The 44,680-nt window shown below is 65.7% G+C and carries 52 protein-coding genes and 1 pseudogene (1 of these 53 running past the window's edge); 43 read left to right on the forward strand and 10 right to left on the reverse strand.

Annotated features, from left to right (window positions below):
* The 13 genes from rpsC to rpmD form a co-directional block, all read left to right on the forward strand.
* Nucleotides 1–470, forward strand: partial view of a 30S ribosomal protein S3 gene (gene rpsC, locus KK7_RS0116355; RefSeq protein WP_010545726.1) — the 3' portion only. 241 nt of this gene lie to the left of the window's left edge; only the last 470 of its 711 coding nucleotides appear in the window; its start codon lies off the left edge, out of view; it ends in the stop codon at nt 468–470.
* Nucleotides 471–486: 16 nt separating this feature from the next.
* A complete protein-coding gene (rplP, locus tag KK7_RS0116360; protein WP_010545727.1) occupies nt 487–918 on the forward strand; it encodes a 50S ribosomal protein L16 in 432 nt (143 codons plus the stop codon).
* Between the two features lie 5 nt (nt 919–923).
* Entirely contained in the window at nt 924–1,127 is a 204-nt protein-coding gene (gene rpmC / locus KK7_RS0116365) for a 50S ribosomal protein L29 (RefSeq protein ID WP_010545728.1), read from the forward strand.
* A 13-nt stretch (nt 1,128–1,140) separates the two neighbouring features.
* Nucleotides 1,141–1,407, forward strand: coding sequence for a 30S ribosomal protein S17 (gene rpsQ / locus KK7_RS0116370; RefSeq protein WP_010545729.1), 267 nt, complete (start codon nt 1,141–1,143; stop codon nt 1,405–1,407).
* A gap of 142 nt (nt 1,408–1,549) precedes the next feature.
* Nucleotides 1,550–1,918: a 50S ribosomal protein L14 gene (gene rplN, locus KK7_RS0116375; RefSeq protein WP_010545730.1), complete on the forward strand. Its 369-nt coding sequence runs from the start codon at nt 1,550–1,552 to the stop codon at nt 1,916–1,918.
* Nucleotides 1,918–2,235: a 50S ribosomal protein L24 gene (gene rplX, locus KK7_RS0116380; RefSeq protein WP_010545731.1), complete on the forward strand. Its 318-nt coding sequence runs from the start codon at nt 1,918–1,920 to the stop codon at nt 2,233–2,235. Before rplN ends, rplX begins: the two co-directional genes overlap by 1 nt.
* Nucleotides 2,228–2,809 (forward strand): 50S ribosomal protein L5, encoded by a 582-nt coding sequence (gene rplE, locus KK7_RS0116385; protein ID WP_010545732.1) that lies wholly within the window; start codon nt 2,228–2,230, stop codon nt 2,807–2,809. Before rplX ends, rplE begins: the two co-directional genes overlap by 8 nt.
* Before the next feature lie 19 nt (nt 2,810–2,828).
* On the forward strand, nt 2,829–3,134 hold the full coding sequence (rpsN, locus tag KK7_RS0116390) for a 30S ribosomal protein S14 (protein WP_010545733.1): 306 nt from the start codon (nt 2,829–2,831) through the stop codon (nt 3,132–3,134).
* A 12-nt stretch (nt 3,135–3,146) separates the two neighbouring features.
* Nucleotides 3,147–3,542, forward strand: coding sequence for a 30S ribosomal protein S8 (gene rpsH / locus KK7_RS0116395; RefSeq protein ID WP_010545734.1), 396 nt, complete (start codon nt 3,147–3,149; stop codon nt 3,540–3,542).
* A complete protein-coding gene (gene rplF, locus KK7_RS0116400) occupies nt 3,542–4,075 on the forward strand; it encodes a 50S ribosomal protein L6 (protein ID WP_010545735.1) in 534 nt (177 codons plus the stop codon). Before rpsH ends, rplF begins: the two co-directional genes overlap by 1 nt.
* On the forward strand, nt 4,075–4,434 hold the full coding sequence (gene rplR / locus KK7_RS0116405; RefSeq protein WP_029623362.1) for a 50S ribosomal protein L18: 360 nt from the start codon (nt 4,075–4,077) through the stop codon (nt 4,432–4,434). The genes rplF and rplR overlap by 1 nt, the downstream gene beginning before the upstream one ends.
* 2 nt (nt 4,435–4,436) lie before the next feature.
* The gene (rpsE, locus tag KK7_RS0116410; RefSeq protein WP_010545737.1) at nt 4,437–5,150 is read left to right on the forward strand and encodes a 30S ribosomal protein S5; all 714 of its coding nucleotides are present in this window, start codon (nt 4,437–4,439) and stop codon (nt 5,148–5,150) included.
* A gap of 6 nt (nt 5,151–5,156) precedes the next feature.
* A complete protein-coding gene (gene rpmD, locus KK7_RS0116415; protein ID WP_010545738.1) occupies nt 5,157–5,336 on the forward strand; it encodes a 50S ribosomal protein L30 in 180 nt (59 codons plus the stop codon).
* A gap of 304 nt (nt 5,337–5,640) precedes the next feature.
* On the opposite strand, the gene KK7_RS0116420 is transcribed toward rpmD, so the two are convergent.
* On the reverse strand, nt 5,641–6,366 hold the full coding sequence (locus KK7_RS0116420; protein WP_237709237.1) for a LytTR family DNA-binding domain-containing protein: 726 nt from the start codon (nt 6,364–6,366) through the stop codon (nt 5,641–5,643).
* Nucleotides 6,367–6,556: 190 nt separating this feature from the next.
* Between KK7_RS0116420 and KK7_RS0116425 the strand changes: the two genes are divergently transcribed.
* From KK7_RS0116425 to KK7_RS0116550, 26 genes are all read left to right on the forward strand, one after another.
* A complete protein-coding gene (locus KK7_RS0116425) occupies nt 6,557–7,525 on the forward strand; it encodes an alpha/beta hydrolase family protein (RefSeq protein WP_029623363.1) in 969 nt (322 codons plus the stop codon).
* Nucleotides 7,526–7,642: 117 nt separating this feature from the next.
* Nucleotides 7,643–8,173 carry a 50S ribosomal protein L15 gene (gene rplO, locus KK7_RS0116430; RefSeq protein ID WP_010545741.1) on the forward strand — a complete coding sequence of 177 codons (531 nt, stop codon included), beginning with the start codon at nt 7,643–7,645 and terminating at the stop codon, nt 8,171–8,173.
* A gap of 218 nt (nt 8,174–8,391) precedes the next feature.
* A complete protein-coding gene (gene secY, locus KK7_RS0116435) occupies nt 8,392–9,756 on the forward strand; it encodes a preprotein translocase subunit SecY (RefSeq protein WP_010545742.1) in 1,365 nt (454 codons plus the stop codon).
* Between the two features lie 30 nt (nt 9,757–9,786).
* A complete protein-coding gene (locus tag KK7_RS0116440; RefSeq protein ID WP_010545743.1) occupies nt 9,787–10,440 on the forward strand; it encodes an adenylate kinase in 654 nt (217 codons plus the stop codon).
* 741 nt (nt 10,441–11,181) lie between these two features.
* Nucleotides 11,182–11,550: a 30S ribosomal protein S13 gene (rpsM, locus tag KK7_RS0116445; RefSeq protein WP_010545744.1), complete on the forward strand. Its 369-nt coding sequence runs from the start codon at nt 11,182–11,184 to the stop codon at nt 11,548–11,550.
* Between the two features lie 95 nt (nt 11,551–11,645).
* Nucleotides 11,646–12,035, forward strand: a complete 390-nt coding sequence (gene rpsK / locus KK7_RS0116450) for a 30S ribosomal protein S11 (RefSeq protein ID WP_010545745.1) — start codon at nt 11,646–11,648, stop codon at nt 12,033–12,035.
* A 100-nt stretch (nt 12,036–12,135) separates the two neighbouring features.
* Nucleotides 12,136–13,203 carry a DNA-directed RNA polymerase subunit alpha gene (locus tag KK7_RS0116455; protein WP_010545746.1) on the forward strand — a complete coding sequence of 356 codons (1,068 nt, stop codon included), beginning with the start codon at nt 12,136–12,138 and terminating at the stop codon, nt 13,201–13,203.
* Nucleotides 13,204–13,351: 148 nt separating this feature from the next.
* Entirely contained in the window at nt 13,352–14,440 is a 1,089-nt protein-coding gene (locus KK7_RS0116460; protein WP_202798686.1) for a fatty acid desaturase family protein, read from the forward strand.
* On the forward strand, nt 14,437–15,090 hold the full coding sequence (locus KK7_RS0116465) for a GNAT family N-acyltransferase (RefSeq protein ID WP_010545748.1): 654 nt from the start codon (nt 14,437–14,439) through the stop codon (nt 15,088–15,090). The genes KK7_RS0116460 and KK7_RS0116465 overlap by 4 nt, the downstream gene beginning before the upstream one ends.
* A 127-nt stretch (nt 15,091–15,217) precedes the next feature.
* The gene (gene rplQ, locus KK7_RS0116470) at nt 15,218–15,640 is read left to right on the forward strand and encodes a 50S ribosomal protein L17 (protein ID WP_010545749.1); all 423 of its coding nucleotides are present in this window, start codon (nt 15,218–15,220) and stop codon (nt 15,638–15,640) included.
* A gap of 201 nt (nt 15,641–15,841) precedes the next feature.
* A complete protein-coding gene (locus tag KK7_RS23630) occupies nt 15,842–15,970 on the forward strand; it encodes a hypothetical protein (RefSeq protein WP_272941578.1) in 129 nt (42 codons plus the stop codon).
* Between the two features lie 49 nt (nt 15,971–16,019).
* The gene (locus KK7_RS0116480; protein WP_010545750.1) at nt 16,020–18,161 is read left to right on the forward strand and encodes a prolyl oligopeptidase family serine peptidase; all 2,142 of its coding nucleotides are present in this window, start codon (nt 16,020–16,022) and stop codon (nt 18,159–18,161) included.
* 16 nt (nt 18,162–18,177) lie between these two features.
* Nucleotides 18,178–18,666, forward strand: a complete 489-nt coding sequence (locus KK7_RS0116485; protein ID WP_010545751.1) for a hypothetical protein — start codon at nt 18,178–18,180, stop codon at nt 18,664–18,666.
* 123 nt (nt 18,667–18,789) lie between these two features.
* A complete protein-coding gene (locus KK7_RS21015; RefSeq protein ID WP_237709238.1) occupies nt 18,790–19,251 on the forward strand; it encodes a helix-turn-helix domain-containing protein in 462 nt (153 codons plus the stop codon).
* 55 nt (nt 19,252–19,306) lie between these two features.
* Nucleotides 19,307–19,852, forward strand: coding sequence for a M17 family peptidase N-terminal domain-containing protein (locus KK7_RS0116495; protein WP_010545753.1), 546 nt, complete (start codon nt 19,307–19,309; stop codon nt 19,850–19,852).
* A gap of 66 nt (nt 19,853–19,918) precedes the next feature.
* Nucleotides 19,919–20,581 (forward strand): response regulator, encoded by a 663-nt coding sequence (locus KK7_RS0116500; RefSeq protein ID WP_051121382.1) that lies wholly within the window; start codon nt 19,919–19,921, stop codon nt 20,579–20,581.
* Nucleotides 20,582–20,817: 236 nt separating this feature from the next.
* A complete protein-coding gene (locus KK7_RS0116505) occupies nt 20,818–21,474 on the forward strand; it encodes a hydrolase (protein WP_010545755.1) in 657 nt (218 codons plus the stop codon).
* 44 nt (nt 21,475–21,518) lie between these two features.
* On the forward strand, nt 21,519–22,358 hold the full coding sequence (locus tag KK7_RS0116510; protein WP_010545756.1) for an alpha/beta fold hydrolase: 840 nt from the start codon (nt 21,519–21,521) through the stop codon (nt 22,356–22,358).
* Nucleotides 22,359–22,383: 25 nt separating this feature from the next.
* A complete protein-coding gene (locus tag KK7_RS0116515) occupies nt 22,384–22,632 on the forward strand; it encodes a DUF1427 family protein (protein ID WP_010545757.1) in 249 nt (82 codons plus the stop codon).
* 150 nt (nt 22,633–22,782) lie between these two features.
* The gene (locus KK7_RS0116520; RefSeq protein ID WP_010545758.1) at nt 22,783–24,630 is read left to right on the forward strand and encodes an amidohydrolase; all 1,848 of its coding nucleotides are present in this window, start codon (nt 22,783–22,785) and stop codon (nt 24,628–24,630) included.
* A 26-nt stretch (nt 24,631–24,656) separates the two neighbouring features.
* A complete protein-coding gene (locus tag KK7_RS0116525) occupies nt 24,657–25,538 on the forward strand; it encodes a hypothetical protein (RefSeq protein ID WP_010545759.1) in 882 nt (293 codons plus the stop codon).
* 2 nt (nt 25,539–25,540) lie between these two features.
* Entirely contained in the window at nt 25,541–25,966 is a 426-nt protein-coding gene (locus KK7_RS0116530) for a DoxX family protein (RefSeq protein WP_029623364.1), read from the forward strand.
* A gap of 16 nt (nt 25,967–25,982) precedes the next feature.
* Entirely contained in the window at nt 25,983–27,329 is a 1,347-nt protein-coding gene (locus KK7_RS0116535) for an alginate export family protein (protein WP_040598938.1), read from the forward strand.
* 11 nt (nt 27,330–27,340) lie between these two features.
* Nucleotides 27,341–28,042 carry a YoaK family protein gene (locus KK7_RS0116540; protein ID WP_010545762.1) on the forward strand — a complete coding sequence of 234 codons (702 nt, stop codon included), beginning with the start codon at nt 27,341–27,343 and terminating at the stop codon, nt 28,040–28,042.
* Between the two features lie 50 nt (nt 28,043–28,092).
* Nucleotides 28,093–29,652 (forward strand): glutamine-hydrolyzing GMP synthase, encoded by a 1,560-nt coding sequence (gene guaA / locus KK7_RS0116545; protein ID WP_010545763.1) that lies wholly within the window; start codon nt 28,093–28,095, stop codon nt 29,650–29,652.
* Nucleotides 29,653–29,971: 319 nt separating this feature from the next.
* The gene (locus KK7_RS0116550) at nt 29,972–31,240 is read left to right on the forward strand and encodes a tyrosine-type recombinase/integrase (protein WP_010545764.1); all 1,269 of its coding nucleotides are present in this window, start codon (nt 29,972–29,974) and stop codon (nt 31,238–31,240) included.
* Here KK7_RS0116550 and KK7_RS0116555 read toward each other — a convergent pair.
* The 4 genes from KK7_RS0116555 to KK7_RS23490 all read right to left on the reverse strand — a co-directional run bounded on the left by KK7_RS0116555 (nt 31,218) and on the right by KK7_RS23490 (nt 34,995).
* Entirely contained in the window at nt 31,218–31,478 is a 261-nt protein-coding gene (locus KK7_RS0116555; RefSeq protein WP_010545765.1) for a helix-turn-helix transcriptional regulator, read from the reverse strand. The genes KK7_RS0116550 and KK7_RS0116555 overlap by 23 nt on opposite strands.
* 259 nt (nt 31,479–31,737) lie before the next feature.
* A complete protein-coding gene (locus tag KK7_RS23480) occupies nt 31,738–33,057 on the reverse strand; it encodes a hypothetical protein (protein ID WP_237709239.1) in 1,320 nt (439 codons plus the stop codon).
* A 41-nt stretch (nt 33,058–33,098) separates the two neighbouring features.
* Entirely contained in the window at nt 33,099–34,232 is a 1,134-nt protein-coding gene (locus KK7_RS23485; RefSeq protein ID WP_237709241.1) for a DEAD/DEAH box helicase, read from the reverse strand.
* Nucleotides 34,114–34,995: a hypothetical protein gene (locus KK7_RS23490; protein ID WP_010545766.1), complete on the reverse strand. Its 882-nt coding sequence runs from the start codon at nt 34,993–34,995 to the stop codon at nt 34,114–34,116. Before KK7_RS23490 ends, KK7_RS23485 begins: the two co-directional genes overlap by 119 nt.
* Before the next feature lie 732 nt (nt 34,996–35,727).
* On the opposite strand from KK7_RS23490, the gene KK7_RS22040 reads away from it, so the two are divergent.
* From KK7_RS22040 to KK7_RS23810, 4 genes and pseudogenes are all read left to right on the forward strand, one after another.
* The gene (locus KK7_RS22040) at nt 35,728–36,276 is read left to right on the forward strand and encodes an RNA polymerase sigma factor (protein WP_100207618.1); all 549 of its coding nucleotides are present in this window, start codon (nt 35,728–35,730) and stop codon (nt 36,274–36,276) included.
* Nucleotides 36,277–36,328: 52 nt separating this feature from the next.
* The gene (locus KK7_RS22045; RefSeq protein WP_029623369.1) at nt 36,329–37,087 is read left to right on the forward strand and encodes a helix-turn-helix transcriptional regulator; all 759 of its coding nucleotides are present in this window, start codon (nt 36,329–36,331) and stop codon (nt 37,085–37,087) included.
* Between the two features lie 208 nt (nt 37,088–37,295).
* Nucleotides 37,296–37,559 (forward strand): hypothetical protein, encoded by a 264-nt coding sequence (locus KK7_RS22050; RefSeq protein ID WP_138983987.1) that lies wholly within the window; start codon nt 37,296–37,298, stop codon nt 37,557–37,559.
* A 234-nt stretch (nt 37,560–37,793) separates the two neighbouring features.
* Nucleotides 37,794–37,940 (forward strand): annotated as a pseudogene (locus tag KK7_RS23810) (IS3 family transposase); the annotation flags it as partial.
* A gap of 1,387 nt (nt 37,941–39,327) precedes the next feature.
* Here KK7_RS23810 and KK7_RS0116605 read toward each other — a convergent pair.
* The 5 genes from KK7_RS0116605 to KK7_RS0116625 form a co-directional block, all read right to left on the reverse strand.
* The gene (locus tag KK7_RS0116605; RefSeq protein ID WP_010545771.1) at nt 39,328–40,356 is read right to left on the reverse strand and encodes a formylglycine-generating enzyme family protein; all 1,029 of its coding nucleotides are present in this window, start codon (nt 40,354–40,356) and stop codon (nt 39,328–39,330) included.
* Nucleotides 40,353–42,008: an arylsulfatase gene (locus KK7_RS0116610; RefSeq protein WP_010545772.1), complete on the reverse strand. Its 1,656-nt coding sequence runs from the start codon at nt 42,006–42,008 to the stop codon at nt 40,353–40,355. Before KK7_RS0116610 ends, KK7_RS0116605 begins: the two co-directional genes overlap by 4 nt.
* A 65-nt stretch (nt 42,009–42,073) precedes the next feature.
* Nucleotides 42,074–43,030 carry a TauD/TfdA dioxygenase family protein gene (locus tag KK7_RS0116615; RefSeq protein WP_010545773.1) on the reverse strand — a complete coding sequence of 319 codons (957 nt, stop codon included), beginning with the start codon at nt 43,028–43,030 and terminating at the stop codon, nt 42,074–42,076.
* A gap of 18 nt (nt 43,031–43,048) precedes the next feature.
* Nucleotides 43,049–44,446, reverse strand: a complete 1,398-nt coding sequence (locus KK7_RS0116620; RefSeq protein WP_010545774.1) for an MFS transporter — start codon at nt 44,444–44,446, stop codon at nt 43,049–43,051.
* Nucleotides 44,447–44,450: 4 nt separating this feature from the next.
* Nucleotides 44,451–44,680, reverse strand: a 230-nt coding sequence (locus KK7_RS0116625; RefSeq protein WP_010545775.1) for a TonB-dependent receptor, incomplete at its 5' end; no start/stop codon positions are given.

The following is a 44,680-nucleotide window of genomic DNA, read 5'->3' on the forward strand; positions in this document are numbered from 1 at the left end:
GCGCGGACATCGAGAAGCTGCGCAAGACGCTCGGCGCGATGACCTCGTCCGACGTCTCGCTCAACATCGTCGAGATCCGCAAGCCGGAAGTCGATGCGAAGCTCGTCGCGCAGGGCGTGGCGGACCAGCTGGAGCGCCGTATCGCGTTCCGTCGTGCGATGAAGCGCGCGGTGCAGTCGGCACTTCGTCTCGGCGCCGAGGGCATTCGTATCACCTGCGCCGGCCGTCTGGGCGGCGCGGAAATCGCTCGCACCGAATGGTACCGTGAAGGCCGCGTTCCGCTGCACACGCTGCGCGCGAACGTCGACTATGCCGAGGCCGAAGCCCACACCGCGTACGGCGTGTGCGGCGTGAAGGTCTGGATCTTCAAGGGCGAAATCCTCGGTCACGATCCGATGGCGCAGGACCGGCTGAACCTCGAGGCACAGACCTCGGGCGTGCGCCCGTCGCGCGACGATCATCGCCGCTAAGGACTAGGACAGAACAATGCTGCAACCGAAGCGCACCAAGTTCCGTAAGGCCTTCAAGGGCCGCATCCATGGCGAAGCCAAGGGTGGCACGGCGCTCAACTTCGGCTCCTATGGCCTCAAGGCGATGGAGCCCGAGCGGATCACCGCGCGCCAGATCGAGGCGGCTCGCCGCGCGATCACGCGTCACATCAAGCGTCAGGGTCGTCTCTGGATCCGCATCTTCCCGGATGTTCCCGTTTCGTCGAAGCCGGCCGAAGTCCGCATGGGCTCGGGTAAGGGTTCGCCGGAATTCTGGGTCGCCCGCGTCAAGCCGGGCCGCATCCTGTTCGAGCTGGACGGCGTTCCCGGCCCGCTCGCCGCGGAAGCGTTCGAGCGCGCAGCGATGAAGCTGCCGATCAAGACCAAGGTCGTCGCCCGCCTCGGCGACACGACGCACCTGGAGGGCTGATAGAAATGACCAAGGCTACCGACTTTCGGGCCAACACCGACGACCAGCTCGCCGAGCAGCTGGGCAACCTGAAGCGCGAGCAGTTCAACCTGCGCTTCCAGGCCGCCACCAGCCAGCTCGAGAAGCCGACCCGCGTGCGGGAAGTGCGTCGCGACATTGCCCGTATCAAGACGCTGCAGAACGAGCGCTCGCGCTCGACTGCCAAGTAAGAGGACCGAGACCATGCCGAAGCGCGTGCTGACCGGGAACATCGTCTCGGATAAGGGCGACAAGACCGTGGTGGTTCTCGTGGAGCGTAAGGTGAAGCACCCGCTCTACGGGAAGATCATCCGCCGCTCGAAGAAGTACCACGCCCATGACGAGGCGAATGAGTACAAGGCCGGCGAGACCGTGCGCATCGAAGAGACTGCGCCGATCTCCAAGCTGAAGACCTGGAAGGTGATCGGGCGGGTTGACACCCACGCGACGCCGAACACGGTCGACGCATAATCGTCATCTCCGCTCTTGCGGAGAACTCAAGTTGCGGTCATAGGCCGCCGCTTTGGTGCCCCGGCCGGAAGGCCGGGGTGACGCATTAGAAACGGAACCACCGGGCGCGTCCCGGCAGGCCAAACGAGAAGGAACCGGATCGATGATCCAGATGCAGTCCAATCTCGACGTCGCTGACAACAGCGGCGCGAAGCGGGTGCAGTGCATCAAGGTGCTGGGCGGGTCGAAGCGTCGCTTTGCCGGCGTGGGCGACGTTATCGTCGTCAGCATCAAGGAAGCCGCCCCCCGCGGCAAGGTTAAGAAGGGCGACGTCCACCGCGCGGTTATCGTCCGCACGGCGAAGGACATCCGCCGCACCGACGGCTCGGTGATCCGTTTCGACGGGAACGCGGCCGTGCTGGTCAACAAGAACGAGGAGCCGATCGGCACCCGTATCTTTGGCCCGGTGGTCCGCGAGCTCCGCTCGAAGGGCTTCATGAAGATCATTTCGCTCGCCCCCGAGGTGCTGTGATGGCTGCTGCCAAGATCAAGAAGGGCGACAAGGTCGTTGTCCTGTCCGGCAAGGACAAGGGCAAGACCGGTGAGGTCGTCAAGTCGCTGCCGAAGGACGACAAGGTCGTCGTTTCCGGCGTGAACATCGCCGTTCGCCACAAGAAGCCGACCCAGGGCGACCCCCAGGGTGGCCTGGTGCGCATCGAAGCGCCGCTGCATGTCTCGAAGGTCGCGCACGTGACCGCCGACGGCAAGCCCACGCGCGTCCGCTTCGAAGAACGCGACGGCAAGAAGGTTCGCGTCGCCGTCAAGACCGGGGAGGTCATCAATGGCTGACAAGTACACGCCCCGCCTGCGCAAGCTCTATGACGAGCAGATCGTCAAGGCGATGACCGAGAAGTTCGGCTACAAGAACGTCATGGAAATTCCGCGCATCGAAAAGATCGTGCTGAACATGGGCGTTGGCGAAGCCACCCAGGACAAGAAGAAGGTCGAGCAGGCCGCTTCTGAAATGGAACTGATCGCCGGCCAGAAGCCCGTCGTGACCAAGGCGAAGAAGTCGATCGCGCAGTTCAAGCTGCGTGAAGGCATGCCGATCGGTGCGAAGGTGACCCTTCGTCGCGAGCGCATGTACGAGTTCCTCGATCGTTTCATCACGATCGCGCTCCCGCGCGTCCGCGACTTCCGCGGCCTGAACCCGAAGTCGTTCGACGGCCGTGGCAACTATGCCTGCGGCCTGAAGGAACAGCTCGTGTTCCCCGAAATCAACTATGACCGCATCGACAAGGTGCGCGGCATGGACGTGATCGTTACCACCACTGCCAAGACGGATGACGAGGCTCGCGAGCTTCTCCGTCTCTTCGGTTTCCCGTTCCCGCAGGCGGACGGCGAAACGAAGCAGGCGGCGTAAGGAAGGAAGAACTTAAGTCATGGCGAAACTGAGTTCGATCAACAAGAACGAGCGTCGCAAGCAGCTGGTGAAGAAGTACGCCGGCAAGTACGCGAAGCTCAAGGCGATTGCGAACGACGAAAGCCTGGATGAGACCGAGCGTCTCATCGCACGGCTCAAGATGGCCGAGATTCCCCGCAACGGGAACCCGACCCGCATTCGCAACCGGTGTGAGCTGACGGGTCGTCCCCGCGCTTATTACCGCAAGTTCCGTCTCGCACGTGTCATGCTGCGCGATCTGGCCAACAAGGGCCTGATCCCGGGTGTCACGAAGTCGAGCTGGTAAAGGACACGCAAGATGGCAGTGACCGATCCCCTGGGTGACATGCTCACCCGCATCCGCAACGGTCAGCGCGCGCGCAAGGACTCCGTCCTCACGCCTGCGTCGAAGTTGCGTGTCCGTGTCCTCGACGTGCTTCAGCGCGAGGGCTATATCCGTGGCTACAGCGAAGAGCAGATGGGCCCCGCGGCCGGCATCCGCATCGAGCTGAAGTATTTCGAGGGTCAGCCGGCGATCAAGCACGTCGCGCGCATCTCGAAGCCCGGCCGCCGTGTCTATTCGGGTTCGCAGGAGCTTCCGCGCGTCCGCAACGGCCTCGGCATCACGATCGTCTCGACGCCTCGCGGCGTTCTGTCCGACGCCGAAGCGCGCGAACAGAATGTCGGCGGCGAAGTGCTGGCGGAGGTGTTCTGATGAGCCGCATCGGTAAGAAGCCGGTTCCCGTCCCTGCGGGCGTGACCGCGAACATCGACGGCGGGCAGATCTCGGTGAAGGGGCCCAAGGGCACCCTCACCATGCCGCTCGCGGACGACATCAAGTACGAGCTCACCGACGGCGGCATCTCGGTGCAGCCGGCGAACGAGACCAAGCGCGCGCGTGCCTTCTGGGGCATGCAGCGTACCCTGGTGCAGAACCTCGTCACCGGCGTGACCACCGGCTTCACCAAGAAGCTGCTGATCACCGGCGTGGGCTACCGCGCTGCGTCGCAGGGCAAGGTCCTGAAGCTGCAGCTCGGCTATTCGCACGACGTCAACTTCGACATTCCCGAGGGAATCGAGATCAAGACGCCGGATCAGACCACGGTCGAGATCTCGGGCATCGACAAGCAGAAGGTCGGCCAGGTGGCCGCGGAAATCCGCCGTTGGCGCAAGCCGGAGCCCTATAAGGGCAAGGGCATCAAGTACGATGGCGAATTCATCTTCCGCAAGGAAGGGAAGAAGAAGTGATCAGCACCAAGGGTCTTTCGCTTTTCGAAAAGCGTCGTCGCCGCAACCGTACCGCGCTGCGTGCGCGGGCCGGTGGCCGTCCTCGTCTGTCGATCCATCGCTCGGGCAAGCACATCTATGCCCAGGTGATCGACGACGCCGCTGGTCGCACCGTCGCCTCGGCCTCCACGCTCGAGAAGGACGTGCGTGGCCAGACCGGCGCCACGATCGCCGCGGCGCAGGAAGTGGGCAAGCGCGTTGCCGAGGCCGCCAAGGCCGCCGGCATCACCCAGGTCGTCTTCGACCGCGGTGGCTTCCTCTACCATGGTCGCGTCAAGGCGCTGGCGGAAGCCGCGCGTGAGAGCGGATTGGAGTTCTAACGATGGCCGATGAAATCAACACGACCGAAGCTCCGGTCGAGGCGCAGGACGCCGCCGGCCAGGAGCAGGGCAATCGCGGTGGCCGTGGCGGCCGTGGTGGCCGTGGCGGTGAGCGCGGCGAGCGTGGTGGTCGGGGCCGTGACGGCCGCGGCCGTCGCGACGACCGTCGCAACAACGAGGAACAGGGCGAGGAGCTCATCGAGAAGCTCGTCCACATCAACCGCGTCTCGAAGACGGTGAAGGGCGGCAAGCGCTTCGGCTTCGCAGCGCTCGTCGTCGTCGGCGACGGCAAGGGCCGTGTCGGCTTCGGTCATGGCAAGGCGCGCGAAGTGCCGGAAGCCATTTCGAAGGCGACCGCTTCGGCGAAGAAGGCGATGATCCGCGTTCCGCTGAAGGAAGGCCGCACGCTGCACCACGATGGCAACGGCCATTTCGGCGCAGGCCGCGTGACCGTCCGTTCGGCCCCCCAGGGTACCGGCATCATCGCCGGCGGCCCGATGCGCGCGATCTTCGAATCGCTGGGCGTGGCGGACGTGGTGACCAAGTCGGTCGGTACCTCGAACCCGTACAACATGATCCGCGCCACGTTCGAGGCACTGGGTGAGCAGACTTCGCCGAAGTCGGTCGCGCAGCGCCGTGGCAAGAAGATCGCCGACCTGCTCGGCCGCGGTGGTTCGCAGACCGCCGAGGCGGACGCTGCGGCCGTTACGGAGTAAACGATCATGGCGAAGATCAAGATCAAGCAGATCGGCTCGCCGATCCGCCGCACCAAGGATCAGCGCGCAACGCTGATCGGCCTTGGCCTCAACAAGATGCACAAGGTTTCGGAGCTCGAGGACACCCCCGAGGTTCGCGGTATGATCCGCAAGCTGCCGCACATGGTCGAGGTGATCGAGGGCTGAGCCTTCGGTCTGCCGAACCTGGCGACAAACGAAGAGGGCGGTGGGCACAACCACCGCCCTTTTTCGTTTTCGCTTCGGTGCGGCCGCGCTCGGGTGCGCATGGCGCGATCGGCGCAACGGCCGGTCGCTCGATGCGCCGGGCCGGTCCCGGGATCGGTGCACGGGCATCTCGGATCGGTGCCGTAGTCGCGGTCCGGTTCCAGCGGAGTCCGCCGCCGGAATGCGTCGCGGATGGCGACACTCCATTCTACGTACATGGCAGCGTGCGGGTTGCGGCGCTGGTGTCCTGGGTCCCGCCCTCGGTTCAGCTCTCCACCCAGCCTGCGGCCTTGAGGTGCGTGACCGCCGACCGCGCGACCGGGGCGATCACACCGTTCGTCAGGCGCACGCGCATCGATCGTGCATTGCCTTCCACAGCGGCAACGGCGTGCCGGGCCACCCACCAGGAGCGGTGCGTCCGCAGGCCTTCCGCCTGAACGGCGTCGATCGCTTGGTGCATCGGCATCAGCAGAAGGTCGGAGCCGGTGGCGCGGTGGACCCGCACATAATGATCTTCCATCTGCAGGGCGAGCACGTCACCGGCCAGCGGCGCCGCGGGCGGGGGAGGCGGCGCAGGGGCGGGGGCGGGGGCGACCGTTGCGGCCGCGGCGGATCTCCGGAGCAGGGCATGGGCGCCGAGCATCGCGACCAGGCCGATGCTCGCGGTCTGGGCGAACCACAGCGCCAGCGGGAGCTTGTGACGGGCCAGGTCCGGCCAGAGCAGCAATGCCGCCCCCCGCGTCGCCAGCGCTTCGGGGATGCTGGCCGCCAGCGTCGCTCCCAACAACGCCAGCCACCAGCGCGCGGTGTCGCCCGTTACGCGAGCGACGATCCTGCGATACGCGAAGCCATAGAGCACCATGCCGAGCAGCGTCGCACCGACCCAATAGGCGAGCAACCGGAGCGGGCCTCCGTTCAGATAGGTGCCGAAAGGCCCGAGCAGGGCGAGGACGGCGCCGGCGGCGACGGCCAGCACGACGCTTCGCGCCAACGTCGATACGCCGCGGAGGAGGGCTGGAGGGACGGACGGAGAGCGGAGCACGCGCGTCTTCTATCGTGGGCACCGGCCGGGAAAAAGCCCGTTCGCCGGGAAGCGAACCCGTTCGCCCATTCGCGAATGCGCGCTTTCCAGCGGGGGCTCGGGGCGATCTGGAAGGGGCAACGACCTTGTGGAGTGATGCATGACCCTACGTCTATTCCTTGCCAGCTTCTTCCTGAGCGTATCGACCCTATCCGCCTCGGCCCAAGTCCAGCAGGCTGGATTCGAGCGCCGCATCACGGCGGAGGGGGTCGAAGTGGGCATCTTGTATCCCGCCTCGGGCACCCCGGTGCGTCAGCGGGTCGGGCTCGCCGAGCAGGACGTGGTCCCGGGCGCGTCGTTGCCTGGCGGCCGCCATCCGCTGATCGTCCTGTCGCACGGCACGGGCGGCGATTTTGCCGGGCATGTCGATACGGCAGTGGCGCTGGCCAGGGCAGGGTTCGTGGTCGCGGCCCTAACCCATCCGGGGGATAACTGGCGCGACAGCCGCCGGGCCACACAGATCGAGCAGCGCCCGCCAGCGCTCAGCGCGACGATCACCTACATGCTGCGGGATTGGCCCGGGCATGCGGCGGTCGACCCCGATCATGTCGGCGCATTCGGCTTTTCGGCGGGCGGCTTCACGGTATTGGCGGCGGCAGGCGGACGGCCTGATCTGGGCCGGCTCGGCGAGCATTGCCGCCAGCATCCAACCTTTTTCGATTGCATGCTGGTGAAGTCGCAGCCCCGCGCCGCCGTCGCGCCCTGGCCGGCGATGCAGGATTCGCGCATCAAGGCGATCGTCGTGGCCGCCCCGGCGCTGGGCTTCGCGTTCGATCGGTCGGGTCTCGCCGACGTGACGATACCGGTCCAGCTGTGGCGTGCGGATGCGGACGAGATTTTGCCGGCCCCTGCCTACGCCGACGCCGTCCGCGCCGCGCTGCCGCATGCGCCAGAGTTCCACACGGTGGCGGGCGCCGGGCATTTTGATTTCCTCACCCCCTGCGCGGATCCGGCGCGCATGCCGCAGCTGTGCCGCAGTGCGCCGGGCTTCGACCGGACGGCGTTCCATCGCGCCTTCGATGGTGAAGTGGTGCGCTTCTTCCGCGCGAAGTTGATGGCAGGGCGATGACATGCAGCCAGACTCGCCTGGCCGGCAGCAATCAAGAGTCGACATTCCCGCCGCTCGCCGCTATGAGCCCGCCCTTCCCATTAACGCGCGACAAAAGCGAAAGCGAGTGCACACATCATGAAGCTGAACGAACTCAACGACAACCAGGGCGCCCGTCATCGCCGCATGCGCATCGGCCGTGGTATCGGCTCGGGCAAGGGCAAGACCGGCGGCCGCGGCGTCAAGGGTCAGAAGAGCCGCGAAGGCGTCTCGATCAAGGGCTTCGAGGGCGGTCAGATGCCGCTCCACATGCGTCTGCCGAAGCGTGGCTTCAACAACATCTTCGCCAACGACTATGCCGAGGTGAACCTGGGCGAGATCCAGAAGGCGGTCGATTCGGGCAAGCTGACCGGCACCGACATCGATCACGCCGCGCTGAAGGCTGCTGGCCTGGCCCGTGGCGGCAAGGACGGCGTCCGTCTGCTCGGCAAGGGCGAACTGACCGCTAAGCTGAACTTCACCGTTGCCGGCGTGTCGGCTTCGGCGCGTGAGGCGGTCGAGAAGGCCGGTGGCTCGGTCACCGTGCCGGAGATCGTTCCGGCCGCCGAGAAGCACAAGGCGAAGCACCGCACGGCCCAGGCCGCTGCCAAGGCCGCCAAGCAGGGCTGACGAAATGCGAAGGCGGGGCTCCCAAGGCTCCGCCTTCCTTCGTGCTGGGCTTGCCCAAAGGCCGTTCTTTCTTCCTCGTCCACAGAAAAACGGCCCTTCGACAAGCTCAGGGCGATCGGGATTCGCGCGACAGGGCTTAGACAAGCCGCGCGCAGGCCCTATATGCATCCCCGCAGGGCGGGGGAGCGCCCGTCACTTATCCGGGACGAAGATACGAAATGGCATCCGCAGCCGACCAGCTGGCCTCCAGCATCAATCTGGCGAAGTTCAGCAAGGCCACCGACCTCAAGAAGCGCCTGTGGTTCACCCTCGGCGCGCTGATCGTCTTCCGCATGCTCAGCTATGTGCCGCTGCCGGGCATCGACCCGACCGCGCTCGGCCTGCTCGCGCAGCAGACCCAGGGCGGCGTGCTCGACTTCTTCAACAACTTCACCGGCGGCGCGCTGTCGCGCATGTCGATCGTGGCGATGGGCGTGATGCCCTACATCACGGCCTCGATCGTCGTGCAGCTGGCGACCTCGCTGTCGCCGCAGCTTGCCGCGATCAAGAAGGAAGGCGAGAGTGGCCGCAAGCGGCTGAACCAGTACACCCGCTACGGCACGGTGCTGCTCACCGCCGTCCAGGGCTATTTCCTGGTGCAGGGTCTCGAGGCCGCCGGCGCCGCCAAGGGCCTGAGCCCGGTGGTGGAACCCGGTCTTGCCTTCACCCTCACCGCGGTGGTCAGCCTGATCGGCGGCACCATGTTCCTGATGTGGATCGGTGAGCAGATCACCAGCCGCGGCATCGGCAACGGCATCTCGCTGATCATCATGGCCGGCATCGTCGCCCGCCTGCCGGTGACCCTCGTCCAGCTGTTCGAGAGCGGCCGTTCGGGCTCGATCGATCCGCTGCGCCTGATCTTCGTGATCTTCGGCGTCGCGCTGCTTGTCCTGTTCATCTGCTTCATGGAGCGCGCCCAGCGCCGCATCCTGATCCAGTATCCCAAGCGCCAGACCGCGCGCGGCGTCCAGGCCGAGCGCAGCCACCTGCCGCTCAAGCTCAACACCGCAGGCGTGATCCCCCCGATCTTCGCCTCGTCGCTGCTGCTGCTGCCGCTGACGATCACCCAGTTCGCCGGTCAGGGTGTTTCGGGCGAGAGCTTCTGGGGCGACCTGATCTCGAACCTCAACATCTGGCTGCGCCACGGTTCGCCGATCTACATGTCGCTCTATGCGGCCGGCATCATCTTCTTCTCGTTCTTCTACACCGCCGTCGTCTTCAATCCGGAAGAGACCGCGGACAATCTGAAGCGCTATGGCGGGTTCATCCCGGGCATCCGTCCGGGCAAGAACACCGAGCTGTATTTCGACTATGTGCTGACCCGCATCACCGTGATCGGTGCAGCCTATCTGACCATCATCTGCCTGGTCCCGGAATGGGCGTTCTCCGCGATGAGCATCCCGTTCCTGATGGGCGGCACTAGCCTTCTGATCGTCGTCAACGTAACCATGGATACGGTGACGCAGATCCAGTCGCACCTGCTGGCCCATCAGTATGGCGACCTGATCAAGAAGGCGAAGCTGAAGGGCGGCCGCGCGCGCTGATCGGCGCGGCGGTTCTAGGGGAGGTACCTTTTGAATATCATCCTGTTGGGTCCGCCGGGGGCCGGTAAGGGCACCCAGGCGAAGCGTCTCGAGACCGAGCGCGGCATGGTGCAGCTGTCCACGGGCGACATGCTGCGCGCCGCGGTGAAGGCGGGGACGCCCACGGGCCTGAAGGCCAAGGCAGTGATGGAGGCGGGCGAGCTCGTCTCCGACGAAATCGTCTCGGGCATCATCGGCGAGCGGCTCGACATGGCCGATACCGAGAAGGGCGCGATCTTCGACGGCTATCCGCGCACCTATGCGCAGGCCGAGTCGCTCGACGAACTGCTCAGCGCGCGCGGCCGCCAGCTTGATTATGTGATCGAGCTGCTGGTCAACGAGGAAGCGCTGGTCGATCGCGTCGAGGGCCGCTTCACCTGCGCCAAGTGCGGCGAGGGCTATCACGACAAGTACAAGCTGCCCAAGACGGACGGCGTGTGCGACGTGTGCGGCGGACATGAGTTCAAGCGCCGCCCGGACGACAATGCCGAGACGGTCCGCACCCGCATGGCGGAATACCGTGCCAAGACGGCGCCGATCCTGCCCTTCTACGAAGAGAAGGGCCTGGTTCGCCGAGTCGACGGCATGGCCGATATCGACGAAGTGTCGCGGCAGATCGCCGCGGTGCTCGACGGGCAGGGATAACGGGAAGGGCGGGGGAAACCCCGCCCTTTTTTTGATTGTTGGTGGGGGGGGGCTTATCCGCTTCCGCTCATTTTGGGACATCACCCCCGGAGATATGACCTATCCTTCAAACGTCTCTGAGGAGCAGTCGGGATGACGGCCGAGGGCTACGCCGAACGAACGGCTGAGGAAAACTACGCGCTATTTCTAAACGCCTTAGATGGGCTTGAGGATGACGCAGGCATAGAGAACTACTCTCTAGAAGGCCTACGTCTTCTACGAGAAGCCCTCGCAGAGTTTCGCTCCGAGTACCGAACGCGCTACGGGAGCTAACTACCACAAGCCGTCATCATCCCGGCGAAAGCCGGGATCCATTCGCCGCTCGGTTGCAGAAAAAGCGGATAGCGCGGCCCCAATGGGCCCCGGTTTTCGCCGGGGTGACGATGTGGGGGGCGATGCGTTCTCACCCGTACATCTTGTGTTAGCCCTGTCCCCCTATCCGAAACGGGACGCGCTTCGCCTCGCTGCCCCTCGCCGCGCTTGGCGGGCCGGGAACCTTGCTATATAGAGAGGGTTCAGCATTTTCCGGCTCCGTGGCGCTTGACAGCTCGCCTGCGGCCCCGTATTTCGCCCAACTTCCGGAACAGTAGATTACGGCGGCGCTCCATTGCGTGCGTCGTGCCGCTGCATTTCGGAAGGCAACGCTACGAGATGGGGCGCCGCTGCCATGCAGTGCCTCGTGGAGCTGGGAGAATATATTTCATGGCACGTATTGCGGGTGTTAATATCCCGACCAACAAGCGCGTCGTCATCGCGCTGCAGTATATCCACGGCATCGGCCCCGCAAAGGCCAAGGAACTCACCACGCAGCTCGGCATTGCGCCGGAGCGCCGCGTGCAGGACCTGAGCGACCAGGAAGTGCTGCAGATCCGCGAAGCGATCGACGCCGGCTACACCGTGGAAGGTGATCTTCGTCGCCAGGTGGCGATGAACATCAAGCGCCTGATGGACCTGGCCTGCTATCGCGGCCTGCGTCACCGCAAGGGCCTGCCGGTCCGCGGCCAGCGCACGCACACCAATGCGCGCACCCGCAAGGGCAAGGCCAAGCCGATCGCCGGCAAGAAGAAGTAAGCCGTCAAGAAAGCCGTCCGGGGGACGGCTTTTAGGCTTACTCCGCCGGAGGCGGGCTCAATCAGGCACTAAGCTCCAAGGTCAGGAAATTCCAAATGGCACGTGAACCGCAGCGTATTCGCCGTCGCGAACGCAAGAACATCACCGCCGGCGTCGCGCATGTGAACGCCAGCTTCAACAACACCATGATCACCATCACCGACGCGCAGGGCAACGCGATCAGCTGGTCGTCGGCCGGCATGATGGGCTTCAAGGGCTCGCGCAAGTCGACCCCGTATGCCGCCCAGGTTGCCGCCGAAGACGCCGGCCGCAAGGCCGCCGAGCACGGCGTGCGCACCCTCGAGGTCGAGGTCAAGGGTCCGGGTTCGGGCCGTGAGTCGGCGCTCCGCGCGCTGCAGGCGGTCGGCTTCCAGATCACCTCGATCCGCGACGTGACGCCGATCCCGCACAACGGCGTCCGCCCCTCGAAGCGCCGTCGCGTCTGATACGTCCTGCTTGCGCCGCGGGCCCTGAGGCGGGTTCCGCGGTCTTGCAGTAAATACCTGGCGGGGAATGCCTCTTCCCCGCCCAACATGAGGAAAGCCCGTGTCGGTCAACGCTAAGAACTGGCAGGAACTCAAGAAGCCCAACGGCCTCGAGAAGAAGCCCGGTGGCGATCCCAAGCGGAAGTCGACGTTCGTCGCCGAGCCGCTGGAGCGTGGCTTCGGCCTGACGCTCGGCAACGCGCTGCGTCGCGTGCTGCTGTCGTCGCTGCAGGGCGCGGCGGTCACCTCGATCAAGATCGAGAATGTGCTGCACGAATTCTCGTCGCTCGCCGGCGTGCGCGAGGACGTGACCGACATCGTCCTCAACGTGAAGCAGATCGCACTCAAGATGCAGGGCGAAGGCCCGAAGCGTCTCCAGCTGTCGGCTACCGGCCCGGCGGAAGTCAAGGCGGGCGACATCGCGGTTTCGGGCGACATCGAAGTGATGAACCCGGAGCTGGTGATCTGCCACCTCGACGACGGCGCGACCCTGAACATGGAACTGACCGCGGACGTGGGCAAGGGCTATGTGCCCGCTACCGCGAACCGCCCGGCGGATGCGCCGATCGGCCTGATCCCGGTCGATGCGCTGTTCAGCCCGGTCCGTCAGGTCTCGTACAAGGTCGAGAACACCCGCGTCGGCCAGGAGCTCGACTACGACAAGCTCACGCTGACCGTCGAGACCGACGGCACGGTGACCCCGGAGGACTCGCTGGCCTATGCCGCGCGGATCCTGCAGGACCAGCTGGCGCTGTTCGTTCACTTCGACGATTCGTCGATCACCCGGGCAGCCCCGGTCGGCATGGCGCCGGCAGCGGCACCGGCGGAAGGTGGCGCGGGCGATGCCGCGCAGATCAACCGCTATCTGCTCAAGAAGGTCGACGAGCTGGAGCTTTCGGTCCGCTCGGCCAACTGCCTCAAGAACGACAACATCATCTATATCGGCGATCTGGTCCAAAAGACCGAGGCCGAGATGCTGCGCACGCCGAACTTCGGCCGCAAGTCGCTCAACGAGATCAAGGAAGTCCTCTCCAGCATGGGCCTGCGCCTGGGCATGGAAATCCCGGGCTGGCCGCCCGAGAACATCGAGGAAATGGCCAAGAAGCTCGAGCAGGAGATCATGGGCTAACGAGCGTCGCTCGAACCCAGGGTTCCACGAAAGGGCCGTCCCGCAAGGGGCGGCCCTTTTGCATGGCGCCAGGCCGCTGGCGCCCACGCAGTGGAACGAGCCCCCTTTTCGCGTGCTGCAATTTCGCATAGGCGGAAGTCGTTGCGACATGGCAACGAAGTTCCTGGCGGATCCGACGGTGATGGAAGGCGGAACACCGCATCCCCCCGGCTCCCTGGTTGCTAGACAAAGCGGACATCAACGCTTCATGCATGCAGACCTGTCGCTGCCTTCGCGCAGCGCCTTAAAACCCTTTGTTCAAGAGCGAGCGATCCGGTCGCTGGCGGAGCTTTGCTGCACCCTCGTTGCGTTTTTCGCGGGTCTTGCCGTCGGCGTGGCGAACCCGTTCGGGCTGGGCTGGCTCGTCGCGGTGCCACAGGGGGTGGTCGTGACCCGGCTTTTCATTCTGATGCACGATCATGTGCACGGCGCCTATCTTCGCCGCCGGCCTTGGGCGTCGATGCTGTTTTCCTGGGTCGGTTTGTTCACGCTTTCGCCGGTGAGCGTGTGGCGGCAGAGCCATGGCTTTCATCACCGGCATACCGGCTGGCAGCGCAGCGCGCATGTCGGCTCCTACCCGGTATGGACCGTCGCGAAGTGGCGCGCGGCGAGCGTTAGGGGGCGGCTCGTCTATCGCTGGATGCGCCATCCGGGAAACGCGGTGCTCGGCGTCTTCACGGTCTTTGCCTATGGCATGACGCTGCGCCCCTTGCTCCAGCGTCCGCGAGCCCATCCCGATGCGCTGGCGGCGCTGGTGCTGCATCTCGGGCTGTTCGTGTCGTGCGCCGCGTTCGGTGCGCTGCCTGGCTGGGTCCGGGTGGTGCTGCTGCCGCTGGCCATAGCGTCGTGCATCGGTGCGGTGCTGTTCTATATCCAGCACAACTTCCCGGGCGTGCGCTACATCACCAGCGACCGGCAGGCCGGGCCGCGCGTCCAGCTCGGCTGTTCATCCCAGCTCGACGCACCACGCTGGACGCATATTGCGCTTGCCAATATCGGCTACCACGCGGTGCACCATCATTATGAGGTGATCCCCTTCTACCGGCTGCCGGAAGTCTACGCGGCATTTCCTGCCTTCGCCGCGACGCCGCGCGTGCGGCTTGGCCCTGCGAGCTTGCGCGCCTGCTACGGGCTGGGATTGTGGGACGACAACGCCCAGCGCATGCGCACCTGGCAAGAGGTTGCCGCACTGTCATGAGCATGGAAGCGGTTCTGCTCGCGCCCGACGACCTCGCCGAGGCGGGCGCACTTCGCCATGGGTTCTTCGTCGTCGAGAAGGGTTGGGTAGGGGGCGAGTCGGGCGAGCCCGAACTCGACGCCTATGATGCGCATGCCGTGCATTTCGGCGTTCGGCGCGGCGGCGCGCTGATCGGCTATATGCGCGCGCTGCGTGGGGACTGCCCCACCGGCTATATGCTCGACCATGACTTTCGCGCGTGCCTGGGCGATGCCGAATATGCTGCGCTGGAGCGAGCCCGCGGCGTGGAACTGTCCCGCCGGGTGGTTGCGCCGGATCTCAACCGGGCGGATGCGTTCGCGACGGTGGAACTGTTGTTCCAAGCCTTCGCGCAGTTCGTGCTCGGCAGCGGCCTGCGTGCGGTCTATCTCGTGCAGGAGCCGCGCTACACGCCGATGCTGGCGCGCATGTTCGGCCTGCCGTTCGTGCCGCTGAACCCGACGCCGCATCGCTTCCCGGATGGAACCGTGGTCGACGTGGTGGGGGCGACGACGGAGGCGCTGATAAACGGGCTGCGGGCATCCGGTCGCTGGGATCGCTATCGTGCGTTTCTCGCTGCCTCGCGGCTGCCCTTGCCGCCGGTCCCGGTCGCACTGCTGCAAGCGGCTTGACTTTCCGGCGTCGATCCGGTTGAGGGCACGTCTTCACGCATCGTGACCGGCTTTGGGCGACAGCCGATTCGTGTCGCCTGGTCCGGGGTACCTCGTACGGCCCCCGAACGAACGAAAGGAAGATATCATGCGCCATCGTGTAGGCGGTCGTAAGCTGCAGCGTACCTCGGCTCACCGTATTGCCCTGTTCCGCAACATGAGCGCCGCGCTCATCAAGCATGAGCAGATCACCACCACCGTCGCCAAGGCGAAGGAACTGCGTCCCTACGTCGAGAAGCTGATCACCCTCGCCAAGAAGGGTGGCCTGTCCAACCGTCGTCTGGCCCATTCGCGCTTGTTGGACGACGCCCAGCTGGTGAAGCTGTTCGACGTGCTGGCAGCGCGCTATGCCGATCGCAACGGCGGCTATACCCGCATCGTCAAGGCCGGCATCCGCGCCTCGGACGCTTCGCCGATGGCGATCATCGAGTTCGTCGATCGCGACGTTTCGGCCAAGGGCCAGGATTCGGGCCCGGTGATCTCGGACGAGGATTTCGACGAAGCCGCCTGATCGGCACGTCGTTCGAATCGAACAAGGCAAGGGCGGTCGCAGCAGCGGCCGCCCTTTTCTGTTGCGGCGCGCGCGGGGACGCCCCAGTTTCTCTTCCAGCCCGCGAAGATTCGTTTCGCTCGCAATCCTGCCGCAGCACCCCATCTCCGCCCCCGAACAACAAGGGTGCGCGGCCTCGCCTGGCAGCGCTGGAGAATGTCGATGTCCCGCAAGTCCCGTCCTGGGCGCCGTCAGGCGCCGCTCGATATCGGCGCGTGGATCGCCGCGCTGCTGGCGCTGTTCCCCTTCGTCGCCATCGCCTGGGCGATCGAGCGGAGCGGTCTGGCTTGAGCGTCGGAGCCGGGCTGCCTAAGGTCCTGTATCCATAGGGAGCCCCTGAATGCGCCGTGCATTGATCCTGCCGCTACTTTTCGTCAGTCCCGCCTATGCCCAGACCTCGAAGCCGGAGACGACCGCGCCGATGACCAAGTTCGCCTATCCCGACACCCGCCGCGTCGACGTGGTGGACGAACAGTTCGGGGTGAAGGTCGCCGATCCTTATCGCTGGCTGGAAAACGACGTCCGCAACGACAAGGAGGTCGCGGCCTGGGTGGAGGCCGAGAACAGGGTGACAGACGCCTATCTGGCGACGCTGCCCGGCCGCGATGCGCTGAAGACGCGGATCAAGCAGCTGTTCGATTATGAGCGCTTCGGCGTGCCCGCCCAGCAGGGTGGCCGCTATTTCTACGCGCACAATAGCGGCCTGCAGAACCAGGCGGTGCTGTTCGTGCGTGACGGGCTGAACAGCCCCGGCCGCGTGCTGATCGATCCCAATGGCTGGTCCAAGGACGGTGCGACCGCGCTCGCCGAATGGCTGCCGAGCGAGGACGGCAAGCTGCTTGCCTATTCGATCCAGGATGGCGGCAGCGACTGGCGCACGATCAAGGTGCTCGACGTCGCCACCGGCAAGGATACCGGCGATACGCTGAGCTGGGCCAAGTTCACCATGGGGGTGAGCTGGGCGAAGGACGGCAGCGGCTTCTTCTATTCGCGCTATCCCGAGCCGCCCGCGGACGCCAAGTTCCAGGCGCTGAACGAGAACCACCGGATCTATTTCCACAAGCTCGGCACGTCGCAATCGGCCGACCGGCTGGTCTACGAGACGCCGGCGACGCCGCGGCAGAGCCATGGCGCGGTCGTCACCGATGACGGCCGTTATCTGGTGATCCTCACCAGCGAAGGGACGGACAACAAGAACCTCGTCCATATCGTCGACCTGAAGGACCCCGCCTGGCAGGCGAAGACCGTCATCGGGAAGTTGGAGCATGACTGGTCGCCGATCGGCAATGTCGGCACCAAGTTCTGGTTCGCGACCGACGACGGCGCGCCGCGCCAGCGCATCGTCACCATCGACCTCGCCGATCCGGCGCTGGCCCCGCACGAGGTGGTGCCCGAGCAGAAGGAAACGCTGGCCGGCCAGTCGATCGTCGGCGAGCGGCTGATCCTCAGCTACATGGTCGATGCCGCCACCGAAGTGCGCCGCTACACGCTGGACGGCAAGGCCGACGGCAAGGTGGCGCTGCCGGGCATCGGTACCGCCAGCGGGTTCGGCGGGCATCCGCAGGAGGGCGAGACCTTCTTCGCCTTCACCAGCTTCAACTATCCGACGACGATCTTCCGCTACGACGTGAAGACCGGCAAGGCCGAGCCCTGGGCGCAGCCCAAGGTGGCGTTCAACCCGCAGGACTATGCGGTCGAGCAGCGCTTCTATGCCTCGAAGGACGGCACCAAGGTGCCGATGTTCATCGTCAAGAAGAAGAGCGTCACCGGGCCCGCGCCGACCATCCTCTATGGCTATGGCGGGTTCAACATCCCGATCACCCCGGGCTTCTCGGCGGGCCGACTGGCCTGGCTGGAGCAGGGCGGGGCGTTCGTCGTCGCGAACATCCGCGGCGGCGGTGAATATGGCAAGGCGTGGCATGATGGCGGCCGGCTCGCCAACAAGCAGAACGTGTTCGACGACTTCATCGCGGCCGGCGAGTTCCTGATCCGGGAGGGCATCACCGGCAAGGGCCAGCTTGCGATCCAGGGCGGATCGAACGGCGGCCTGCTCGTCGGCGCGGTCACCAACCAGCGCCCGGACCTGTTCGCCGCGGCCCTGCCGGCGGTGGGCGTGATGGACATGACCCGCTTCGACCGGTTTACCGCCGGCCGCTACTGGGTGGATGATTACGGCTATCCGTCGAAGGAAGCGGACTTCAAGCGGCTCTACGCCTATTCGCCCTATCACAACATCAAGAGTGGCACGGACTATCCCGCGATCCTGGTGAGCACGGCGGATACCGACGACCGCGTCGTGCCGGGGCACAGCTTCAAGTACACCGCGGCCTTGCAGCACGCGGCGATCGGTGACCGGCCCCATCTCATCCGCATCGAGACGCGGGCCGGCCATGGTTCGGGCAAGCCGACCGACAAGGTGATCGAGGAAACCGCGGATACCTGGGCGTTCGCCGCCAAGTGGACCGGTCTCGCGATCAAGTAAGCAGGGAAGGGCGGCCATGTCCGGCACGGATCCGCGGACGGGCCGCCCTCTCACGCCCGCCGAGCGCAGGCTGACGCAGAGCATGTTCGGCGCCGCGATCGACCTCGATCCGGTGCGCATCTTTCGCCGGAAATGGTTTCCCTTCCAGCCCCGCAACGTGACGATGGCGCCGCGCGGGCATCTGCACTTCCATCCCGCCGGCGACGCCTATCAGGCATGTTTCGCGCTCGCCGGGCTCGGCCTGCAGGCGCACTTCGTCCATGAGATGGTGCATGTCTGGCAGCATCAGCAGGGCGTGAACCTGGTCCTGCGGCGCCACCCCTTCTGCCGCTACCATTACAGCATCAAGCCCGGCTGGACGCTGTCGCGCTACGGCATCGAACAGCAGGCGGAGATCGTCCGCCATGTCTTCTTGCTCCGCCACGGCGCCGTGGTGCCGGGCGCGCCGCCGCTCGCCACGCTGGAGACGATCCTGCCCTTCGGCACCGGCGGGGCCGCCAGCTAGACCTTGGTATAGCCGCCCCCAATCAAAGGCCTGCCGCACGCTGCGGAGGTTCGATTCCGCCGGGCCCTGCGCCGCGCGACACTCCACCCGCCAAAATGCGGGGACGGACTCATGTACCATCATATGTTGATCGACGCAGGCGGTGCCGCCCGGCCGGTCGCCACGGCCGACCTGGCATCGCTCCTCGCCGGTGCCCTGGACGCGGGCCCGACCTATGGCTGGCGCAACCCGGCGCCGGTGACGAAGGGCGGCCTGGCCGGCTGGCAGCTCCGCCGGGTGCGCGCCCATGTCGAGGCGCATCTGCAGGGGCCGATCTTCACCTCCACCCTGGCCGAGGTCGCCCAGCTCAGCACCGGCCATTTCTGTCGCGCGTTCAAGGCGAGCACCGGCGAGACGCCGCACGGCTATGTCATGCGCCAGCGCATCCGCCGCGCGCAGCAGCTGATGCGCGACACCACGGATACCCTGTCGCAGATCGCCTGCGCCTGCGGGATGAGCGACCAGGCGCATCTCACGCGGCTGTTCCGCCGGCTGGTGGGCACCACGCCGCTCGCCTGGCGACGGGCATGGCAGCAGGCGGGCTGACGCACCCTTGCGCGACGAAACATCGGGAGCGCGTCCGATCGGGGAGTGGCGCGGGGTGACCTTTCTGGTTGCGGAGATCGATGTCGTTCGTACCGCGGACGACCTGCTGATCGTCGGCATGCTGGAAAAGGATGTCGCGGCCGGCCATCGCGGCGGCGCCGACGCGCTGGACCATGTGCTGCACGGCACATTGTCACGCCTGCGCGAGGGCGGCATCTTCACCGGCGGCTTCGGCGAGACGCTGATGCTCACCCGCCCGCCGGAGCCGATCCGCGCCGGCACGCTGATGCTGATCGGCATGGGCACCTCGCTTGCCGCGCAGCCGGCGGCGTTCGGCACGCTCACCGGGCTGGCGATGCAGGCGGCGCTTCGCATCGGGGCGGCGGCTGCCGGATGCCTGCTCGGCTGGTCGGAGCTGGACCTGCCGGCGGCGCTGGTCGAACCCAGCGCGACCGCGATGATGCGCGGGGCCCTTGCCGCGATCGACGCGCAGCTTGGCCTGGAATCCGTCGCCCCGATGACCTGGACCTTCGACATCCGCAACGGCGACGGTGCGCGTACGGCGACGGCGCTCGCAGCGGTGCTGGCGGGGTGGACGTGACCGCCAGGTGCGCCGGCGCGACGAACCTGCTAGGGTCGCGGCGTTTCCGGGGATGAAGCGCGTACCATGTTGACCAGAACCTCCAGCGGACGCGCCGGCGTGCGCGGCACCGCGCCGATCCGCATCCTGCTGGTCGACGACCATGTGCTGCTGCGCGAAGGCGTGCGCGCCGTCGTCTCCACCCAGAGCGACATGGAGATCGTCGGCGAGGCGAGTGGCGGCGGCGAGGCGATCGCGGAATATGCCCGGCTCCAGCCTGACCTGGTGCTGATGGACCTGCAGATGGCCGACATGTCCGGCCTCGATGCGATCGCCGCGATCCGGGCGACCTCGCCCCATGCGCGGATCATCGTGCTGACCACCTATGCGGGGGACGGGCGCGCGATCAAGGCGCTGCGGGCAGGCGCAATGGGCTATCTGCTGAAGGCCAGCCTGCGCAACCAGCTGCTCGAGGCGATCCGCTCGGTCCACCATGGCGGCAAGCATCTCGACGCCAGCGTCGCCACCGCGATCGCGCTGCACGTGCTGGACGAGGATCTTACCGAGCGCGAAGTCTCGGTGCTGACGCTCGCCGCCTGGGGCAATTCCAACAAGCAGATCGCCGCCAGGCTGGAACTCTCCGAAGAGACGGTGAAGGGCCATATGAAGGCGCTCTTCGCCAAGCTGGGCGCGAACGATCGCACCCATGCGGTGACCATCGCCGCCAAGCGCGGGCTGATCGAACTCTAGCGCCCGATCGGCGCCGCCCGCCGCCGATCGCATCAAACCTGTCCAATACCGATCCGCCCGCCGGCTTCTAGGGCGGTCGACGACGGTTCGCGGCCGCGTGCGTGCGGCAAAAGCGGGCTGCCAACTGTTCGAAAGAATGGAACGGTACGAGTAAGTTTGTCCGAGTTTTCGGAAAATGCGTGCCGGCTATTCTGCACCCATCGACGCCGGACCCCGGCAGAACAAGGAGCCGCACCATGACCCCCACCGCCACCGCCACGCCGGGCAAGTCGCTGATTTCGCCGACCAACCATGCGCTTGTCCTGATCGATTTCCAGTCGCAGATGGCGTTCGCCACCAAGTCGATCGACGCGACCATCCTGCGCAACAATGCCGCCTTGATCAGCCGCGCCGCCAAGTCCTTCGACGTGCCGACGATCCTCACCACCGTCGCCGAGAAGAGCTTCTCGGGCCCGATGTTCAGCGAAGTCACCGACGCCTTTCCCGGCCAGACGCTGCTCGACCGCACCTCGATGAACACCTGGGAAGATGCGGCCGTGATCGAGGAAGTGAATCGCATCGGCAAGCCGCGCATCGTGTTCGCCGGGCTTTGGACCAGCGTGTGCATCGTCGGCCCCGTAGCCTCGGCGATCGACCAGGGCTTCGAGGCTTATGTGATCACCGACGCGTGCGGCGACGTCTCCACCGAGGCGCATGCGCGCGCGGTCGAGCGGATGGTCCAGCTGGGCGCCGTGCCGATGACCGCGCTCCAGTATCTGCTCGAGCTGCAGCGCGATTGGGCGCGCGCCGAGACCTACGAGTCGACCACCGGCATCGCGAAGCAATGGGGCGGCGCCTACGGCCTCGGCGTCACCTACGCCAAGACGATGTTCGGCGCTTCCGAAGGCCATTGAACGCCAAACCCAGTTTCCTGCCCCCAACGAAAAGGAATACCCCCATGACCTCCACCGTGACCACCAAGGACGGCGTCTCGATCTTCTTCAAGGACTGGGGCCCCAAGGACGCCCAGCCGATCGTCTTCCACCATGGCTGGCCGCTCTCGTCGGACGACTGGGACGCGCAGCTGCTGTTCTTCCTCCAGCATGGCTACCGTGTCGTCGCGCATGATCGCCGCGGCCATGGCCGCTCGCAGCAGGTGAGCGACGGCCACGACATGGATCACTATGCTGCGGACGCGGCCGCGGTCGCCGAGCATCTCGACCTGCGAAACGCCGTGCATATCGGCCATTCGACCGGCGGCGGCGAAGTGGCGCGCTATGTCGCCAAGCACGGCATCCCGCAGGGCCGCGTCGCCAAGGCGGTGCTGGTTGCGGCGGTGCCGCCGATCATGGCGAAGACCGAGGCCTATCCGAACGGCCTGCCGCTCGAGGTGTTCGACGGCTTCCGCAAGGGCGTTGCAGAGAACCGCGCGCAGTTCTTCCGCGATGTTCCCGCTGGTCCCTTTTACGGGTTCAATCGTGACGGTGCGAAGGTGTATCCGGGCGTGATCGACAATTGGTATCGCCAGGGCATGATGGGCAGCGCCAAGGCCCATTATGACGGCATCAAGGCCTTCTCCGAAACCGACCAGACCGCCGACCTCAAGGCGATGACGGTGCCGACGCTGGTGCTGACCGGCGACGACGACCAGGTCGTCCCGTACCACCAGGGTGCCGAGCTGCAGGCCAAGCTGCTGCCGAACCCGACGCTGAAGATCTATCCGGGCTTCTCGCACGGCATGCTCACCGTCAACGCCGACGTGATCAACCCCGACCTGCTCGCCTTCGTGCGCGGCTGATCGGGCGCGCCGGGGAGGAAACGCGATGAAGCCCTATCTGATCTCGCTCGCCGTCGGCCTGCTGGTCGGCATCCTCTACAGCCTCCTCGGCGTCCGCTCGCCGGCACCGCCCACGATCGCGTTGATCGGCCTGCTCGGCATGCTGCTCGGCGAGCAGGCGGTGCCGGTGGCGAAGCGGCTCTTCGCCGGCCACGACGTGGTGGCGTACCTCCGCACCGACTGCGCCGAGCAGGTGCTGGGGCGTCCGGTTAAGAAGCCGGAAGAGAAGGCGTGACGACACGCATTTAGCCCCTCCTCCTTGGAGGAGGGGTTGGGGTGGAGGGATTCCAGAACGCCTGTTGTTCTCTGTGAGACACAGCCCCACCCCAACCCCTCCCCTGAAGGGGAAGGGCTTGAAGACAGCCCCCCAACCGAAGGAAACCCCATGGCCGACCTGATCCTCGTCAACGCCCAGGTGACGACGCTCGACCGGGAGAACCCGGTGGCGGAGGCGATCGCGATCCGCGACGGCAAGTTCCTCGCGGTGGGCAGCGAGGCGGAGGTCCGCGCCGCCGCCGCGCCGAACGCGCAGGTGATCGACGCGCATCGCCGCCGGGTGATCCCCGGGCTGATCGACAGCCACATGCACATCATCCGCGGCGGCCTGAACTACAATATGGAGCTGCGCTGGGACGGCGTGCCGAGCCTCGCCGACGCGATGGCGATGCTGAAGCGCCAGGTCGACAACACCCCCGCGCCGCAATGGGTGCGCGTGGTCGGCGGCTTTACCGAGCACCAGTTCGCCGAGAAGCGGCTGCCGACGATCGACGAGCTCAACGCGGTTGCGCCCGACACGCCGGTGTTCATCCTCCACCTCTATGATCGCGCGCTGCTCAATGCCGCGGCACTGCGGGTGGTGGGCTACACCAGGGACACGCCCAACCCGCCGGGCGGCGAGATCGTCCGCGATGCCGCCGGCAATCCCACCGGGCTGCTGCTGGCGCATCCCAACGCGACGATCCTCTATTCCACGCTCGCCAAGGGCCCGAAGCTGCCCGAGGAGTATCAGCTCAATTCCACCCGCCACTTCATGCGCGAAGTGAACGGACTGGGCGTCACCGGCGTGATCGACGCAGGGGGCGGCTTCCAGAACTATCCCGACGATTACGCGATCATCGAGAAGCTCCATGCCGACGGCCAGCTGACCGTGCGGATCAGCTACAATCTGTTCACCCAGAAGCCCAAGGAAGAGCTGGCCGATTTCGCCGGCTGGGTGAAGCAGGTGACGCCGGGGCAGGGCGACGACAGCTATCGCCACAATGGCGCGGGCGAGATGCTGGTCTATTCCGCCGCCGATTTCGAGGACTTCCGCGTCGCCCGGCCGGACATGCCGCCGACCATGGAAGGCGATCTCGAGCCGGTGATCCGCCTCCTCGCCGAGCATCGCTGGCCGTGGCGCCTTCACGCGACCTATGACGAGACGATCGGCCGCGCGCTCGACGTGTACGAGAAGGTGCACCGCGACATCCCGCTGACCGGTATCCACTGGTTCTTCGACCATGCCGAGACGATCAGCGATCGCAACATCGATCGTATCGCGGCCCTCGGCGGCGGCATCGCCGTGCAGCACCGCATGGCCTATCAGGGCGAGTATTTCGTCGAGCGCTACGGCGCCAAGGCGGCCGAACGCACCCCGCCGATCGCCAAGATGCTCGCCGCCGGCCTGCCGGTGGGCGCGGGCACCGATGCGACGCGGGTGGCGAGCTACAATCCCTGGGTGTCGCTCAGCTGGCTGGTCACCGGCCGCACCGTCGGCGGGCTGAAGCTCTATCCGGGCGCCAACCGCGTTGCCCGCGAAAAGGCGCTCGCCATGTGGACGCACGAGAACACCTGGTTCTCGAACGAGGTCGGCAAGAAGGGACAGATCAAGGCCGGCCAGCTTGCCGACCTGGCGGTGCTCTCGGCCGATTATTTCGCGGTGCCCGAGGACCAGATCGTCCACATCCGTTCGGTGCTGACGCTGCTGGGCGGCGCGGTGGTCCACGGCGACGGCGACTATGCCCCGCTCGCGCCCACGCTGCCCCGGCCGATGCCCGACTGGTCGCCGGTCGCGACCTTCGGCGGATACCACCAGTCGCCCGAGGCGCGCGCCCAGCTTGCCTCGGCCTGCGCCTGCCACAGCAGCTGCGCGGTCCACGGCCATGACCATGCCGCCGCCCTCGGCGCGACCGTGCCGGCCGGCGACGTCCAGAGCTTCTGGGGCGCGCTCGGCTGCGGCTGCTGGGCGGTGTGAACGCTTTTCATTTTCAGGAGCCGGCCATGCGCTTTTCCTTCCTCCTCGCCTCCGCCCTCGTCGTCGCGATGCCCGCGGTCGCACAGCAGGCGCCCGCGGAGTATGCGGTAGGCCCACAATACGGCACCACGCACGTCTATGTGCCCGAGGACCAGTTCGACAGTTTCGTCACCAGCTTCCAGGCCACCTTCGGGGGCACGACCAGCAAGCAGGGCGTGTTCCAGGTGACGCCCACTACCAGCCTCACCAAGTCGCAGCTGGTGCTGACGCCGGCGGGCACCGTTTCGGTGTTCGGGTTCAAGACGCCGATCCCTTTCCCGTTCGGCGACGAGCGCACCGGCTATCTGGTGACCGACCTCGATGCGGCGGTGGCCTCGGCGGTGAAGCACGGCGCGGTGCGCCGGCTGGTCACCTTCCCCGATCCGATCGGGCGGGATTCGCTGATCCAGTGGCCGGGCGGGGTGAACATGCAGCTCTACTGGCACACGACGAAGCCGAGCTACGCGCCGCTGGCGACGGTGCCGGAGAACCGCATCTACCTGACCGCCGACGTCGCCGATCGCTTCGTGAAGAGCTGGGTGGGCTATGCGCATGGCCGCGTCATCGCCGATGATCGCGCCGCGCCGGGCGTGGAGGTGGGCGAACCCAGCAAGACGATCCGCCGCATTTCGATCACCAGCGGCTATGGCAAGATGGTGGTGTTCGTCACCGACGGCCTGCTGCCCTGGCCCTATGGCCGCGACATGACCGGTTATGCCGTGCCGGACCTTGACGCGACGCTGGTCAAGGCCAAGGCCGCCGGCGTCGAGACGCTGGTGCAGCCCATTGCGGCGGCCGGTGGGCGGGCGGCGATCGTGCGCTTCCCCGGCGGCTATATCGCCGAGATCCATAGCGCCGCGGCCAAGTGACCATGGGCAGGGTGGATCCCCGCTTCGTCGACGCCATTCTCGACTGGCGGCCTACCTGGTTCCTCGCCCGGCTGCTGCTGGTCGGCGCCTATCTGCTCGGTGGGCTGGTGAAGCTCACCGACTGGCCGGGCGCGGTGGCCGAGCAGGCGCATTTCGGCATGCACCCGCAGGCGCTCTGGGCGGCGCTGACCATCGCGGTGGAGCTGATCGGGCCGCTGCTGATCCTCATCGGCCGCTGGGTCTGGCTGGGGGCGGGGATGCTGGGGGTGTTCACCCTGCTCGCCGCGTTCACCGCCAACGCCTTCTGGACGCTGCCGCCGGGCCCCGCGCGGTTCGGCGCGAGCAACGCCTTTTTCGAGCATCTCGGCCTGATCGGCGGCTTCGTCCTCGCGGCGCTGGTAGCGGAGCAGGCGAAGCGGCGTGGCTAGCCTCGCGGCGGCGGTGATGGTGCTGGCGGGACAGGTCGCCGGTTCCACGTCGCCGCCGGTCCCCCCGGCCCCGGAAGCCTGGCAGGCGCCGACGCTCAGCATTACCCGCTATGACGAGGACTGGTCCGATCTCGCCGATGCCGAAAAGCGCGCCCACCATTGGACCGGCCCGTTCAAATATATCCCGCTCGGCGGCAATGCCTGGCTTTCCACCGGCATCGAAGTCCGGCTGCGCAGCGAATCCTTCGCCAACGACGCGCTCGGCAATGCGGCCTCGCCGGATGACGCCTATCTCTGGACCCGCACGCTGCCTTATGCCGACCTCCATGTCGGCCGCGTTCGCGCCTTCGCGCAGCCGATCCTCGCCTATGCCGCCGGGGTGCGGCCAGCGCGCGGCCCGATCGACCAGACCCGCACCGATCTGCTGCAGGGCTTCGCCCAAGTCGATCTCGGCGCGGTGACCCTGCGCGGCGGCCGGCAGATGCTGTCGCTCGGCACCGAGCGGCTGATCGGCACGCGCTACGGCCCCAACGTGCCGCTCGCCTTCGACGGCGTGCGCGGGATCGTGGCGGTGGGCCGGGCCAAGATCAGCCTGCTCGCCGTTGCGCCGGCCGCGCCGCGGCTGGGGACGTTCGACGATCGCACCTCGCCCACCAAGAAGCTCTGGGGCATCTATGCGGTGTTGCCGGGGATCGACCTCCATTATCTCGGCTACCGCAATCGCACCGCCCAGTTCGGCGGGGGCACCGGTCGCGAGCTGCGGCACAGCCTCGGCGCGCGCGTTTACGGATCGCGCGATGGCTGGCACTGGAATGTGGAGGGCGTGGCCCAGTTCGGCCGCTTCGCCGACGGGCCGATCGCCGCCTGGACGCTCGGCACCGAGCTCGGCCGCACGCTGCCGAACCTGCCCTTCGCGCCCGACGCGGTGCTGCGCTTCAACGTGATCAGCGGCGACGGCCATGCCGGGGACCGCCGGCTCGGCACGTTCAACGCGCTGTTCCCCAAGGGCAAGTATTTCGGCGAGCTGTCGCCCATCGGTCCCTACAATCTGATCAACCTCAACCCGCGCATCGCCGGCACGTTTGCGCGCGGCGTCTCCGCCAGCATCGCCGGCAGCGCCTATTGGCGGTACAGCGCGGCCGACGGCGTGTACGACATTCCCGGCAACCTGCTCCGCGCCCCCGGCACCAGCCGCGCCCGCTTCATCGGCAAGCAGATCGAAGGCGCGATCGCCTGGCAGGCGACCGCCGAGCTCGAGCTTTCCGCCTCGCTCTCCTTCTTCGAGGCCGGCCGCTTCCTGCGCGAGACCGGCGCGCCCCGCCCGATCCGGATGATCGGCCTCGAAAGCAATTTCCGATTCTGAGGATCCCCGCCATGGCCGACCCCAAGACCGCCGCTTCCCCGCTCCCGCCGCTGCTCCTGCTGCTGTCCGTCACCACGGGCCTTGTCGACGCGGTGAGCGTGCTCGGGCTCGGCAAGGTGTTCACCGCGAACATGACCGGGAACATCGTGTTCCTCGGCTTCGCGGCGGCGGGGACGCCGGGCTTCACCATCGCGCCCTATCTGGTCGCGCTCGCCGCCTTCCTCGTCGGCGCGCTGGTCGCGGGGCGGGTGGGGACGCACCTCGCCGGGCAGCCGCTGCGCCGATGGCTGGTGCTCGCCGCGGTGACCGAAGCGGTGCTGTTCGCCGTCGCCGCCGGGATCGCCGCTTGGGCGGGCACGATGGGCATCCTGCCGGAGACCTGCGTGTTCGCGATCATCGCGCTGACCGCGATCGCGATGGGCTTTCGCAACGCGACGATCCGCCAGCTCAAGGTGCCGGACCTGACCACCACCGTGCTGACGCTGACGCTGACCGGCATCGCCGCCGATTCGCACCTCGCCGGCGGGCGAAACCCGAATATCGGCCGGCGCCTGGCAGCAGTGACGGCGATCCTGCTCGGCGCGTTCCTCGGCGCGGTACTGGTCAACCGTTATGGTCTCGCGATTCCGCTGCTGGTGGCGGGGCTTACCGTGCTGGTGGGTACGCTCGCCTGCATCCGCCATCCGATCGCGGCAGCGCCGCTTGGCGTCTGATCGCGCGCGCCCCCTTTGACAGCCCGGCGATCGCTCCCTATCGGCCAGCCATGACGCTCCAGCACACCGACTCCATCCTGATCGTCGATTTCGGCAGCCAGGTGACCCAGCTGATCGCGCGCCGCGTTCGCGAAGCCGGGGTCTATTCCGAGATCGCGCCCTTCACCACCGCCGCCGAGGCCTTTGCCCGGATGAAGCCCAAGGGCATCATCCTGTCCGGCTCGCCCGCATCGGTGCTGGAGGAGGGTTCCCCGCGGGTACCGCAAGAGATCTTCGACAGCGGCCTGCCGGTGCTCGGCATCTGCTATGGCCAGCAGGTGATGATGCACCAGCTCGGCGGCGAGGTCGTGCTGGGCAACAGCGGAGAGTTCGGCCGCGCCTTCATCGAGATTCAGGACAGCTGCGTGCTGTTCGACGGGCTGTGGCAGGCGCGCGAAAGCCACCAGGTGTGGATGAGCCATGGCGACAAGGTCGTCCGGCTCGCTCCCGGTTTCCGCCCCGTCGCGACCAGCCCCGGCTCGCCCTATGCGGTGATCGCTAATGACGAGCGCCGCTATTACGCGATGCAGTTCCACCCGGAAGTGGTCCACACGCCCGACGGCGCCAAGCTGCTGGCGAACTTCGTCCGCCATGTGTGCGGCCTGTCGGGCGACTGGACGATGGCCGAGTTTCGCGCCGCCAAGATCGCCGAGATCCGCGCGCAGGTGGGCGACGGCAAGGTGATCTGCGGCCTGTCGGGCGGCGTCGATTCCGCGGTGGCGGCGGTGCTGATCCACGAGGCGATCGGCGACCAGCTGACCTGTGTGTTCGTGGATCACGGCCTGATGCGCGCCGGCGAGGCCGATCAGGTCGTCACGATGTTCCGCGAACATTACCATATCCCGCTCGTCCATGTGGACGCGGAGGAACTGTTCCTCGGCGGCCTTGCCGGCGTCACCGACCCGGAGGCCAAGCGCAAGTTCATCGGCAAGACCTTCATCGACGTGTTCGAGGCCGAGGCGAAGAAGATCGGCGGCGCCGATTTCCTGGCGCAGGGCACGCTCTATCCGGACGTGATCGAAAGCGTCAGCTTCACCGGCGGCCCGTCGGTGACGATCAAGAGCCACCACAATGTCGGCGGCCTGCCCGCGCGGATGAACATGCAGCTGGTCGAACCCTTGCGCGAGCTGTTCAAGGACGAGGTCCGCGCGCTCGGCCGCGAGCTGGGGCTGCCCGACGTGTTCGTCGGCCGGCATCCGTTCCCTGGGCCGGGCCTGGCGATCCGCATTCCGGGCGAAGTCACCAAGGAACGCTGCGACATCCTGCGCAAGGCCGATGCGATCTATCTCGAGGAGATCCGCAACGCCGGGCTCTACGACACGATCTGGCAGGCCTTCGCGGTGCTGACCCCGGTGCGCAGCGTCGGCGTGATGGGCGACGGCCGCACCTATGACAGCGTGCTGGCACTGCGCGCGGTGACCTCGATCGACGGCATGACCGCCGAAGCCTTCGAGTTCCCCGCCGGCTTCCTGGCGCGCGTATCGACCCGTATCGTCAACGAGGTCCGCGGCGTGAACCGGGTGACCTACGACTATACCAGCAAGCCGCCCGGCACGATCGAGTGGGAATAATTTTTTGCCCCTCCGAACGTATCCGAAAACACGCCACAATACTAAATAAATTATTGAAATAGCTATAGAAATCTCCCGGCGCGTTTCGCCATCTATCGCGGGGTTAGCCTCCGAAATGACGGTGTGGCTGACGGTATGGCGGATCTTGTCTCAACTCAAAATCACATATACCGTCAGAAGCAAGAGAGCTTCTGACGGTATATTTTTTGATCTAACATGCTGTAAAATCATGGAAAATATACAATCGGAATGGTCGTTTTCGGGCTGACGGTATAATTGGGCGCTCTCCAGCATTTTTTGGTTGATCTGGAGGGTGTAAATGTTGACCGACGCCGCCATCAAGGCACTGAAACCTAGGGATAAACTATACAAGATCGTGGACCGTGACGGTATGTATGTCGTGGTCCAGCCCTCGGGCGCGATCGTCTTCCGCCTGGACTACCGACTGAACGGCCGCCGGGAGACGTTGACGCTGGGGCGCTACGGTCCCGCTGGGCTCTCCCTGGCTCGGGCGCGTGAGAAGGTGGTCGATGCTCGACGCGCCATTTCGGAGGGCCGCTCGCCGGCGCAGGAAAAGCAGCGCGAGAAGCGTCGCCTCCAGGAGGCGAAGAGCTTTGGCCAGTTCGGTGAGCGCTGGCTTCAGGAAGCGCGAATGGCGGACAGCACGCGCGCCATGCGTCGATCAATCTTCGAGCGCGACATTCTTCCGGCGTTTCGCAACCGGCTGCTGCCGGAGATCCTGCCGGAGATCCTGCCGGAGGATCTGCGCGGGCTGTGTGCGAAGGTGAAGGAGCGTGGAGCTCCGGCAACGGCGGTCCACGTCAGGGACATCGTGAAGCTGGTCTTCGCCTTCGCCATTCTGCATGGCGAGAAGGTCGCTAACCCGGCCGACGAAGTTGGCCCGGCGTCGATCGCGACCTTCGTGCCGAAGGACCGATCCCTGTCTCCGGCGGAGATCCGCATCATGCTCAGCCAGATAGAGCATGTGGCGACGCTGCCGACGATCCGGCTCGGGATAAAGCTGATCCTGCTGTCGATGGTACGAAAGAGCGAATTGCAGGACGCGGTTTGGGATGAGGTCGATTTCGAGAACGCCGTCTGGTCGATTCCCAAGGAGCGGATGAAGCGCTCGAAAGCACACAACGTCTATCTGTCTCAGCAGATGCTCGACATCTTCATCGCTCTCAAGACCTGCGCCGGCAATTCCAAATACGTCCTGCCGTCGCGCTATGACGCCGACGCGCCCATGTCGCGGGCGACGTTCAACCGGATCACGACGGCGGTGGTGGAGCGGGCCAAGAAGGAAGGGCTGCCGCTGGAGTCCTTTACGGTTCACGATCTCCGGCGCACCGGCTCGACCCTGCTGAACGAGTTGGGCTTCAACAGCGACTGGATCGAGAAGTGTCTGGCGCATGAGGACGGGCGATCCTCACGGGGCATCTACAACAAGGCGGAATACGAGCATCAACGCCGGCATATGATGCAGGAATGGTCCAACCTGGTGGACGCCTGGGTTACCGGCCAAAAATACACGCCGACCCTCTATCCGCCGACGATGGACCTGCTTACGCCCGAGCCGGATGTTTGATGGGGCGGGTCTTGCGGAGCTGCACGTCCGGAATGGGCGCACGCTTCACCGCCTTGGCGCGCGACGCACGTCGCCGTTCTTCCAACCAGGCTTCGACCTCGGTTAGATCCCAGACCACGCAGCGGGACGTGAGATAGAAGCGCTGGGGAAATTCGCCGCGCTGTTCCATGTCATAGATCGTGGTGTCGGCGAGAGGGACCATTTCCCGGAGTTGATGCCGCCGGATGGTGCGCTTCATGGTGGGCTCGACTTGCTGCCTCATGCCAAATTCCTTCAGCCGCTTACTGAGAGGATTGAAGGCGATAGATGACTCGGTATGGAAGCTAGAATCGATGGGCGTAGAACTGCGTCGTATTCCAGCGCGCAAATCGGATAAGCCTGCAGAGCACGGCGACAGCATCTCTCCCCGGCAGTCGTGCAGCGACTGGCGATCGGTTAAGGTGATGGCCGCGCATTCCGATCATCGACCCAAATATCGAGCATGCTGCTGCTCCACGTTACGCATCGGCGTGTGACCAGCGCAGTTTCCCACGGCCGACGCGCAGGGCGTCCACGAGCCTTGTATTGCCGGGCAACCGACCAGAAAAGAGGCTAGGCTTGGGATCAACGGCCGGCTTCTTGAACGCGGCGACCCGTTGGTAGTCGGGTGTCGCCAGCCAGGTCCGTCCGTCACCTTCATCGGTGACGATCCTGTAGAGGCCGGCGGGCGGGGCGGCCGCGATCTCGAGCAGGCGCTTATAGTGTTCGACCGACCACTTCTGAATGCCGCCGCTGAGGGCTTCGGTGCGGAAGCGCGCCCATAGCGCGGCGGTGTCGGGTGTGGGCCAGTCGCCGGCGTCGGTATAAGCTGTGATCTCGTCGGATTCGAGCCAGGCCCGCATCTCGGCGGGCGTAACAAAGACAGGCTTGGCATCCTCGATCGCCGCCATGGAAGCGCGGCGGGATGGAAGACCCGCCCGGATTAGCATCGACATCATGAATTGCGGGACGCCGGTTTCGACCGCCGCCGCGGCACCGCCCGCCACCGTGTCTGGCGACCACCCGAGAGACATGCGGCGTGTGCGGACAGCCTCCAGCGCCCAAACCAAACGGTAGGTGAAGGCCTCTTCGACCGCCCGCATGTTCTGAGGCCCGATCTTGGCCACATCCTCGCCTGACACCCAACTGCGCAGGATGGCCTTCCAATTCGCAGGCAGCGCATTGCTCTTGCTGGGGATGAACGGCCGCATGAACAAAAGCCGCTCTCCAAGGCCGCCAAGGGTCTCGACTAGTTCATTAATATCGCCGCTCAGTGCGGCTACGTCTGCGCGGTCGAGGAGTTCGGCCAACACGTCAGCCATGGCATCAATTGCAAGGCCTGCTTCTAGTCCAACACCCATCGCGAAATGACCACGCCGGGCCGACGCGGTGGTCGTCTTCCATATCAGATCAGCTCGCGCCTCGATTACTCGCTTGTGCAGAGGGGCTACGTCTTCGTCCTCGCGGGCGATCTGACGAGCCCAAAGCGATCCTCTGAGGGCCTCGTCCAAAAGCTTCGGTAAATCGGCCCGATCAGAATCGAGCGCTTCAATGAGACCAAACACAGTCGCGTCTAGACGTTCGACTATCTGCGACAGAGGCTCCTCTTCGATGGTCTCTTCCGCATCGTCGTCATCATCTTCTCCGTCGTCGTCATGAGCAACATCGCCATCGTTCTGCCTTGCAGCAGCCAATCGCTCGGCCACAGATGCTTCCTCCTCCGGCGACCTCCAAGCTTCGCGTGCATTGGCGAGATATTCCCAGGCATCGTCGCGGTCCAGAACGCCTTCGCGGGACAACCGCTCAAGAATCTCGGCGACGATCTGGATGAGGCCACTTTTCAGCGTACGAGCTTTGGCGGAGGCAACCAGCTTGCCCCATTCTTTTTTCGCCAGTTAATATTGTCGAACATGACGTGGACAATGAGTCCCTCGACGTCGACGAAGGCGCGTCCGGCTCGGCCGGCAACGTTCGCAAACTCTTCGCCTTTGATCTTCTCGCCGGCACGATACAACGCAGGCACCAAGAGCACGGCGGCGTTGAGATTGAGGCCCTGCGAGAGCGTCGGCGATGCAACAATGACCTTCAGCACGCCGTCGGACAGGAGAGCTTCCAACTCCCGCAAAAACGGGCTCGGCAGCCGACCGTGGTGGATGGCGACGCCCTGTTTCAGGCAGGCGACGGCGGGATGGTCTTCGCCAAGCCACTCCTTCCCAACCTCCAGGGCGCGGGCGATCGAAGCCTCGTCATCCAACAGGCTGCCCAGATAGCCGCGTTTGCAGAGGTTCACGACCTGTTTGCCGTAGCTTTCGACCCAATTCGCCTGCGTGGAAAAGATCAGGGTCCGCTTGCCCTGGCTCGCGAATTCCCACGCCGCGAACAGGGCCAGGTGCGAGTTTTTGCGGGGATAGGGATTCTTCTCTTTTCCCAGTGCGGCCTTCTCAACAACGAATTTGTCGAGGAACGGACCGTCGTCGTCGAGGTCGAATCGTAGCCGCGCGTCCTTGCCCCGCCAAGTGAGCGCGCCGAACCGCTGCCGCGTCGGACGCCAATCGGAACGCACAGGCTCACCCGGTTCGTCGGAGCGAATCCAGGCGGTGAGATCGTCCAGTTCGTCGCCGCTCGGCAAGATGGCGGAGAGACAGATGATCCGACGGTCGGCCGCATCGGCGCGCCGAAGCAGGCGCTGCACCAGCGTCTCGTAGCGGATTTCACGCTCGCTAGGGCCGATCATGTGGCCTTCGTCCAGGACAATCAGGCCGACATCGTCGATCAAGGAAGGGTCGCTTCTCAGCGCAAAGTCGAGTTTTTCGGGCGTCGCGATGATGATCTCGCGGGTGCGCAGGGCGTCTTCGTCACCGGCCGAAAGGCCGCTGGCGCCGTAAAGCGATGAGACGCTGAAGCCGAGGGGGGCGAAGGTCTTCCTGAAGGACCGCTCGGTCTGCGCCGACAGGGCCCGCAACGGCGTAACGATCAGCACCCGGCGTGCTAACGACCTCGCCTCGTCCTGCGAACTCAGCATCGACTTTCAGGCCGTGGCCATCCAGCTTGATTGCGCTGGTGATTCCCTCGGGTAGCCAGGCAGCCATGACGCCTTGATACCGCTCCTCCAGCGTCCTGATGGCGACACGCGCCCGCGTGCGCCCGGCATCCAACTGCGCGCGAATGGCATCCAAAGCCGCAGCTCCGGAAGGAGCAGGTTTTTCATTCTTCGCGCTCTCGCGGAGCGATCGCACATCGTCGAGCGTGCGTCTCGCACGATAGATTCTGTCCTGAATCTCCTTCGTCACGGCGTGCGCGGCGCGGGTGGCTTCGCCGGGTATGATCCGAACGGCTGACGGCGATAAACGCCAACCTTGCAAATCCGCCTCTATGTCGACGCGGGATACCAGACCCTCGCGGGCCAACAGTTCCATCAAGCCCGTCAAGACGGTCAGGTAGTCATCTTTGCCGAGCTTGTTTCCTAGGACGCTCTTGCGATTGATGAGGCGGCCGATACGGGAATTATGTCCTGCGCGAACAATCGTCTGTTCTTCCCGGAGCCCAACGCGGTCTTTGCCTGGAGCTTGCAGGAACAGTGTCGTGCGGCTTCTGGGCGTCTCCTTCGCGTCGATGGACCAAGGTGTGCGCAGGAGATTACGGGATTTCTGGGCGACGGTGTCGAGGACGGTCAGATCAAGCGCCTCGGTTCCGACGGCGAGGCCATCGAGCATGGCACCGAGGATCGTTTTCAGCATCTCCTTGCGCGTTGAAACGTCCAGCGTGGCAATATCAGGTAGGATGGCCGCAAGGCGCTCCGTATCCTCTGCGACCTCATCGAGACCAATGAACGCAACATCAATAAGCTTGAGTACGGAAAGGCTTGGGTTCCCCCATCTTGCGTACGAGCGTGGTCTTGCCCGCCCGACGTGGCCCTACGATCAGGACTACCGGGGTGTCCGAAAGGGCCTCTTCTGCCCGACGCTCAACGAACCGTTCGTACATGCAAATCCAATATCTGGACGATTGGAATTTCATGGCATGATATTTGGAAGTTGGCGGGCGGGCAATTGGAAATTGAAGGCTCGCGCCCCGGGTAGAGAAGAGGGGCCTCTCCTGCGTCCGATACACAACGGTCCCAACTGGCTCATGGAACCGGTGCCTGGGGATGGCTTCCTATTGCTCACGCTCGGCTCAGGCGCCGCATGACCTCCTACTTTCAGCCATGAGGACGGGGAAAAGAGGCCAAATCGAACGAAAGGGGGTCTTTCAGGCGCAATAATCGAATGATGATTTGGCGCACAGGTTAAAAATCTCGGAGACAGAGGGCTGCATGATCGAGTTGGGCTTTTGAGAAGTCGATCGAGTAGGCCCGGTTCGCGTCGCCCGATCCCCCTATATAGAGGGATTGCTCAATCAACCATCAACCTCCTCTATTCCCGGCTGGGCATGCTTGGCCGGAAACCGCGTGACTGAAGAGGGGGTAATTTATGATTGGGAACATTCAATGCCTTGAACGGGCCAGTGTCGCCGATAGTGAAATGGGGGATGCAGCCCTCGCCGAAATCTATCGATCTCACGCTCCCGGACTGCTGCGCTTCTTTGCGCGTCGGGCTGAGCGGCAGGACCTCGGTGACCTCGTCAATGAAAGCTTTCTTCGTTTTGCAACTGCCCAGGCCAAATGCCCTACCAAGGTGGAGAATCCTGCAGCCTATCTCATGCGGATTGCGGTCAATTTGTTGCGAGATCGTGCCAGAATAGCCGTCCGGCGCTCGCTCGCCCGTCATGTTTCAGTCGACGACGTTCCAATTGCAGGCGACGACCCGGTGGCGCAGCTTGAGGCTCGCGACCAGATCGACCGAATGCAGAAGGCCTTGAGCCGTTTCAATCCCAAAACACGAGCGGTATTTCTGGCACGTCGCCTTGATGGACTCAGCCACAAAGAAATCGCTGCGCGGACTGGATTGAGCGGAGAGGGGGTTGAATACCATATGGCCAAGGCGATCCGCCCTCTTGATCGGATACGAACGCATGGCTGAGATTGGATAAATTTGGTAATCTTGTCCGGCGAGTTCAGGAGAAAGGTGACACGTGGGTCGTCGTCTAGATCATGCCAGACTGAACGATTTCGACGAAGTCCGAAAGGCCTGTGCTAAGGTCGTTACGACGGCGCAGCTGTCGTCGGTGATCGACGCCGCGATCCGTGAATTTGGGTTCCGTTGGTTCGCGCTCGTGCATGATGGTCATTTGCAGAAGCAGCGGCCTGAGCAACTAATGATGACAAACTACCCGGCATCATGGGTGGACGAGGTGATCAGCGACCGATTGTACATGCATGATCCCGTCCACATTGCGAGCGCACGTAGCGCCTTTGGGTTGTGTTGGGAACGTATTGCCGATGTCATCGCTCCGACCCGTCGGCAGCTATCGGTTCTGACGCGAGGACGTGATCATGGTCTGGTTTCTGGTTTTACAATCCCGTTTCGGATACCCGGCGAACGTGGGGCATTTTTCACCGTCGCTCGAAAAAGGGACAGACCGTTTTCGAATGTGGAAATGATGACCGCACAGCTCGTCGCCGGAGTAGCCTTTCAGAGAGGGCGTGAGCTGGTCGGGGGGATAGAGGCGACGATACCCTCGGTGTCTCTCAGCCCTCGGCAAATCCAATGCCTCGAGTTAATTGCCGAGGGGAAAACAGATTGGGAAATCGGGACGATTCTCGGCCTCAGCCAAAATACGATCCATGAATATATCGAGGAAGCTCGCCACCGATACCAGGTGAAAACGCGGAGCCAATTGGTGCTCGCCGCTGCCCGTGATGGGAAAATCAGCTTCAATCATATGAAATGAGATTTCCGCACGTTTTCGGTTGTCACACGACGCTCATGATCGTGTTGCCGCTGACTGCGTAGCCTAAGCACATGGTAAAGTTACGCTCAGCAATCCCTCTGCCTGGAGGGATTGCCGAAGCCGTGCGCAAGCTACTCTATTCCCACCTAATTCTCGCCGATTCCGCGCCGGCGATGGCTATCGAGGAATGGAAGTAGGAGCTGAAGCCATGTCTGCACACGACCAAGTCATCCAAGATGTCTATGCCCGTGAGGTCGTCATGGCGCGCGTCGGGCATCTGATACGCCGGAAACAACAGGAAATCGAGCGCATCACGCGTATCCTGCGCAATTCAGTGCCTTTTGAAGAATCGGCTGTTCCAGTTGAAGGAAAGATACAAAAGATCGTTCTTATTGGCCCCTATCCGATGCTCTGGTTGGGCTTCTGGGGAAGTTTCTCTCCTATGTGGCTCGGACGTCGTCGATGCAATTGAAGGCCGATCGCCAAGCTTTGACGCAGGGCCAAAAGCGCACCCTTGCTAAACTGAACGCAATCCTCGATCGCTCGGATGCGGAGACGTCGGCCCTGCTGCATCATGTGATGTCCGTTCGGACGATGCGCGCCAAGGAGTTTTTCCTTACTGGTGTCTAGCTTGCTCCGTTCGCAGTCGATCAGAGGCGGCGAGTGTTCGCGTCATCAAGTGTAGATCGTTGCCGCGTCGATGCCGATCGCCGTGCAGCCAAGTGGCTTTTATGCGTGGCAGAAGAGCCCGCTGAGCCAGCGGGCTCGGGAAGATGCTCGGCAGACGGAGCTGCTCCGGCGGGCGTGGAACGACAGCGGCAGGGTCTATGGCTACCGCAAGCTGCACGACGACCCGCCATTGTTCGTAGAGCTGATGGCCGCGTCCGCCCGGCACGCCGGCTTCGCGGGCGATCGCCTGATAGGTGGCGTCGCCCAGGATCGCACGGGCGTTGGCGGCACTTTCCTTGGCGAAGATCATCTTTGCGGTGTTGACCTGGATTTCGGCAGTAAGCCCGCTCCGGGTCACGATGGTCGCGTTGATGCCGCTGTAGCCGAGCGGATCGCTCGCCGCGGCGATGGTCTTCACCTTGGCGACGCGACCGCCGACCATGCCGGCGATCCGGTCCGCCAGAGCGTCCACCTCCGCCTTGGCGGCAGGCGCGTGCTGGAGCATGGCGTGCAGGCTGTCGCGCGCGACCGCGCGGCGTGCCGCCGTCGCCTCCACGCCGCTCAACCCGCCGCTCTTCTGCAACCCCGCTATGTCGCGCAGCGTGAGCTTGCCGTCGCGTGCGAGGGCATTGATGCCGTCGGGGGCCTGGCGGGCGGCCGCAACCAGCTCGGGCAGGCGTCCGGCCGCACGCGCTTCGGCGACCAGATCTGCCGTCTTGCCTGCCTGCCGAGCGGCGGTGAACAGCGTGTCGAGCCTGCCGGCCCTGGCCGCTTCGGCAAAGGCCTTGCCGATCGTGCCTGCGCGCGCCGCCAGATCCAGCGCCTCGCCGGCCTTCGCGACCGTCGCGAACTTGGCGATGGGGACGACCATGGCGGCAACCTCGAAGGTCGCGCGGCCGGTGATCTTGCCCCACCATTCGGCTTCGGCGGCAGGCCCCCTGGCGGCTGCGGCGGCATGATCGGCCTTCAGGCCGTTCCAGTTCGCGGCGATCCAGCCCTTCACGTCGTTGCCGAGCTTCGCCGGATCCCGCGCGACCTCGCGCATATAGCCGGTGATGGCGCCGCCGATGGCTGCGCCCCGATCGGTCACGCGGCTGGCATCGGGTGCCCAGGACGGCACCTCGCCCAATACCCCGAGCCGCTGCACGCCCTCCACCAGCCACCCGGCAAGGCCGACATTACAGGCGGTTTTCGCAAGGCCTCAGGCCCCTTCTTCGACGAGCGACTTGCCGCCTTCGAAGACGCCCTATCGCATGCCGGCCTGGAACGATGCGACGGCGCGGGGATCTTCGAGGACGCGCTGGAGGCTCTCTCCCCAGTGCGTGCCGGTTCCGGCGCCCGAGTGGCGCAATCCCGCGGCTAGTACCGGGCGCGCCGCATGCAGGATCAACCCGTCGGGCGAGGCCCAGCGCATCACCTCGGCGGCCCAGTCGGGCGGGCTCGGCGGGGACAGCCCAAGGCCGGCGGAAGCCCCCGCAGCGAGAGACGAGCCTATCGATGTCATCGCGAAACTCCCCTGATCGCGCGACCATCATGCGGGGTCTCGGACGGGCCCGCCATCAGCGATTCGATTAGAGGGCAGGGCCTTGCGCCCTCGAGGACGGCGAACGGGCGGGGCGGGCGTGCCCGCTCGCGTCGGTCGCGAGATCGAACGCGGACCGGCTCACCGTCCGAAATCCCAGATGCGAGGCGGCGAGCGTCTCCTCTTGTGCGTGGCGGGCGGCAGGGCGGTAGCGGGCGCAATAGTTGTTCGCGCAGAGATAGGAGCCGCCCTTGATCACGCGCGCCTTCGCCTCGGGCTGGCGCGGATCGAAGCTCGGGTTGCCGGGCGATCCGTCGCCGACCGCGAACGGCGCGTGGCCGGGCAGATACCAGCTCTCGGTCCATTCCCAGACATTGCCGATCAGGTCATAGGCACCAGCCCCGTTCGGCTTGAAGCAGCCGGCAGGCGCACGACCCGTATAGCCGTCGCGCTTGGCGTTCATGTTGGGGAAGCTGCCCTGCCAGGTGTTCGCCTGGTCGGGGTTGGGCTCCGCGTCCGGATCGGTGAGGCCAACACGCGCGGCCGCCTCGAACTGCTCCTCGCTCGGCAGTGCACGACCCGCCCAGCGGGCATAGGCCTGGGCATCGACGAAGGTGACGGCGACCACGGGCTCCTCCTCATGCCCGGCGATGCTGCTGCCCGGCCCCTCGGGATGCCGCCAGTTTGCGCCGGGCACGAAACGCCACCAGCGGCGTGGATCGGGTTCGTCGATCGCGGTCTTGGGCGGTACGAACACGAAGGCACCGCCGCCGGGCTTCTCCGCTTCGGTGCGATAGCCGGTTGCAGCCACGAAGGTCGCGAACTGGCGGTTGGTGACCTCGTGTGCGTCGATGTCGAACGCCGGCACCTCGGTTTCGGTGGGCGGGCCTTCCTCGGGATAATAGCGGCTGCTGCCCATCACGAAGCGGCTGGCGGGAATGCGCACCGGCCGGTCGAGATGGCTGCCCGCGCACACCCGTGGCGGGCCGGCGGGGGTAGGTGCCGCTGCCGGGCGCGTCGCCCAGAGCAGCGGCAGCCCGGCCAGCGGCGCGAGCGCGAGGAGCGCGATCGGCTTCACGGGAAGGTCGCCGGGGTGGACTGCATCACCACGCCCGCGCCCTTGGCATAGGCATCCCAGGCCGCGACCAGCGTCTTCAACCGGGCGGGCTGGTCGGCGGCGCGGTCGCGGGTCTCGCCGGGATCCTCGGCCAGATTGTAGAGCTTCCAGCCGTCGCCGAGATCGATGATCTTCCAATCGCCCTGCCGGATCGCGCGGCGGCCGAACAACTCGGTGCCGACGATCTCTTTCGGCCCATGCACCGCCTTGGACTGCCCACGCAGATAGGGAAGCCAGCTGCTCCCGCGCACCGGCTGCACCGTACGGCCGCCATAGCTGCTGCCCCGCCAGTGGCCGCCGGCCGCCTCGACCAGCGTCGGCACCACGTCCATCACCGTGCCATAGGCATGGCTGATCCCGCCCTGCCGCTTCCAGCCGGGATAGGAGAGGAACGCCGCGACGCGGGTGCCGCCCTCGCTGGTGAAGCCCTTGTAGAGGAAGGAGGGCGTGGTCGCCGCCTGCGCCCAGCCGGGACCATAGGCGGTGTAGGAGCTTGCCGCGCCGAGATTGTCGAGCCGATTGTCCGCCGCCTTCAGCCGTGCCGCCATGGTGGGCAGCCTGGTGGTGGCGAGGTCGATCCCTTCGGCGCCATTGTCGGCGAGGAACAGGATGATGGTGTTGTCATACTGGCCGGTCGCCTTGAGGTGCGCGATCACCTTGCCGACATTCTGGTCAAGCCGGTCGACCATCGCGGCATAGACTTCCATCAGCCGCGCCTGTTCGCGCTTCTCGGTGGGCGAGAGATGCGCCCAGTCGCGCCCGTCGGGGAGCACGAAGGGATGCGGCTTCACGCCCGCGGGCACCAGCCCCAGCGCCTGCTGGCGCTTCAGCCGCTCGGCCTGGAGCACCTCGAACCCGGCATCGTAGCGGCCGCGATATTTGGCGATATCCTCGGGCAGTGCCTGAAGCGGCCAGTGCGGCGCGGTGAAGGTGAGATAGGCGAAGAAGGGCTTGGCCGGGTCCGTCTTGCCGAGGAACCCGATCAGCTTCGCGGCATAGGCGTCGGAGGAATAGAAGTCCTTGGGCAGGTTGGGCAGGGTGACGCCGTTCTCGCGATAGGTCGCCTGGCCGGGCAGCGGGGTCGCCGTGGCATCGATGCCGAAATGGTTGGCGCCGCCCTGGAGCAGGGTGAAGGCCTGGTCGAAGCCGTGGCGGGTGGGATCGTCCTGCGGCCGCGTGCCGAGATGCCACTTGCCCGACATCGCGGTTGCATAGCCGAGATCGCGCAGCCGCTCGGCGAGCGTCACCACGTCGTCGGGCAGATAGCCCTGATAGCCGGGCTTGCCGATCTGGTTGGGCGCGACCAGTTCGGCCATGTTGCCGAGCCCCGCGAGGTGGTTGTCGGTGCCCGACAGCAGCATCGAGCGCGTCGGCGAGCAGGTCGGCGCGGCGTGGAAGCCGGTGAGGCGCAGGCCGTGCTCGGCGAGCGCGTCGAGATTGGGCGTGTGGATCTCGCCGCCGAACGCGCCGAGGTCCGAATAGCCGAGATCGTCGGCGACGATGATCAGGATGTTGGGGCGCTTGGGGGGCGGGGCCGGGTGGGGCTTGTCCTGTGCGACCACGGCCGGCGAGGGGAGCAGCAGCAGTAGCAGGGCGGTGAGGCGAAGGCGCATCTGGGGATTGTCCGGAAAAGAGAGCCGCGCTTCCCCGAGGGGAGCGCGGCCCAGGCACGGGAAGTTCAGGCGGCGGCGGCTTCGACTGCGGCGACCGGCTCGGGCTTGAGCACCCGGCTGGGCTTGCCGTCGACGCCGCGCGGCACGTCGCCGGCGATCGTCGCCCGGCGCAGATGGCGGGCGTGCTTGCCGAAGTCCGCGATGGCGCGGTGCTGGGTGGCGCGGTTGTCCCAGATCGCCACATCGCCCGGGCTCCAGCGCCAGCGCACCGTGTTCTCGGGCTTGGTCGCATGATCCTGCAGGATGCCGAACAGCCGGGAGAAATCCTCGCGGCTGAACCCGACGAAGCTCTTCACGAAGCTGCCGAGCAGCAGCAGCTTCTCGCCGGTCACCGGATGGACGCGCACCACCGGATGCTCGGTCTCGTACGCCGTGGAGGCGAACACTTCGCGGTGACGGCGGACCTGCTCGCTGGTCGCCTCGGGGCGTTGCTGGACATAGTCGAAGGCGTTGGTGTGGACAGCGCGGAGGGTCTCCACCAGTGCCTTGAGCGGTTCGGGCAGCGTCTCGTACGCCGTCACCGCATTGGCCCAGAGCGTGTCGCCGCCCGCCGGCGGAATGGTGATCGCGCGCAGGATCGAGGCGGCGGGATAGGCGGGCAGGAAGGTGATGTCGGTATGCCAGGCCGAGGCGGCCTCGCCTTCCTTGCTGTCGAGCTCCAGCAGAAAGCGCGAGCCCGGCGCCACCGGGACCGTCGGGTGGGCGAGCGGTTCGCCGAGGCGTTCGGCGAACGCTTCCTGCGCGGCATCGTCGAGATGCGTCTGGTTGCGGAAGAAGATCACCTTGTGGCGGTACAGCGCCGCGCGGATCGCCTCGACGGTGGCATTGTCGACATCGCCGCCGAGCCGCACGCCGCGGATCTCGGCGCCGATCCGCCCGGCGACGGGGTGTACGTCGAGCACGCTGTCGGCGTCAGCAGTGTTGGGGGCGGCGTTGGGGAAGTCATGCGTCTGGATCGTCATGTGCATTCTCCTTCAGGGTCACAGGGGAAGTTGGCCGGCGGCGCGCGCATCGAGCGCGCGACGGATCGAGGCATGGCGCTGCGCATCGAGCGGAAAGCGCCAGATCAGGGCGGCGGAGAGGATGTGGGCGAGCGCGGGGCCGAGCGCGAAGACGAGCTTCAGCGTCTCCAGCGCCTCGGGCGTGTTGGCGCCCTTGGGGCTGAACCCCATCCAGGCGACGAAGGGCAGGGCGATGCCGATGCCGATCGCCGGCCCCGCCTTGGTGGCGAGGCTGAATACCGAGAAGAACAGGCCGGTGCGGTTGTGGCCGGTCTCCAGCTCGTGATGGTCGGCGACGTCGGCGACCATCGCGCGGAGCATGAGGTTGCCCGAGCCCTGTGCCAGCCCCTGCGCGATGGTGAGCGCGAGCAGCAGCCCGATCGCGCCGGGAACGACGAACAGAAGTCCAAGGTTGATCGCCACCTGCACCAGCTCGCCCGCAATCGCGGTTTCGCGCTTGCCGAGGCGGCGGCCGATCTGCAGCCAGAGGGGCGCGGCGAAGATGCCGAAGACGAACTGGAACAGGTACAGCCCGCTCGCCCAGCCGGGCTCGCCCATATAGTTCACCGCGAAGAAGGTGATCAGCCCGGCGCGGATCGACTGGCCGGCGGTGACTGCCACGTCCGAGGCGAGCACGCGGACCAGCAGCCGGTCGCGCAGGATCAGGCTGGCGGTGCGCAGGAGACCTTCGGGCTTGGGCTCGGCGGCCGTGCGCGGCGGTTCGCGGAAGGCGGTGAGGCTCAGCACCAGCGCGGGGGCAAGCGTCAGCAGGATGAAGCCGCCGACGACGTGGAGCTTGAGCGCGATATCGGTGGGCCGGACCTGCTCGAGCAGTGTCGGCAGGATCAGCACGAGCAGCAGGCCGGCGGCTTGCGCGGTCTGCTGGAAGGTCACCGATCGGGTGCGGCCGTGATAGGCGCCGGACAATTCCCCGGCCCAGGCGGAGAACGGCACTTCGATCATCGTCCAGCCGGCGTAGAAGACGAACAGGGCGGCAGCGAGGTATAGCGGGGCGACGACGTCGGGTGGAAAGAACAGCAGTGTGGAGCCGAGGCCGAAGAGCAGTCCGCCCGCCGCGATCCACGGCCTGCGCCGTCCGAAGCGACTGCGCGTGCGGTCGCTCAGCAGCCCGACGATCGGGTCTGCCGCGACGTCCCAGAAGCGGCCGAGGAAGAAGATCAGGCCGATGGTGGCGAGCGACAGGCCATAGTGCGTCGCGTAGAGCTGGGGGACGAACAGCGCGAGCGGCAGTCCCGCCCCCGCAATCGGGATCGCGAGCGAGGCGAAGCCGATCAGCCGCCAGGCCGGCGGATCGTCGGCCGGGATCGGCGGGAAGGCGACGCGGAACCGGGTGTCATGGGCGGGGATCGTCGCCATGGGCTCACCATTTCGTCCGGAGGGTGGCGCCCAGCGTGCGCGGATCGCCGAGGATCGCGGAGACGAGCCCGGTGTTCGCGACGCTGAGCGTCTGGAAATAGCGCTTGTCGAAGAGGTTGCGGGCCCAGACCGAAAGGTCGAGCCGGCCTTTGTCCAGCCGCACGCCGATGCGCGCGTTGACCAGATCGTAGCTGGGCACCAGCCCGTAGCGGCTGGGGGTGGGGGGGGGGGGAA

This window comes from Sphingomonas elodea ATCC 31461 (genome assembly GCF_000226955.1).
Classification (GTDB): Bacteria; Pseudomonadota; Alphaproteobacteria; order Sphingomonadales; family Sphingomonadaceae; genus Sphingomonas; species Sphingomonas elodea.

Excerpts from the sequence above, each read along its gene's own strand:
- rplP (WP_010545727.1), top strand. The coding sequence starts at position 487 with ATGCTGCAACCGAAGCGCACCAAGTTCCGTAAGGCCTTCAAGGGCCGC.
- rpmC (WP_010545728.1), top strand. The coding sequence starts at position 924 with ATGACCAAGGCTACCGACTTTCGGGCCAACACCGACGACCAGCTCGCC.
- rpsQ (WP_010545729.1), top strand. The coding sequence starts at position 1,141 with ATGCCGAAGCGCGTGCTGACCGGGAACATCGTCTCGGATAAGGGCGAC.
- rplN (WP_010545730.1), top strand. The coding sequence starts at position 1,550 with ATGATCCAGATGCAGTCCAATCTCGACGTCGCTGACAACAGCGGCGCG.
- rplX (WP_010545731.1), top strand. The coding sequence starts at position 1,918 with ATGGCTGCTGCCAAGATCAAGAAGGGCGACAAGGTCGTTGTCCTGTCC.
- rplE (WP_010545732.1), top strand. The coding sequence starts at position 2,228 with ATGGCTGACAAGTACACGCCCCGCCTGCGCAAGCTCTATGACGAGCAG.
- rpsN (WP_010545733.1), top strand. The coding sequence starts at position 2,829 with ATGGCGAAACTGAGTTCGATCAACAAGAACGAGCGTCGCAAGCAGCTG.
- rpsH (WP_010545734.1), top strand. The coding sequence starts at position 3,147 with ATGGCAGTGACCGATCCCCTGGGTGACATGCTCACCCGCATCCGCAAC.
- rplF (WP_010545735.1), top strand. The coding sequence starts at position 3,542 with ATGAGCCGCATCGGTAAGAAGCCGGTTCCCGTCCCTGCGGGCGTGACC.
- rpsE (WP_010545737.1), top strand. The coding sequence starts at position 4,437 with ATGGCCGATGAAATCAACACGACCGAAGCTCCGGTCGAGGCGCAGGAC.
- rpmD (WP_010545738.1), top strand. The coding sequence starts at position 5,157 with ATGGCGAAGATCAAGATCAAGCAGATCGGCTCGCCGATCCGCCGCACC.
- KK7_RS0116425 (WP_029623363.1), top strand. The coding sequence starts at position 6,557 with ATGACCCTACGTCTATTCCTTGCCAGCTTCTTCCTGAGCGTATCGACC.
- rplO (WP_010545741.1), top strand. The coding sequence starts at position 7,643 with ATGAAGCTGAACGAACTCAACGACAACCAGGGCGCCCGTCATCGCCGC.
- secY (WP_010545742.1), top strand. The coding sequence starts at position 8,392 with ATGGCATCCGCAGCCGACCAGCTGGCCTCCAGCATCAATCTGGCGAAG.
- rpsM (WP_010545744.1), top strand. The coding sequence starts at position 11,182 with ATGGCACGTATTGCGGGTGTTAATATCCCGACCAACAAGCGCGTCGTC.
- rpsK (WP_010545745.1), top strand. The coding sequence starts at position 11,646 with ATGGCACGTGAACCGCAGCGTATTCGCCGTCGCGAACGCAAGAACATC.
- KK7_RS0116460 (WP_202798686.1), top strand. The coding sequence starts at position 13,352 with ATGGCAACGAAGTTCCTGGCGGATCCGACGGTGATGGAAGGCGGAACA.
- KK7_RS0116465 (WP_010545748.1), top strand. The coding sequence starts at position 14,437 with ATGAGCATGGAAGCGGTTCTGCTCGCGCCCGACGACCTCGCCGAGGCG.
- rplQ (WP_010545749.1), top strand. The coding sequence starts at position 15,218 with ATGCGCCATCGTGTAGGCGGTCGTAAGCTGCAGCGTACCTCGGCTCAC.
- KK7_RS23630 (WP_272941578.1), top strand. The coding sequence starts at position 15,842 with ATGTCCCGCAAGTCCCGTCCTGGGCGCCGTCAGGCGCCGCTCGATATC.
- KK7_RS0116480 (WP_010545750.1), top strand. The coding sequence starts at position 16,020 with ATGCGCCGTGCATTGATCCTGCCGCTACTTTTCGTCAGTCCCGCCTAT.
- KK7_RS0116485 (WP_010545751.1), top strand. The coding sequence starts at position 18,178 with ATGTCCGGCACGGATCCGCGGACGGGCCGCCCTCTCACGCCCGCCGAG.
- KK7_RS21015 (WP_237709238.1), top strand. The coding sequence starts at position 18,790 with ATGTTGATCGACGCAGGCGGTGCCGCCCGGCCGGTCGCCACGGCCGAC.
- KK7_RS0116500 (WP_051121382.1), top strand. The coding sequence starts at position 19,919 with ATGTTGACCAGAACCTCCAGCGGACGCGCCGGCGTGCGCGGCACCGCG.
- KK7_RS0116505 (WP_010545755.1), top strand. The coding sequence starts at position 20,818 with ATGACCCCCACCGCCACCGCCACGCCGGGCAAGTCGCTGATTTCGCCG.
- KK7_RS0116510 (WP_010545756.1), top strand. The coding sequence starts at position 21,519 with ATGACCTCCACCGTGACCACCAAGGACGGCGTCTCGATCTTCTTCAAG.
- KK7_RS0116515 (WP_010545757.1), top strand. The coding sequence starts at position 22,384 with ATGAAGCCCTATCTGATCTCGCTCGCCGTCGGCCTGCTGGTCGGCATC.
- KK7_RS0116520 (WP_010545758.1), top strand. The coding sequence starts at position 22,783 with ATGGCCGACCTGATCCTCGTCAACGCCCAGGTGACGACGCTCGACCGG.
- KK7_RS0116525 (WP_010545759.1), top strand. The coding sequence starts at position 24,657 with ATGCGCTTTTCCTTCCTCCTCGCCTCCGCCCTCGTCGTCGCGATGCCC.
- KK7_RS0116530 (WP_029623364.1), top strand. The coding sequence starts at position 25,541 with ATGGGCAGGGTGGATCCCCGCTTCGTCGACGCCATTCTCGACTGGCGG.
- KK7_RS0116535 (WP_040598938.1), top strand. The coding sequence starts at position 25,983 with ATGGTGCTGGCGGGACAGGTCGCCGGTTCCACGTCGCCGCCGGTCCCC.
- KK7_RS0116540 (WP_010545762.1), top strand. The coding sequence starts at position 27,341 with ATGGCCGACCCCAAGACCGCCGCTTCCCCGCTCCCGCCGCTGCTCCTG.
- guaA (WP_010545763.1), top strand. The coding sequence starts at position 28,093 with ATGACGCTCCAGCACACCGACTCCATCCTGATCGTCGATTTCGGCAGC.
- KK7_RS0116550 (WP_010545764.1), top strand. The coding sequence starts at position 29,972 with ATGTTGACCGACGCCGCCATCAAGGCACTGAAACCTAGGGATAAACTA.
- KK7_RS0116555 (WP_010545765.1), bottom strand. The coding sequence starts at position 31,478 with ATGAAGCGCACCATCCGGCGGCATCAACTCCGGGAAATGGTCCCTCTC.
- KK7_RS23490 (WP_010545766.1), bottom strand. The coding sequence starts at position 34,995 with ATGCTGAAAACGATCCTCGGTGCCATGCTCGATGGCCTCGCCGTCGGA.
- KK7_RS22040 (WP_100207618.1), top strand. The coding sequence starts at position 35,728 with ATGATTGGGAACATTCAATGCCTTGAACGGGCCAGTGTCGCCGATAGT.
- KK7_RS22050 (WP_138983987.1), top strand. The coding sequence starts at position 37,296 with ATGTCTGCACACGACCAAGTCATCCAAGATGTCTATGCCCGTGAGGTC.
- KK7_RS0116610 (WP_010545772.1), bottom strand. The coding sequence starts at position 42,008 with ATGCGCCTTCGCCTCACCGCCCTGCTACTGCTGCTGCTCCCCTCGCCG.
- KK7_RS0116615 (WP_010545773.1), bottom strand. The coding sequence starts at position 43,030 with ATGACGATCCAGACGCATGACTTCCCCAACGCCGCCCCCAACACTGCT.
- KK7_RS0116620 (WP_010545774.1), bottom strand. The coding sequence starts at position 44,446 with ATGGCGACGATCCCCGCCCATGACACCCGGTTCCGCGTCGCCTTCCCG.